General features: G+C 70.2%; 53 protein-coding genes (2 of these 53 only partly in view). 26 read left to right on the forward strand and 27 right to left on the reverse strand.

Features of this window, described 5'->3' with window-relative positions:
• From BM070_RS05480 to BM070_RS05550, 15 genes are all read right to left on the reverse strand, one after another.
• Positions 1-491, reverse strand: the start of a protein-coding gene (locus tag BM070_RS05480; RefSeq protein WP_092938359.1) for an ABC transporter permease. 2,119 nt of this gene lie to the left of the window's left edge; only the first 491 of its 2,610 coding nucleotides appear in the window; its start codon is at positions 489-491; its stop codon lies off the left edge, out of view.
• 75 nt (positions 492-566) lie between these two features.
• Positions 567-1,472 (reverse strand): formate dehydrogenase accessory sulfurtransferase FdhD, encoded by a 906-nt coding sequence (locus tag BM070_RS05485; RefSeq protein WP_092938893.1) that lies wholly within the window; start codon positions 1,470-1,472, stop codon positions 567-569.
• A 103-nt stretch (positions 1,473-1,575) separates the two neighbouring features.
• A complete protein-coding gene (locus BM070_RS05490) occupies positions 1,576-1,983 on the reverse strand; it encodes a hypothetical protein (RefSeq protein WP_092938361.1) in 408 nt (135 codons plus the stop codon).
• Positions 1,980-3,206 carry a formate dehydrogenase subunit gamma gene (locus BM070_RS05495; RefSeq protein WP_092938363.1) on the reverse strand — a complete coding sequence of 409 codons (1,227 nt, stop codon included), beginning with the start codon at positions 3,204-3,206 and terminating at the stop codon, positions 1,980-1,982. The genes BM070_RS05490 and BM070_RS05495 overlap by 4 nt, the downstream gene beginning before the upstream one ends.
• A 17-nt stretch (positions 3,207-3,223) precedes the next feature.
• A complete protein-coding gene (locus BM070_RS05500; protein WP_434803172.1) occupies positions 3,224-3,466 on the reverse strand; it encodes a hypothetical protein in 243 nt (80 codons plus the stop codon).
• Entirely contained in the window at positions 3,466-4,089 is a 624-nt protein-coding gene (gene fdh3B / locus BM070_RS05505) for a formate dehydrogenase FDH3 subunit beta (protein ID WP_092938368.1), read from the reverse strand. The genes BM070_RS05500 and fdh3B overlap by 1 nt, the downstream gene beginning before the upstream one ends.
• A 95-nt stretch (positions 4,090-4,184) precedes the next feature.
• Positions 4,185-7,154: a formate dehydrogenase subunit alpha gene (locus tag BM070_RS05510; protein WP_092938370.1), complete on the reverse strand. Its 2,970-nt coding sequence runs from the start codon at positions 7,152-7,154 to the stop codon at positions 4,185-4,187.
• A gap of 17 nt (positions 7,155-7,171) precedes the next feature.
• A complete protein-coding gene (locus BM070_RS05515; RefSeq protein WP_092938372.1) occupies positions 7,172-7,387 on the reverse strand; it encodes a twin-arginine translocation signal domain-containing protein in 216 nt (71 codons plus the stop codon).
• Positions 7,388-7,527: 140 nt separating this feature from the next.
• Positions 7,528-8,160 (reverse strand): TorD/DmsD family molecular chaperone, encoded by a 633-nt coding sequence (locus BM070_RS05520; RefSeq protein WP_092938374.1) that lies wholly within the window; start codon positions 8,158-8,160, stop codon positions 7,528-7,530.
• Positions 8,157-10,217, reverse strand: coding sequence for a 4Fe-4S dicluster domain-containing protein (locus BM070_RS05525; RefSeq protein WP_092938376.1), 2,061 nt, complete (start codon positions 10,215-10,217; stop codon positions 8,157-8,159). The genes BM070_RS05520 and BM070_RS05525 overlap by 4 nt, the downstream gene beginning before the upstream one ends.
• A complete protein-coding gene (locus tag BM070_RS05530) occupies positions 10,177-10,911 on the reverse strand; it encodes a DUF3306 domain-containing protein (protein WP_092938378.1) in 735 nt (244 codons plus the stop codon). Before BM070_RS05530 ends, BM070_RS05525 begins: the two co-directional genes overlap by 41 nt.
• Positions 10,904-11,479: a DUF3305 domain-containing protein gene (locus BM070_RS05535; protein WP_092938380.1), complete on the reverse strand. Its 576-nt coding sequence runs from the start codon at positions 11,477-11,479 to the stop codon at positions 10,904-10,906. Before BM070_RS05535 ends, BM070_RS05530 begins: the two co-directional genes overlap by 8 nt.
• A 103-nt stretch (positions 11,480-11,582) precedes the next feature.
• Positions 11,583-12,419, reverse strand: a complete 837-nt coding sequence (gene fdhD / locus BM070_RS05540) for a formate dehydrogenase accessory sulfurtransferase FdhD (protein ID WP_245785127.1) — start codon at positions 12,417-12,419, stop codon at positions 11,583-11,585.
• 365 nt (positions 12,420-12,784) lie between these two features.
• Complete coding sequence (locus BM070_RS05545) at positions 12,785-15,106, reverse strand: FdhF/YdeP family oxidoreductase (RefSeq protein WP_092938897.1); 2,322 nt, start codon at positions 15,104-15,106, stop codon at positions 12,785-12,787.
• A 109-nt stretch (positions 15,107-15,215) separates the two neighbouring features.
• The gene (locus tag BM070_RS05550) at positions 15,216-16,892 is read right to left on the reverse strand and encodes an OFA family MFS transporter (protein WP_092938382.1); all 1,677 of its coding nucleotides are present in this window, start codon (positions 16,890-16,892) and stop codon (positions 15,216-15,218) included.
• A gap of 356 nt (positions 16,893-17,248) precedes the next feature.
• Between BM070_RS05550 and BM070_RS05555 the strand changes: the two genes are divergently transcribed.
• Both BM070_RS05555 and BM070_RS05560 read left to right on the forward strand, forming a co-directional pair.
• Positions 17,249-18,496 carry a GAF domain-containing protein gene (locus BM070_RS05555; RefSeq protein ID WP_092938384.1) on the forward strand — a complete coding sequence of 416 codons (1,248 nt, stop codon included), beginning with the start codon at positions 17,249-17,251 and terminating at the stop codon, positions 18,494-18,496.
• A gap of 221 nt (positions 18,497-18,717) precedes the next feature.
• Positions 18,718-20,850, forward strand: coding sequence for a PQQ-dependent dehydrogenase, methanol/ethanol family (locus BM070_RS05560; RefSeq protein WP_092938386.1), 2,133 nt, complete (start codon positions 18,718-18,720; stop codon positions 20,848-20,850).
• A gap of 47 nt (positions 20,851-20,897) precedes the next feature.
• On the opposite strand, the gene BM070_RS05565 is transcribed toward BM070_RS05560, so the two are convergent.
• The gene (locus tag BM070_RS05565) at positions 20,898-21,854 is read right to left on the reverse strand and encodes a LysR family transcriptional regulator (RefSeq protein ID WP_092938388.1); all 957 of its coding nucleotides are present in this window, start codon (positions 21,852-21,854) and stop codon (positions 20,898-20,900) included.
• A 59-nt stretch (positions 21,855-21,913) separates the two neighbouring features.
• A complete protein-coding gene (gene apbC, locus BM070_RS05570) occupies positions 21,914-23,005 on the reverse strand; it encodes an iron-sulfur cluster carrier protein ApbC (protein WP_092938899.1) in 1,092 nt (363 codons plus the stop codon).
• Positions 23,006-23,133: 128 nt separating this feature from the next.
• Here apbC and BM070_RS05575 point away from each other — a divergent pair, with 128 nt between their 5' ends.
• From BM070_RS05575 to BM070_RS05595, 5 genes are all read left to right on the forward strand, one after another.
• Positions 23,134-23,706: a restriction endonuclease gene (locus BM070_RS05575; RefSeq protein WP_092938389.1), complete on the forward strand. Its 573-nt coding sequence runs from the start codon at positions 23,134-23,136 to the stop codon at positions 23,704-23,706.
• Between the two features lie 19 nt (positions 23,707-23,725).
• A complete protein-coding gene (locus BM070_RS05580; protein WP_092938391.1) occupies positions 23,726-24,976 on the forward strand; it encodes a patatin-like phospholipase family protein in 1,251 nt (416 codons plus the stop codon).
• A gap of 74 nt (positions 24,977-25,050) precedes the next feature.
• Positions 25,051-26,802, forward strand: a complete 1,752-nt coding sequence (poxB, locus tag BM070_RS05585) for a ubiquinone-dependent pyruvate dehydrogenase (RefSeq protein WP_092938393.1) — start codon at positions 25,051-25,053, stop codon at positions 26,800-26,802.
• 100 nt (positions 26,803-26,902) lie between these two features.
• The gene (metG, locus tag BM070_RS05590) at positions 26,903-29,029 is read left to right on the forward strand and encodes a methionine--tRNA ligase (RefSeq protein ID WP_092938395.1); all 2,127 of its coding nucleotides are present in this window, start codon (positions 26,903-26,905) and stop codon (positions 29,027-29,029) included.
• Between the two features lie 79 nt (positions 29,030-29,108).
• On the forward strand, positions 29,109-29,366 hold the full coding sequence (locus tag BM070_RS05595) for a hypothetical protein (RefSeq protein WP_092938901.1): 258 nt from the start codon (positions 29,109-29,111) through the stop codon (positions 29,364-29,366).
• Positions 29,367-29,478: 112 nt separating this feature from the next.
• On the opposite strand, the gene BM070_RS05600 is transcribed toward BM070_RS05595, so the two are convergent.
• Positions 29,479-30,111 (reverse strand): YitT family protein, encoded by a 633-nt coding sequence (locus tag BM070_RS05600; RefSeq protein WP_092938397.1) that lies wholly within the window; start codon positions 30,109-30,111, stop codon positions 29,479-29,481.
• 91 nt (positions 30,112-30,202) lie between these two features.
• Positions 30,203-30,709 (reverse strand): outer membrane protein assembly factor BamE, encoded by a 507-nt coding sequence (locus BM070_RS05605; RefSeq protein WP_092938399.1) that lies wholly within the window; start codon positions 30,707-30,709, stop codon positions 30,203-30,205.
• A gap of 179 nt (positions 30,710-30,888) precedes the next feature.
• Between BM070_RS05605 and BM070_RS05610 the strand changes: the two genes are divergently transcribed.
• From BM070_RS05610 to BM070_RS05665, 12 genes are all read left to right on the forward strand, one after another.
• A complete protein-coding gene (locus BM070_RS05610) occupies positions 30,889-31,092 on the forward strand; it encodes a DUF3460 family protein (protein WP_092938401.1) in 204 nt (67 codons plus the stop codon).
• Positions 31,093-31,242: 150 nt separating this feature from the next.
• Entirely contained in the window at positions 31,243-32,040 is a 798-nt protein-coding gene (locus tag BM070_RS05615) for a segregation and condensation protein A (protein WP_245785128.1), read from the forward strand.
• Between the two features lie 148 nt (positions 32,041-32,188).
• A complete protein-coding gene (gene nadB, locus BM070_RS05620; RefSeq protein ID WP_092938405.1) occupies positions 32,189-33,790 on the forward strand; it encodes an L-aspartate oxidase in 1,602 nt (533 codons plus the stop codon).
• 56 nt (positions 33,791-33,846) lie between these two features.
• The gene (gene panD / locus BM070_RS05625) at positions 33,847-34,227 is read left to right on the forward strand and encodes an aspartate 1-decarboxylase (RefSeq protein ID WP_092938407.1); all 381 of its coding nucleotides are present in this window, start codon (positions 33,847-33,849) and stop codon (positions 34,225-34,227) included.
• Positions 34,228-34,247: 20 nt separating this feature from the next.
• Positions 34,248-35,600 (forward strand): adenosylmethionine--8-amino-7-oxononanoate transaminase, encoded by a 1,353-nt coding sequence (bioA, locus tag BM070_RS05630; protein WP_092938410.1) that lies wholly within the window; start codon positions 34,248-34,250, stop codon positions 35,598-35,600.
• A complete protein-coding gene (gene bioD / locus BM070_RS05635; protein ID WP_092938412.1) occupies positions 35,597-36,277 on the forward strand; it encodes a dethiobiotin synthase in 681 nt (226 codons plus the stop codon). Before bioA ends, bioD begins: the two co-directional genes overlap by 4 nt.
• A complete protein-coding gene (gene bioF, locus BM070_RS05640; RefSeq protein ID WP_092938903.1) occupies positions 36,274-37,524 on the forward strand; it encodes an 8-amino-7-oxononanoate synthase in 1,251 nt (416 codons plus the stop codon). The genes bioD and bioF overlap by 4 nt, the downstream gene beginning before the upstream one ends.
• Entirely contained in the window at positions 37,521-38,159 is a 639-nt protein-coding gene (gene queE / locus BM070_RS05645; RefSeq protein WP_092938414.1) for a 7-carboxy-7-deazaguanine synthase, read from the forward strand. The genes bioF and queE overlap by 4 nt, the downstream gene beginning before the upstream one ends.
• Positions 38,160-38,312: 153 nt before the next feature.
• The gene (locus BM070_RS05650; protein WP_092938416.1) at positions 38,313-38,675 is read left to right on the forward strand and encodes a 6-pyruvoyl trahydropterin synthase family protein; all 363 of its coding nucleotides are present in this window, start codon (positions 38,313-38,315) and stop codon (positions 38,673-38,675) included.
• 60 nt (positions 38,676-38,735) lie between these two features.
• Positions 38,736-39,095: a 5-carboxymethyl-2-hydroxymuconate Delta-isomerase gene (locus tag BM070_RS05655; RefSeq protein WP_092938418.1), complete on the forward strand. Its 360-nt coding sequence runs from the start codon at positions 38,736-38,738 to the stop codon at positions 39,093-39,095.
• A gap of 333 nt (positions 39,096-39,428) precedes the next feature.
• Positions 39,429-40,676: an alpha/beta hydrolase family protein gene (locus BM070_RS05660; RefSeq protein ID WP_245785115.1), complete on the forward strand. Its 1,248-nt coding sequence runs from the start codon at positions 39,429-39,431 to the stop codon at positions 40,674-40,676.
• Entirely contained in the window at positions 40,649-41,362 is a 714-nt protein-coding gene (locus BM070_RS05665; RefSeq protein ID WP_434803165.1) for a DTW domain-containing protein, read from the forward strand. The genes BM070_RS05660 and BM070_RS05665 overlap by 28 nt, the downstream gene beginning before the upstream one ends.
• On the opposite strand, the gene BM070_RS05670 is transcribed toward BM070_RS05665, so the two are convergent.
• From BM070_RS05670 to nadC, 3 genes are all read right to left on the reverse strand, one after another.
• Positions 41,292-43,184 (reverse strand): chorismate-binding protein, encoded by a 1,893-nt coding sequence (locus tag BM070_RS05670; RefSeq protein WP_092938422.1) that lies wholly within the window; start codon positions 43,182-43,184, stop codon positions 41,292-41,294. The two genes, BM070_RS05665 and BM070_RS05670, sit on opposite strands and share 71 nt — an antisense overlap.
• Before the next feature lie 34 nt (positions 43,185-43,218).
• Positions 43,219-44,346 (reverse strand): quinolinate synthase NadA, encoded by a 1,128-nt coding sequence (nadA, locus tag BM070_RS05675; protein ID WP_092938424.1) that lies wholly within the window; start codon positions 44,344-44,346, stop codon positions 43,219-43,221.
• Positions 44,347-44,416: 70 nt separating this feature from the next.
• On the reverse strand, positions 44,417-45,313 hold the full coding sequence (nadC, locus tag BM070_RS05680) for a carboxylating nicotinate-nucleotide diphosphorylase (RefSeq protein WP_092938425.1): 897 nt from the start codon (positions 45,311-45,313) through the stop codon (positions 44,417-44,419).
• A 196-nt stretch (positions 45,314-45,509) separates the two neighbouring features.
• Between nadC and BM070_RS05685 the strand changes: the two genes are divergently transcribed.
• The 3 genes from BM070_RS05685 to panC all read left to right on the forward strand — a co-directional run bounded on the left by BM070_RS05685 (position 45,510) and on the right by panC (position 49,435).
• Positions 45,510-47,291: a diguanylate cyclase gene (locus BM070_RS05685; RefSeq protein ID WP_092938426.1), complete on the forward strand. Its 1,782-nt coding sequence runs from the start codon at positions 45,510-45,512 to the stop codon at positions 47,289-47,291.
• A gap of 82 nt (positions 47,292-47,373) precedes the next feature.
• Positions 47,374-48,264, forward strand: coding sequence for a 3-methyl-2-oxobutanoate hydroxymethyltransferase (panB, locus tag BM070_RS05690; RefSeq protein ID WP_092938428.1), 891 nt, complete (start codon positions 47,374-47,376; stop codon positions 48,262-48,264).
• A 313-nt stretch (positions 48,265-48,577) separates the two neighbouring features.
• Entirely contained in the window at positions 48,578-49,435 is an 858-nt protein-coding gene (panC, locus tag BM070_RS05695) for a pantoate--beta-alanine ligase (RefSeq protein ID WP_092938907.1), read from the forward strand.
• A 249-nt stretch (positions 49,436-49,684) separates the two neighbouring features.
• Here panC and BM070_RS05700 read toward each other — a convergent pair whose 3' ends face one another.
• The 4 genes from BM070_RS05700 to BM070_RS05715 form a co-directional block, all read right to left on the reverse strand.
• Positions 49,685-50,704 carry an NAD(P)H-dependent glycerol-3-phosphate dehydrogenase gene (locus BM070_RS05700; RefSeq protein WP_092938430.1) on the reverse strand — a complete coding sequence of 340 codons (1,020 nt, stop codon included), beginning with the start codon at positions 50,702-50,704 and terminating at the stop codon, positions 49,685-49,687.
• A gap of 61 nt (positions 50,705-50,765) precedes the next feature.
• The gene (gene secB, locus BM070_RS05705; RefSeq protein ID WP_092938432.1) at positions 50,766-51,227 is read right to left on the reverse strand and encodes a protein-export chaperone SecB; all 462 of its coding nucleotides are present in this window, start codon (positions 51,225-51,227) and stop codon (positions 50,766-50,768) included.
• Between the two features lie 172 nt (positions 51,228-51,399).
• The gene (gene grxC / locus BM070_RS05710; protein ID WP_092938434.1) at positions 51,400-51,660 is read right to left on the reverse strand and encodes a glutaredoxin 3; all 261 of its coding nucleotides are present in this window, start codon (positions 51,658-51,660) and stop codon (positions 51,400-51,402) included.
• Between the two features lie 66 nt (positions 51,661-51,726).
• Positions 51,727-52,134, reverse strand: coding sequence for a rhodanese-like domain-containing protein (locus BM070_RS05715; protein ID WP_092938436.1), 408 nt, complete (start codon positions 52,132-52,134; stop codon positions 51,727-51,729).
• 72 nt (positions 52,135-52,206) lie between these two features.
• Here BM070_RS05715 and gpmA point away from each other — a divergent pair, with 72 nt between their 5' ends.
• The 4 genes from gpmA (at position 52,207) to BM070_RS05735 (ending at position 55,926) form a co-directional block, all read left to right on the forward strand.
• The gene (gpmA, locus tag BM070_RS05720; protein WP_092938438.1) at positions 52,207-52,950 is read left to right on the forward strand and encodes a 2,3-diphosphoglycerate-dependent phosphoglycerate mutase; all 744 of its coding nucleotides are present in this window, start codon (positions 52,207-52,209) and stop codon (positions 52,948-52,950) included.
• A 122-nt stretch (positions 52,951-53,072) separates the two neighbouring features.
• Positions 53,073-54,509 (forward strand): S41 family peptidase, encoded by a 1,437-nt coding sequence (locus BM070_RS05725; RefSeq protein WP_092938440.1) that lies wholly within the window; start codon positions 53,073-53,075, stop codon positions 54,507-54,509.
• 118 nt (positions 54,510-54,627) lie between these two features.
• Complete coding sequence (locus BM070_RS05730; RefSeq protein WP_092938442.1) at positions 54,628-55,398, forward strand: HesA/MoeB/ThiF family protein; 771 nt, start codon at positions 54,628-54,630, stop codon at positions 55,396-55,398.
• A gap of 126 nt (positions 55,399-55,524) precedes the next feature.
• A complete protein-coding gene (locus BM070_RS05735) occupies positions 55,525-55,926 on the forward strand; it encodes a response regulator (RefSeq protein WP_092938444.1) in 402 nt (133 codons plus the stop codon).
• Between the two features lie 167 nt (positions 55,927-56,093).
• Here BM070_RS05735 and BM070_RS05740 read toward each other — a convergent pair whose 3' ends face one another.
• Positions 56,094-56,483, reverse strand: the 3' portion of a protein-coding gene (locus BM070_RS05740) for a response regulator (RefSeq protein ID WP_056662412.1). Its footprint extends 243 nt past the window's final position; 390 of the gene's 633 nt are visible here — the last part of the coding sequence; its start codon lies beyond the right edge, outside the window — the gene reads right to left on this strand; the stop codon is at positions 56,094-56,096.

A 56,483-nucleotide genomic window follows, 5' to 3' on the forward strand; every position in this document is an offset into this window, starting at 1 on the left:
AGCCGGTCGCCCACGGCGAGGTTCAGCGCCTCCAGCACGGGCGCATCGACCCAGACCTCGCCCGGCGCGGGAACGTCGCGCGTGGCCTGGCCCGGCTGGCCGGGTGCGCTTGCGGTCTGCATCTGCCCGCGCAGCGGGTAGCCGGCCGCCACGCTTTTCAGGGCCACCAGCCGGCTTGCGCCGCCCTGGGCGTCGTCCGCCCGGCCCATGGTGGGAAAGGCCAGCGTGGTCGTGGCAGCGAGGCCGAGCGCCCGGGCCTGCTCTGCGAAGGCCTGCGGCGTGGCGTTGTCGCTGACCACCACCGCGTCGCCGCCCAGCAATTGCAGGGCATCGCGCTGCAGGCCGCCCTGCAGCCGGTCGGCGAAGAAGCCCACCGAGGTGAGCGCGGCCACCGCCAGCGTGACGGCGACGATGAGCAGGCGCAGTTCGCCGGCACGCAGGTCGCGCCACAGCGTGCGCCAGCCCAGGCGGATGAAGGAAAGGTGCTGCATATGGTGCGGCACGTTATCGCAATTGCCCGCGCCCGGCGCGGGCTGGGGGCAATGGCGGCGCGGGACGTCCGGCCGTCAGGCCGCTGCGGAGGCCGGGCCGCCCTGCCCGGCCAGCTCGGGCTGCCAGACGATGCGGTCCTCGCCGCTGTAGCAGACGAAGCGGCGGTGCACGGAGCGGCCGATGGCGCACAGGTTCAGCTGCCGGGCCACGGCATGGCCCATCTGCGTCATGCCGCTGCGCGAGACGACGATGGGCACGCCCATCTGCGCGGACTTGATGACCATCTCGCTGGTGAGCCGGCCCGTGGTGTAGAAGACCTTGTCGCCGCCCGGCACGGGGCCGCCCGGCTGCATCCACATCCAGCCGGCGATGGTGTCGATGGCGTTGTGCCGGCCCACGTCCTCGACGAAGACCTGCATCCGGTCACCCTGGAAGAGCGCGCAGCCGTGGACCGAGCCCGCCGACTTGTACGTGGATTCCTGCAGGCGGATGGCGTTGACCAGCCCGTAGAGCTGGGCCTGCGTGAGCTGCGCCGGCCCCAGGTCGATGCGCTCGACCTCGTCCATCAGCCCGCCGAAGACGCTGCCCTGCCCGCAGCCGGTGGTGACTACCTTGCGGGCCGTGCGCTCCTCGATGCGCGCGATGCCGCTGCGCGTGGCCACGGCGGCGGCGTTCACGTCCCAGTCCACGGTGATGGATTCGATCTCGTCGGCCGAATCCACCAGCCGCTGGTTGCGCAGGTAGCCCAGCACCAGCCATTCGGGGTGGGCGCCCAGCGTCATCAGCGTGACGATCTCGCGCCGGTCCACATAGACGGTGAGCGGCCGCTCCGCCGGGATGTGCAGGGTCTCGCGCTCGCCGCGCTCGTTCACCACCTCGACGGCCTGCGTGAGCGGGGCGCGCGCCCCGGTCAGCCGGGGCAGGCGCGGCGGCGGCTGCAGGGCTGCGGGGCTGGAGGGGGTTTCGGTGGGAGCGGTCATCTGCTTCATGCGCGCCAGCCTACACGCACCGGCCGGCGCAGGGCCGGCCGGGGTGCAGAGCGAACTGTGGGCAGCGGGCCGCAGCGTGGGCCCGCGCGGTCGATCAGGGCTTGGCGGGCTTGCCGCTCGCCGCATCCGGCACGGCGCTGTTGTGCGGGCTGCTGGCATTGCCCGGTGGCGAGTGGGCGCCGGCGGATTCCAGCGGCTTGCTCTCCGGCGGGGTGTAGGCGAACGGGCCCGGGTCGGCGCAGGGCACGGAGCCCTGGGCAGGCGCCGGCGCGGGGCTGGAGGCGGTGCGCCGGTAGTAGGCCGCCACGCGGTCCTGCGCCTGGCAGAGCCGGTAGGCATCAACCTTGGCGCTCCAGGCGGCCTTGGCCGCGGCTTCGTTGGCCTTGGCCTGTGCCTCGGGGCTGAGCGGCGGCAGCTTGGCCAGGGCGGCCGATGCGAGTGCGGCGAGGGCCAGCCCCAGGACGGCCTGCGAGAGGGTGCGGCGGTGCGCGGTCTTCTTCATGGGGTGCTCCTTGCAGCGGCGGCGGGCTGGGCTGCGGCGGGGCCGGAGCGTTCCTCGCTGCTGCGCTGCGCGGGGATCTTGCCGTCGCGGATGTCCTGGGCCCAGAGCGCGTGGTGCTCGTGCGCCCAGGTCTCGCTGACGTAGCCGGTCTTCATGGCCTTGTAGGCGCCGCGCATGCCGATGGTGCCCATGTAGATGTGGCCCAGCAGCAGCGCCATCATCCAGAGCGCCAGGCTGGCGTGGACCATGTGGGCGATGTGCATCTCGCCGCGCAGCAGGCCCCAGCCGGGAATGAGTTTGTCCAGCACCAGGCCCGACAGCACCACGAAAACGCCCGGAACGGTGATGCCCCACCAGAACATGCCCTTCTCGCCGGCGTTGAAGCGGTGCGAAGGCACTTCCTCGTCGCCACCGCCCAGCATGCCGCCGCCCTTCTTGAGCCAGATCCAGTCCGCCATGGTGGCGATGTTGTCCTTGACGAAGGTGAGGATGATGACGGTCAGCGACACCGCGAACAGCGGGCCCATGAAGTTGTGGACGTTCTTGAGCGCGTAGGCCAGCCAGCCGAACAGCGTGGGCCCCAGGACAGGCAGCAGGAAGAACTTGCCGAAGGCCATCACGATGCCCGAGAGGGCCAGCGTGCAGAAGGCGATGGCGTTGGACCAGTGCGCCGCGCGCTCGAAGGGCGTGAAGCGTTCGATGCGGCGGCCCGGGCCGTCGGCCGGTGCATGGCCCATGGGGCCCTTGGCGAAGTAGAAGATCGCCAGCGCCAGCAGCGTGATGCCCAGCAGGGCCGCGCCGTAGGGAATGATCCAGCGGTTGCGCACCTCGCGCCAGGCCTCGCCGGCATTGGTGAAGCGCGAACCCGGGTACTGCACGAAGCGCTGGATCAGGTTGCCCGCCTCGGGCGCCTGGGTCACGGGCAGGCTGCTGTAGCCGGTCACGCCCTGGCCCACCTGCCGCCACATGGGCGCGTTGTTGCCGGGCTGCACGCGGGCGCGTTCGCCGTTGGTCTGCCCGGCGTAGCCCGGGTCGGCGCTGGCGTCGGGCTTGACGTCGAAGATGTTCTGGCTGCGCACCGCGCCGGCCGCGGGCTGCGCGGCGGCGGTGGTGGCGGCCGCGGCGGGCGGCACGTCGGCCGACGATGCCGCGGGCGACGGGGCCGGGGCCTGCGCCCAGGCCGCGCCGCCGGCCAGCAGCACCGCGAACAGAAGGTGTTTCATGGCTGCCCTTCCCCGCCTCACCGGATGCGGTTGTATTCGTTCTGCCCGTACTGCATGCGGGCCTTCATCTCCTGCTCCCAGCTGCCCTTGTCGCCCGGCTTCCAGCCCGGCGCGGTGAACTGGCTGCCGGTGCCGGCGTAGAGCGGAGCGACGCCGCTCACGGCATGGCCGGTCTGCGGCTTCTCGCCGCAGGCGGAGAGCGCCAGCAGCGCGGCGGCAGCGCAGGCCAGGGTCGCGGCACGGTGGTGTTGCGGCTTCATCATGGCTTCTGGCCCTCCTGCGGCGGCTGGCCGGCCTGGCGGGAGCCGTAGGCCGTGCCCCAGCCCCAGACCTCGGCGCCCTTGCCGCGCTGCACCACGCGGGTGCGGAAGATGTCGGCCACCACGTCGCCGTCGCCGGCCAGCAGGGCCTTGGTCGAGCACATCTCGGCGCAGGCGGGCAGCTTGCCTTCGGCCAGGCGGTTGCGGCCGTATTTCTCGAACTCGGCCTGGCTGCCGTGCTCCTCGGGGCCGCCGGCGCAGAAGGTGCACTTGTCCATCTTGCCGCGCACGCCGAAGGTGCCCTGCGAGGGGAACTGCGGCGCGCCGAACGGGCAGGCGTAGCTGCAGTAGCCGCAGCCGATGCAGACGTCCTTGTCGTGCAGCACCACGCCCTCTTCGGTGCGGTAGAAGCAGTTGACGGGGCACACGGCCATGCAGGGCGCATCGCTGCAGTGCATGCAGGCCACCGAGATGGATTTCTCGCCGGGCACGCCGTCGTTGAGCGTGACCACGCGGCGGCGGTTCACGCCCCAGGGCACTTCATGCTCGTTCTTGCAGGCGGTGACGCAGCTGTTGCATTCGATGCAGCGTTCCGCATCGCAGATGAATTTCATGCGGGCCATGGATCAGGCCTCCCAAAAGGTGAAGGGCCGGCGGCGGGCGGTCGCGGGGGTCGTCATGGTCGGTGGGCTTTCTTGTTCTGTCTCGCGCGTGCGCTTCAGGCCGCTTCCACGTTGCAGATCGTGGTCTTGGTTTCCTGCATCATGGTCACGCTGTCGTAGCCATAGGTGGTGGCGGTGTTGACGGCCTCGCCGCGCACGATGGGCGCCGCGCCCTTGGGGTAGTACTCCAGCAGGTCCTTGCCCTGCCAGTGGCCCGAGAAGTGGAACGGCATGAAGACCGTGTCGGGCGCCACTCGCTCGGTCACCAGGGCCTGCACGTTGATGCGCGCGCCGGTCGGCGTGCTGAGCCACACGCGGCCGCCGTTGCGGATGCCCCGGTCGGCGGCGATCTTGGGATTGATCTCGACGAAGGCTTCCTGCTGCAGCTCGGCCAGCCAGGGGTTGGAGCGGGTTTCCTCGCCGCCGCCCTCGTACTCGACCAGGCGGCCCGAGGTCATGATGAGCGGGAACTTCTCCTGCACGCGGTCGGCGATGTTCTTGTCCTGCACCGACTTGTAGAGCGTGGGCAGCCGCCAGAACGCCTTCTTGTCGTCGTGCGTGGGATACTTGGCCACCATGTCGGGCCGGATGCCGAAGAGCGGCTCACGGTGCTGCGGGATCGGATCGGGGAAGTTCCACACCACGGCGCGCGCCTTGGCGTTGCCGAACGGGTGGCAGCCGTGGTTCTTCATCGCCACGCGGATGATGCCGCCCGAGTTGTCGGTCTTCCAGTTCTTGCCCTCGGCCGCGGCCTTCTCGGCGTCGGTGAGCTCGTTCCACCAGCCCAGTTTCTTGAGCAGCACGTGGTCGAACTCGGGGTAGCCGGTAGTGATGTCGGCGCCCAGCGAGCAGGAGCCGTCTTCGGCCAGCAGGTTGACGCCGTCCTTTTCCACGCCGAAGTTGGCGCGGAAGTTACCGCCGCCGTCCATCACGTGCTTGGAGGTGTCGTAGAGGTTGGGCGAGCCCGGGTGCTTGAATTCCGCCGTGCCGAAGCACGGCCAGGGCAAGCCGAAGTAGTCGCCCGTCAGGTCGTAGCCGGTGTCCTTGTCCTTGCCGCCCTTGGCCTTGAGGGTCTTCACGTCGAACACGTGCATGTTCTTCATGTGCGCCTTCAGGCGCTCGGGGCTCTGGCCGGTGTAGCCGATGGTCCACACGCAGCGGTTGATCTCGCGCAGGATGTCTTCCGGCACGGGCTCGTCCATGCCCTTGACCTTCTGCAGCTTGTAGTTCTTGACCAGCTCGGGGCCGAAGCCGAGCTTCTGCGCGAACTGGTACATGATCATGTGGTCAGGGCGGCTCTCCCAGAGCGGCTCGATGACCTTCTCGCGCCACTGCAGCGACCGGTTGGAGGCGGTGCAGGAGCCGCTGGTCTCGAATTGCGTGGCGGCAGGCAGCAGATAGACCGCCCGGTTGGGGTTCAGGTCTTCGGGCTTGCCCGGCATCGCGGCCATGGCGGCCGTGGCCGAGGGGTAAGGGTCCACCACGACGAGCAGGTCGAGCTTGTCCATGGCGCGCTTCATCTCCAGCCCGCGCGTCTGCGAGTTGGGCGCATGGCCCCAGAAGAACACGCCGCGCAGGTTGGAGTCCTGGTCGATCAGCTCGTTCTTCTCCAGCACGCCGTCGATCCAGCGCGAGACGGTGATGCCGTTCTTGCTCATCATGCCGGCGGAGGGGTAGCGGCTCTTGATCCACTCGTAGTCCACGCCCCAGGCCTTGGCGAAGTGCTTCCAGGCGCCTTCCGCGAGGCCGTAGTAGCCCGGCAGGGAATCGGGGTTGGGGCCGACGTCGGTCGCGCCCTGCACGTTGTCGTGGCCGCGGAAGATGTTGGTGCCGCCGCCGGACTTGCCCACGTTGCCCAGCGCCAGCTGCAGGATGCACGAGGCGCGCACGATGGCATTGCCGATAGTGTGCTGGGTCTGGCCCATGCACCACACCACGGTGCCCGGGCGGTTCTCGTTGAGCAGCGTGGCGACCTTGAGCACCTGGGCTTCCTTGACGCCGCAGGCTTCCTCGACCTTGTCGGGCGTCCACTTGGCGAGCACTTCCTCGCGCACCTTGTCCATGCCATAGACCCGGTCGTGGATGTACTGCTTGTCTTCCCAGCCGTTCTTGAAGATGTGATAGAGCACGCCGAACAGGAAGGGGATGTCGGTGCCCGAGCGGATGCGCACGTATTCGTCGGCCTTGGCGGCCGTGCGCGTGAAGCGTGGGTCCACCACGATCACCTTGCAGCCGGTTTCCTTGGCATGCAGCAGGTGCAGCATGCTCACCGGGTGGGCCTCGGCGGCGTTGGAGCCGATGTACAGGGCGACCTTGCTGTTCTGCATGTCGTTGTACGAATTGGTCATGGCGCCGTAGCCCCATGTATTGGCCACGCCGGCCACCGTGGTGGAGTGGCAGATGCGCGCCTGGTGGTCGCAGTTGTTGCTGCCCCAGAAGCTCACGAACTTGCGCAGCAGGTAGGCCTGTTCGTTGTTGTGCTTGGACGAGCCCACGAAGTACACGCTGTCGGGGCCGCTGGCCTTGCGCAGCTCCAGCATGCGGGCGCTGATCTCTTCGAGGGCCGTGTCCCAGCTGATGCGCTCGTACTTGCCGTTGACCAATTTCATCGGGTAGCGCAGGCGGTATTCGCCATGGCCGTGTTCGCGCAGCGCCGCGCCCTTGGCGCAGTGCGAGCCCAGGTTGATGGGCGAATCGAACACCGGCTCCTGGCGCACCCAGACGCCGTTTTCCACCACCGCATCGACCGCACAGCCCACCGAGCAGTGCGAGCACACGGTGCGGCGCACGCTCAGCTGCGTATTGCCGAGGCCGACCTTGGCGCCTTCGGCCGCATCGGCCTTGCGCACCAGCGTGAGCTGCGAGGCAGCGAGCCCCACGCCCACGCCCAGGCCGGAGCGGCGCAGGAAGCCGCGCCGGTCCATGGTGGGCAGGGTCTGGGACAGGCCGCGCCGCAGGCTGTGGACGAACGGAGATGCATGCGCGGCCTGCGACGGCGCGCCGGAAGTTTTCTTGGTGAGCAGCATGGGACGCCCCGCTTTCTTCAAAGCCGGGTGGTTTTGTAGTAGTGCTTGACGTGGTCGGAGAGGTGGTAGCCACCGCCCCGCTCAGGCGCGGGACGGGGCTCGGGCGCTGCGGCCGGTGCCGGTTCGATGGCAACCTGGGGCAGCACCGCCACGGTGGCGGCGGCTGCGCCGACGGTGGCTGCGCCGGCGAAGAAGCGGCGGCGCGAAGGGGGGGGAAGCTGGCGTTCCTGCATGCTGTGTCTCCAGGATGGCTCGCGTTAGTTATGCAATGGCTTGCATACAGTCTATGACAACTGTTTGCTTTGCCGCAACGACTCCCGACCGGCGCACTGCCCTTTTCCAGGCCCCTGAAGCGCCGGTGAGCGGATGTGTATTAGTCGAGCATGTCGAAGCCTTGCGACTCGACATCCATGAAAGCCGCCGTGAAGCGCGCCAGCGTCGCGTGGAAGGCCGCATGCGGATGCGCGGCCAGCACGTCGCAGAGCTTGGCCACCCAGGGGGACAGCTGCTCGGTGAAGAAGCGGCGCTGCGATTCCAGGTGGCAGACGCCGCCGTCATCGCCCGCGATCAGGTAGCGCATCACCTCGCACAGATAGGCGATGTGGTCCTCGGTCTCGGGCATGGCCTCGTCGCGGCCCAGCCCCAGGCGGGACAGCTCAGCGCGCAGCCGCACCAGGGGCTTTTCGTTGAGAAAGCCGCTCAGGTAGTGCGATGCGTAGAGATACACCTCGGGCTTGCCCACGCCGCCGAAGAGGCGCTGGTATTCCTGCGCGATCTCGCTGTCGGAGAGAGACCGCGCCACGCCCACCAGCTGCTGCCAGGGTTCCTGCAGGAAGGCGCCCTCGGCCGGGGCCTCGGTGGGGGCCACGCGCAGCGCCGCGAGCAGCGCCGCATCGGCCGGCGCGTAGTAGAGCTGCGCGAGCAGGCCGTAGATCTCGGCGCGCGCGGTTTCCTCGTCCAGCGCCGAGGCGGTGGGCGGTGCGGTCAGCAAAGCGGAGGCACTCACAGCTGGGTCACTTTCGATTCGTTCTGCGCGGAATAGAGGTCGATCACGCGGCAGTCGCCGCACATCTTGAGCCGCTCCAGCGCCTCGCCCTGGAACATGGGGTGGCCCGACAGGCGCGAGAGCATGGCCTCGATGGCCTTGAGCGTGCCGAAGGGCTTGCCGCAGCGCACGCAGCCCCAGGGCTGGGTCTCGTTCAGCACCCGGGGCTGGGCCCGCTCGGGGGACAGCAGCAGCCGGGGCTGCAGCGCGATGGCGTCTTCCGGGCAGGTGGTGGCGCACAGGCCGCACTGCACGCAGTTCTTCTCGACGAAGCGCAGCTGCGGCGCGTTGGGGTTGTCCTGCAGCGCGCTGGCCGGGCAGGCGCTCACGCAGCTCAGGCAGAGCGTGCAGCGGTCCTTGTCCACCAGCACCTGGCCGAAGGGGCTGGCGGCCGGCAGCGCGATGGCCTCGGGCAGCTTCGCTGCGGGCGCATGCGCGGCCAGATGGTCGATGGCCAGCTCCAGCGTGCCGCGCTTGTCGGGCGCGAGGCCGAACTTCGCCGCCACGGCCGGCCCCTGGGCGCGCTGCGCGGACAGCAGCCGCAGCGAGGCGTCCAGGTCCATCGCCGATGCGGCGCGCACCAGCTGCAGATGCTGGCCGGCATAGCCGAGCCCCTGCAGCAGCGCCTGGGCCACATCCATCTGCTCCTGCAGGCCTTCGAGGTATTGGGGCGCTTCCTCGCCGGTCACCAGCACCGCGATCTGCGTGGCGCCCTGGGCGATGGCGCCGAGCCACACATCCAGCCCCAGGCTGGCCGTGTGCCAGACCGCCAGCGGGATGACCTGGGCCGGCACGCCCTGCGCCACGCCCAGCCGCGCGGCCCGGCCCAGATCGTCGATCAGGCGCTGGCCCTGCTCCTGGCTGTGCAGCAGCAGCGTGGGCTGCCGGCCACCGGCTGCGGCATAGGTGGACAGCAGCGTGCGGATCTTCGTGCCCTGGTCCTGCGCCGCCGGGTAGGCGAACGAGAGCGCGCCGGTCGGGCACACGGTGGTGCAGGCGCCGCAGCCCACGCACAGGTGCGGGTTGACCTGGATCTGCTGGCGCGCCTTGTCGCTGCGGATGGCTTCGGCCGAGCAGATGTCCACGCAGGCGTTGCAGCCCACTTCCTGGTTGCGGCTGTGGGCGCAGAGCTTTTGCCGGTAGGTGAAGAACTTGGGCTTCTCGAATTCGCCGACCAGCTCGCGCAGGCGCATCAGCGTCGCCACGTCGCGCCCGTCCCAGCGGAAGTAGCCCTGCGGCAGCGCATGCTGCATGAAGGTGGGCGTGGCATCCGCCGCGCGCAGGTCCAGCACCAGGTCGAAGCGCTCGGTGCGGGCCTCGGCCACCCGGCCGAACTGGATGGCGCCGGCCACCTGGCAGGCCTTCACGCAGTCGCGGTGGTCACGGCAGGCGGCCAGGTCGATCTGGTAGTCGAGCCCGATCGCGTTTTCGGGGCAGGCCGCCACGCAGGCATTGCAGCGGGTGCACAGGTCCAGGTCGATGGGGTTGTCCGCCGCCCATTCGACATCGAACACGCCCAGCCAGCCGCGCAGCGAGAGCAGGCGCCCGCCCTGCACGGGATAGCGCCGCTCCTGCGCGCCGCCGGCCGCGCCGGGGCCCTGGGTGAAGAGGGTCACTTCCAGCACATCGCTCACCAGCGCGGCCGCGCGCTCGGCGGCATCGAGCGGCCCGATGATCAGCAGCCGGCCGCCGCTGCGGAAGGTGACGGTGGGAACGGGCTCGGGTTCGGGCAGGCGCGCCGCCGCCAGCAGCGCGGCGATCTTGGGCGTGGCGGCCTGCGCGTCGCGGCTCCAGCCGCCGGTTTCGCGGATGTTGACGAAGCGCACGGGCGACACGGCGCCCTCGGTCTGCTGGCCCAGCTCGCCGAACAGGCGCTGCTCCTGCGTGCAGGCGACGACGACGGCATCGCCGCTGCGCACCGCCTGCTGGAAGGCACCGGCCTCGCGCCGGCACAGGGTGGAATGGAGCGTCAGCTCCTCATGTAGCACCGTGCCCAGCGCCCGGGAGTCGAGCGGCATGGTCCGGTTGCAGTCGCATATCAGCGTCTTGGACATCGGTGGATTGGCTGGCGCGCGCCAGTTCCGCCGCATCGCCGGAGGGCGGCGCGGCAGCGTCTGGCGCAGGCTGGCTAGGAATGGCGTTGCATAAGCCGGACTGTGCCACATCCGCCCCGTGCGGCACGCCCGCCGCCCCGGCTGCCCCGGCGTCGCAGTCGGACTTGGGCGGCAGCGCCGCATCGCCCTCGGGACTGGCGGCCGGCGGCTCGGGGTCCGTCACCAGCCCCAGGCTGCGCGCGCTCACCATCTGCTGCAGCATGGAAGCCGGCAGCGGATCGGGCAGCGAGTAGTCCTCGATATACACATCGAGCCCGTCCATCACGTTGAAGTGCGGATCGGTGAACAGCTTGCGCATGGCCGCGTTGCGCACCTGCGGCGCCACCGACCGGGCGACGAAGGGCGCGAAATCGGACTGGGCGTGCAGCGCCTGAACGTCGTCGAGCGTGGGCGCCACCGGCTGCTGCGCCACGGGCTCGGCGGGCGGTGCCGACGCAGGCGCGGGCGCAGGGGCGATCGCAGATGGCACGACCGCAGCAGGAGGCGCCACGCGGCCCGCGGGCTCGCTGCCTGCGGCTTCCGGCAGCGGCTGGCCGCTCTCGCGCGTCTGCTGCTTGCGGCGCGACCAGCGGCTGAAGAAACCGTCCGCCTCAGCCATGGGACTCTCCCGTGCCCCCTGCACCACCGCCGCCGCGCCGCCCCTTGTCGGTGGAGACGGAGGCCGGGTTGCCGAAGCGGTCGGTCAAGGGCTTGAAGCTGTCGGGTCGGCGGCGGCGCTTGGGCTCGGGCGCATAGTGGAGATCGACGAAGGCCTGCGCCCATTCCCGGATCGGCTCCGGGGCCGGCACCTGGTCCACGTTCTCCTGCGCGTCCAGCCAGCGGCCGGCATCGTGGTAGCTGAGGCTCACGTCCACGGGCCGCGCCAGCTCCAGGCCATCCGCGCCCGGGCCTTCGTCGAGCCGCCAGTGCACGAACCAGCAGGGCGCGGGCGACGTGAGGTTGAGGTGGTAGCCCTCGGCATCGTCGCGGAACAGCTCCACCTGCAGAGCGGGGAACAGCCAGCGCTGCTCCTGCGCGTCTTCGCGCAGCAGGCGCGGCGCCGTGCCGAAGGCGGGTTCGGCGGGCACCACGTCTTCCAGCGTCCAGCGCCAGGGCTGCCAGCGGTTGTCGAGATGTTCGCGCCGCATGATGACGGCGACGTCGAGGGTGGGACGGGCGGCAAGCATGCGGCGACTGTACCCGGCACGGCCGCCGCCTGGACTGCCAGCGGATCATTCCCCCACGCGCTGGCGCGGCGGGCAATCGGACGGCAGAATCGCGCGGCGCCCCTCAGCGCTGCTGCAGGGCCCCGGGCGCGTAGAGCACTCCGCGCGGCGCGCGGCACAGCCCCCAGAGGCGCAGGCCCGCCAGCTCGGCCACCTGCACGCCGGTGGCCGTGGGCGCGGAGATGGTGGCCAGCGCGCCCAGGCCCACGCGGGCGCATTTGCGCACCAGCTCGTGGCTGCCGCGGCTGCTCATCAGCACGAAGCCGGGCTCGCCCAGCCGGCCGGCGCGCGCCAGGTGGCCGATGAGCTTGTCCAGCGCGTTGTGCCGGCCCACGTCTTCGCAGACGGCGGCCAGTTGCCCGTCCAGGCCGGCCCAGGCGGCGGCATGCAGCGCGCCCGCCTGTGCGTTGTGCACTTGCCGGGCGCCCAGCTGCGAGAAGGCCTGCAGCACCAGGGCCAGGTCCACCCGCTCGATCCAGTCGCGCGCCGGCAGGCGCTCGGGCGCCAGGTCGAGCGCGGCGAAGCTTTCCACGCCGCACACGCCGCAGCCGGTGCGCCCGGCCATGCTGCGCCGCCGGTGGCGCAAGCGCTCGAAGCAGCGCGTGGAGATGTCCAGATGCACCTCGACGCCCGGCACGCCCGGCGGCAGCTGGGCCGCCGAACCGTCTGCGGCGTGCACGCTGATGCCGCGGCAGTCCTCGGCCCGGTCGAGGATGCCCTCGCTCAGCGCGAAGCCCAGGGCGAAATCGTCCAGCGCTTCGGGCGTGGCCATCATCACGGCGTGCGAGATGCCGTTGAACACCAGGGCGACAGGGATCTCGGTGGCGAGGATGTCGTCGCGCTCCATGCCCTCGGGCGGCAGGCCGGCTTCGCCGAACACGCGCACGGTGTGGCGGGCCAGCGGCGCGAGCGCACGTGCGGCGTCGGCATCGTCCTCCGCATCGGGCGCAGGAGCTTCACCGTCCGCCTCTGCAGCCTGCGCCGCAACGAAGGCGCGGCCCGCCTCGGTGAGTTGGGCCGTCCAGCGGCCGCCTTCTTCGCGCACCTGCACCCAGCCGGGGCCGGGCATGCCGCCGATCACCGCCTCCCCCATCAAGCTGAGCTGGCGCATGAGCACGCTGACGCCCTGCCCCAGCCGCTTGCCCAGCCGGGGCAGCGAGACGGCAACGTCGTCGCCGCCACCATCAACCCCCTCTTCCGCCAGGGCCTGCAGAAGGGCCCAGGCCAGGGGCGAAACAGGCACCGGGGCCTGCGCGGGCTGTGCGCTCACGCAGCGGCGCCCAGCGCCTCGGCCACCGCAACGGCCTGCACGTGGGGCTCCAGGATCACCGGGATGGACTTGGAGGTGGGCGTGCCCGCCGCCTCGGCCACGGCCGAGAGCGGCACCAGCGGATTGGTCTCGGGGTAGTAGGCCGCGAGGTTGCCGCGCGGGATGTCGTAGGCCACCAGCTTGAAGCGGTCGGCGCGGCGCTCCTGCCCGTCGGACCACACGGTCTGGATATCGACCCAGTCGCCATCCTTCATCCCCAGCTGGCGGATGTCCTCGGGGTGGATGAAGACCACGCGGCGCTGGCCATAGACGCCGCGGTAGCGGTCGTCCATGCCGTAGATGGTGGTGTTGTACTGGTCGTGCGAGCGCGTGGTGAGCAGCGTGAAGACCACGGAATCCTTCAGGCGTGCGCGCGCCTCGTGCGAGGGCGTATCGAGCGGCACCACCGGCGGATAGAAATTGGCCTTGCCGGTGGCCGTGGCCCAGACGCGCTCGCTGGCCGTGTTGCGCAGCCGGAAGCCGCCGGGCTGGGCCACGCGCTGGTTGAAGTTCTTGAAGTCGGGGAAGACCTGCTCGATGAGGTCGCGGATGCGTGAGTAGTCCTCGACCAGGCCCAGCCAGTCGATCCTGCTGCGCTCGCCCAGCGTGGCCGCCGCCAGCCGCGCGATGATGGCGGGCTCGGACAGCAGGTGCTCGGAGGCGGGCGGATTGATGCCCATGGAGATGTGCACCATGCTCATCGAATCCTCCACCGTCACGCCCTGCGGGCCGGCGGCCTGCATGTCGATCTCGGTGCGGCCCAGGCAGGGCAGGATCAGCGCCTCGCGGCCGTGCACGACGTGGCTGCGGTTGAGCTTGGTGGTCACATGCACCGTCAGGTCGCAGCGGCGCAGCGCCTTCCAGGTCTCGTAAGTGTCGGGAGTCGCCGCAGCGAAGTTGCCGCCCAGCGCGAAGAAGACCTTGCCGCCCCCGTCCAGCATGAGGCGGATGGCTTCCACGGTGTCCACGCCATGGGCGCGCGGGGGCTCGAAGCCGAACACGTCGCGCAGCCGGTTGAGCAGCTCGGCCGGGGGCTTCTCCCAGATGCCCATGGTGCGGTCGCCCTGCACGTTGCTGTGGCCGCGCACCGGGCAGGGGCCCGCGCCTTCGCGGCCGATGTTGCCGCGCATCATCAGCAGGCTCACGATGGCCTGGATGGTGTCCACCGCATGCTTGTGCTGGGTGATGCCCATGCCCCAGCAGGCGATGACGCTGCGTGCGCCGATATAGACGTCGCCCGCCGCGCGCAGCTGCGCCTCGGTCAGGCCCGACTCCTCTTCGAGCAGCGTCCACGATTCGGCACGCAGGCTCTGGGCCATGGCCTCGAAGCCGGTGGTGTGCTGGGCGATGAAGACGTGGTCCAGCACGCCGCCGATCGTGTCCTCGCGCTCCAGCACGTGTTTCATCATGCCCTTGACGGCGGCCATGTCGCCGCCCACGCGCAGCTGGAAGTAGTGCGTGCTGATGGGGGTGGAACCCATCGTGGCCATCTCCAGCTTGTCCTGCGGATCGGCGAAGCGTTCCAGGCCGCGCTCGCGCAGCGGGTTGAAGCTCACGATGCGCGCGCCGCGCTTGTGCGCCTCGCGCAGCTCGCCCAGCATGCGCGGGTGGTTGGTGCCCGGGTTCTGGCCGAAGATGAAGATCGCGTCGGCACGCTCGAAGTCGTGCAGCGTCACCGTGCCCTTGCCCACGCCGATCTGCGGGCGCATGCCGCTGCCGCTGGGCTCGTGGCACATGTTCGAGCAGTCGGGGAAGTTGTTGGTGCCGTACTGGCGCACGAACAGCTGGTAGAGGAATGCGGCCTCGTTGCTGGCGCGGCCCGAGGTGTAGAAGATCGCCTGGTTGGGATCGGGCAGCGCGTTCAGGTGGCGCGCGATGAGCGAGAAGGCGTCGTCCCAGGCGATGGGGCGGTAGCGGTCGCTGGCCGCGTCATAGACCATGGGATGGGTCAGGCGCCCCTGGTCTTCGAGCCAGAAGTCGCTCTGCTCGGCGAGCTCGGCCACGGTGTGGCGCTCGAACAGTTCCGGGCCGGCGCGGCGCGCGGTGGCTTCGGATGCCACGGCCTTGACGCCGTTCTCGCAGAATTCGAAGGTGGAGGCGTGGTCGCGGTCGGGCCAGGCGCAGCCCGGGCAGTCGAAGCCGTCGGGCTGGTTGGCCGACAGCAGCGTCTTGGCGCCCTTGAGGGGAATGTCCTGCCGCAGCAGGGCGTTCTTCACGCTGTTCAGAGCCCCCCAGCCGCCCGCAGGCCCTTTGTAGAACTCGATCTTTTGCTGTTTCATCATGGTCTCCGGGGGTCAGGCTACTGCCGTGCCCGAGGGGGCCACGACAGCCGGGGGCTACAGGTTCTGTCGGCGCGGAGGGCGGCCCCCTCCTCCGCGCCGGCGGGCTTTACTGGAAGAACTTCGCAGCGCTGACCAGGGTCTTGTAGATGCCCCAGGCCAGCGGCAGGCCCACGGCCAGCCATGCGAAGGCCACCAGGGCCGGGCTGGTGGTGCCGCCGGCACCGCTGCCGGTGCCGACTTCGGCCGCCACGCTCTTCTCATGTGCGAGCTTCTTTTCATGGGCGAGTTCCTCGTCGCTCATGAACCACTTGTCGGCCAGCGGACGCACCAGCAAGTTGGCGATCAGGCCGATCACCAGCATGCCGACCAGGATGTACATGGTCTGGTTGTAGACCTGCTCGCGCGGCAGGCCCAGGCCGAGCTGGTATTCGCGCATGTAGTTCACGACCACCGGGCCCAGGATGCCGGCCGTGGCCCACGCCGTGAGCAGGCGGCCATGGATGGCGCCCACGAACTGCGTGCCGAACAGGTCGGCCAGATAGGCCGGCACCGTGGCGAAGCCGCCGCCGTACATCGACAGGATGATGCAGAAGGCGCCCACGAAGAGCAGCTTGTGGCCGGCAGCGGCCGAGCCGGGGATGCTGAAGTACATCAGGCCGCCGAGCACGAAGAACACCACGTAGGTCATCTTGCGGCCGAGCCGGTCGGACAGGCTCGCCCACACGAAGCGCCCGCCGATGTTGAAGAGCGAGAGCAGCGCGGTGAAGCCGCCGGCCACGGCCGCCACGGCCGCCAGCTGGGTCTTGTCGAGTTCGGTGAACTTCAGCGGCAGGCCGACCAGGGCGCCGCCGAACACTTCCTGCAGCATGGGCGAGGACATGCCGATCACGCCGATGCCGGCGCTCACGTTCATGCACAGCACCAGCCAGATCAGCCAGAACTGGGGGATGCCCCACACGCGCTTCACGTGGACGTGGCGCTGCGTGATCATCGCGTTGGCACTGGGCGGCGGCGGCGTCCAGCCGGCCGGCTTCCAGCCCGATGCGGGCACGCGGTAGCCCAGGGCGCCGGCCATCATGAAGACGAAGTACACCAGCGCCATGACCACGAAGGTCTGCATCACGCCCACGTCGGTGGGGGTGGAGAAGTGGCGCATCAGCTCCACGGCCAGCGGCGAGCCGATCATCGCGCCGCCGCCGAAGCCCATGATGGCCATGCCGGTGGCCATGCCGCGCCGGTCGGGGAACCACTTGATGAGGGTCGAGACGGGCGAGATGTAGCCCAGCCCCAGCCCGATGCCGCCGATGACGCCCGAGCCGAGGATCATCAGCCAGAACTGGTGCAGGTGGATGCCCAGGGCCGACAGCAGCATGCCGCCGCACCAGCACAGGGCCGACACCACGCCCGCCTTGCGGGGGCCGGCGCGTTCCAGCCAGCCGCCCCAGACCGCGGCCGAGCAGCCCAGGAAGACGAAGAAGAGCGTGTACATCCAGCCCAGCGTGGCCACGCGCCAGTCGCAGCCGGTGGCGAACAGCTCGGCGAAGAAGCTCATCTCCTTGGGGCACGCAGCGCCCGTGCCGGCCGTGGCCAGCGCCTTGGACAGCGGCAGCCAGAACACCGAAAAGCCGTAGGCCATGCCGATGCACAGATGGATGGCCAGTGCTGCCGGCGGCACCAGCCAGCGGTTGAAGCCGGGGCCGGCGATGATGCGTTCCTTGTCCAGAAAGCCTGGAGCGGAGGAAGGACTGGACCCGGCGGCGGTCCCTGCCGATGTTGCGGCCATGCGCTGTATCTCCCTATCTAGCAGGGGCGTTGAATGCAAGCCCCTAATTGTTTCCAAATTTGACGCACATCAATGCGCCGGGCGGGAGTGTCTGGATGCGCCATGGCCGCGTCAAATGGAATCGATCTATGCACCGATTCAAAGGCTGAATGTATGTACAGGCGGACCTATGTGATGGATGCCCCCTGCGGCGGGGCGCATCCGGCGCCGGGCGGCCCTTCGGGCCCATACCGCTGCCGGCGTCCCACCTGTTCGCCGACCGGTTCCTAGGGATCACTCGGGCTCGACAGCCCTGGCCGCAGCGGGGCACAGTGGAGCGCGCGCCCACTCCCTTGCGCCACCGCAGCAATTCCGCCATGACCTCACAGCTCTTCTTCTCCACCCCCGAGCAGCGCGTGGCGCTGGCCAGAGAGCTTTTCTTCGAGCGGGGGGACCGGCCCGCGGGCCTGGTCCAGGAGGCCGTGCTGCACTCCTGGGGGCGCTGCCTTTCGCGCGGACTGGCCCCCGACAGGATGCCGGAAGCCGATCTGGTCAGCCGGGCGCGCCTGCATACGGCCATGCGCCGGAGCCGGCAGCTGCGCGAGGCGTCCGCCGCCAGCCTGCAGCAACTCGAAGCCGCGCTGGCCGGCACGCCGTGCCGGGTGATCCTGACCTGCCCGGAAGGAGTCGTGGTCCACAGCAGCGTCTATGCCGCCGCACCGCAGGACACCGTGCTGCCGATCCTGAGCCGCGTCGGCACGGACCTGTCGGAAAGCCAGCTCGGCACGAATGCCCTGGCCATCGTGGCCCACACCGGCCAGGGATGTACCGTGCGGGGCAACGAACACTTCAAGGGTGTGGCGGCCGTCCTGCATTGCGCCGCGGCGCCCATACGCGACATGCATGGCCGGCTGGCCGGCGTGCTGGACATCTCCGCCGAAGGGCGCAGCTTCGGCTTCGACGCCTCCGCCCTCGTCAGCTGCCACGCCTCCGCGATAGAGAACCAGCTGCTGCAGCTGCAGTCGGACGACCTGCTGGTGCTGGCCTTCCAGGCCGATGCCAGCCTGCTGGGCACGCCGCTGCAGGCGCTGGCCGGAGTCCGTGGCGACGGTACGCTGGCCTGGGCCAACGGCATGGCCCAGCGGCTGGCGCAGGCCGCCGCAGGCGCGTCGGTGGAATCCGCCTTCGGCCATCCGCTGGGCGCCCTGCTCGCCCTCTCGGGCGAAACCGGCGCGCAGCCGCTGCGCCTGCCCAGCGGCTTGACGGTATGGGCCCGCGCGCAGCTGCGCCGCGACGGAAGGCCGCTGCCTGAGCCGCTGCAGCTGCAGGCCCCGGTGCCCCCAGCGGCGCAAGCCCAGCCATCGGCCCTGGCCCCGGCCGCCGAGCCTTCGGAGCCCGCAGAAGCGCCCGCGACGCAGGATGCCGCATCTGCTGAACCCCTCACCCTGAACCATCAGCGCGACGACCTCGTGCTGCGCACGCTGCAGGACTGCGGCGGCAACGTGGCCCGCGCTGCACGGCAGCTCGGCGTATCGCGCGGCCTCATCTACCGCCTGATTCAGAAGGCGGGCCCGGCCACGCCCGGCGATCGCGCCCCGGCAACGCGGCGCCGGCAGCGCGGCTGACGCGGCCCCGCCACGGCTTCGGCGCCCGGAGCCGGAGCAACCGCCGAGTCGCCGGCTGTTCCACGGCAGAACACTTCCGCCCCCGGGTAACTCCCGGGTTCAGCGGCCTGCGAGCCCCCTCCTAAACTGCGCCGGGCCAGCCCCTGCAGCCTGCCGGCAGCATCCGCCGATGCCCCCCGGCATGCCCGCCATCGACACACAACAAAGCCCAGGAGACAACGATGACACACGCGACGCGCACCACCACCACCACCACAACCCCACGCCATGGCCCGGCCATCGCTCGCCCCTGGCTGTTCGCGGCCACGCTCGTGCTGGCCGGGGCCGCCGCGCAGGCTGCCGGCGGTGGCGCCGCCGCCCAAGTCGATGGCGAATGGATCCAGGCCAACCGCGCCACCACCGAGCAATGGCCGAGCTACGGCCTGGACTATGCGGAAACCCGCTTCAGCCGGCTCGGCCAGATCGATGCCGGCAACGTCCAGCGTCTGGGCCTGGCGTGGACCTACGACCTGCAGTCCACCCGGGGCGTGGAAGCCACGCCACTGGTGGTGGACGGCGTGATGTACGTCACCGCTTCCTGGAGCGTGGTGCATGCCATCGATGCGCGCACCGGCCGCAAGCTCTGGGTGTTCGACCCCGAGGTAGACCGCTCCAAGGGCTACAAGGGCTGCTGCGATGCGGTGAACCGCGGCGTGGCGATCTGGAAAGGCAAGGTCTTCGTGGGGGCCTTCGACGGCCGGCTGATCGCGCTGGACGCGGCCACGGGCAAGAAGGTCTGGGAAAAGGACACCATCGCCGACCACCGCTTCTCCTACACCATCACCGGCGCGCCGCGCGTGTTCAAAGGCAAGGTCATCATCGGCAACGGCGGTGCGGAATTCGGCGCGCGCGGCTACATCACGGCCTACGACGCGGAAACGGGCGAGCAGAAATGGCGCTGGTTCACGGTGCCGGGCGACCCGTCCAAGCCCTATGAGAACGAGGCCATGGCCGCCGCCGCCAAGACCTGGGATCCGAGCAACAAGTACTGGGAATCGGGCGGCGGCGGCACCGCCTGGGACACGCTGACCTTCGACCCCGAACTCAACCTGATGTACGTGGGCGTGGGCAACGGCTCGCCCTGGTCGCAACGCAAGCGCAGCCCCAAGGGCGGCGACAACCTGTATCTGGCCTCCATCGTGGCGCTGGACCCGGACACCGGCACCTACAAGTGGCACTACCAGGAAACGCCGGGCGACAACTGGGACTACACCTCCACGCAGCCCATGATCCTGGCCGACCTGAAGATCGCCGGCAAGCCGCGCAAGGTGATCCTGCATGCGCCCAAGAACGGCTTCTTCTTCGTGATCGACCGCACCAACGGGCAGTTCATCTCGGCCCAGAATTTCGTGCCGGTCAACTGGGCCAAGGGCTACGACAAGAACGGCAGGCCGATCGAGACCGCGATGGCCCGCCCCAAGGACAAGCCCTTCGACGCCATCCCCGGGCCGTTCGGCGCGCACAACTGGCACTCCATGTCGTTCAATCCGCAGACCGGTCTGGTCTATCTGCCCGCCCAGCACATCCCGCTGAACCTGATGGACAACAAGACCTGGACCTTCAACGGCAACAAGCCCGGCGAGCCCATGTCGGGCGTGGGCTGGAACACCGCCATGTTCGCCAACGTCGAGCCGCCCAAGAGCAAGCCCTTCGGCCGCCTGATCGCCTGGGACCCGGTGCGCCAGAAGGAGGTCTGGCGCCAGGAGCACGTCTCGCCCTGGAACGGCGGCACGCTGACCACCGCCGGCAACCTGGTGTTCCAGGGCACGGCCGACGGCCGCTTCATCGCCTATGACGCACGCACGGGCAAGCAGCTGTGGCAGTCGCCCACCGGCACCGGCGTTATCGCGGCGCCTTCGACCTACATGGTGGACGGCAAGCAGTACGTCTCCATCGCGGCGGGCTGGGGCGGCGTCTATGGCCTGTCGCAGCGGGCCACCGAACGCGTGGGGCCGGGCACGGTCTATACCTTCGTGCTCGATGGCGACGCCAAGATGCCGGAGGCGGCGGCCCAGCAGGCGCAGAAGCTGGTGCAAGGCGTCAAGTACGACCCGGCGGACATTCCCGCCGGCACCGCGCTCTACGTCAGCAACTGCGTCTTCTGCCACGGCGTGCCCGGCGTGGACCGGGGCGGCAACATCCCCAACCTGGGCTACATGGACCCGGCCTACATCGAGCACCTGCAGAACTTCGTCTTCAAGGGCCCGGCCATGTCGCGTGGCATGCCCGACTTCACCGGCAAGCTGACGCCTGCGGATGTGGACAAGATCAAGGCCTTCATCCAGGGCACGGCCGACGCGATCCGGCCCAAGTGAGCGGGGCGGCGCGACGGCGAGGCGTCGGCAGCAGCGGGCCGGCGCCGTCAGCCCTTGAGCACGCCGCTGCTTTCCGCGACCTGCGCACGCCATTCCGGCTGCTCCAGCAGCGTGATGGCGGCCTCCAGCGCCCGCGAGGGACGAGGCCGGCGCTGCGTCATGAAGCCGATGGGCGTGCCGACCTCGGGCGAGAGCAGGGGCAGCGCCTCCAGCGTGCGCTCCTGGCGCGATGCGGCGACCATCGCCCCGGGCAGGATGCTGCAGACCTCGCCATAGACCACGCTCTGCACCAGGGTGAGCACGGAATTGGTCTCGATGGCCGGCTGGGGCTCCACGCCCGCCTCGCGCAGGGCGTCGTCCACGATGGCGCGGTTGAACATGTCGGGCGTGAGCAGGCACAGCGGCATCCGGCCGGCCTCCGACCAGGGCACGGGCGCGCCGATGCGCATGCGCTCGGGCGCGGGGCCGTCCGCAGGGGCGGCCACCCGGCGCAGCAGGTAGTAGCGTTCTGTGCACTGGGGCCAGGAACGCAGCGGCGCGCGCTGCGCCTGCATGCGCTCGCTGTAGCCCAGGGCCAGGTCCAGCGACAGGTCTTCCAGCCCCCGTTCGAGCTCCTGCGAACTCATCGAGAGCACCACCGGCTGGATGCCCGGATGCCGCTGGCGCAGCAGCACCGCGAAGCGCGACAGCAGCGGCATGGCCGTGGGCGTGGCCGCCATGCGCAGGCGGCCCTGGGGCGTGTCTTCGGTGCTGCGCAATTCGCTGCGCAGCACGTCGGTGTCGCGCAGCATGCGCCGCGCCGCGGCCAGCACCGCCATGCCCTCGTGCGTGAGCCCGGCGAAGGAGCGGTCGCGCTGCACGATGGTCACGCCGAACTCCTTTTCCAGCGCACGCATCGCGTTCGAGAGCGCCGGCTGCGTGATGTGGCAGGACTGCGCCGCCCGCCCGAAGTGGCGGTGCTCGTCGAGCGCGACCAGATAGCGCATGGCGGCCAGCAGGTTCATGGCGGTGCGGTGCAGCCCAGGCGTTCTCCAGGGCGATGCCCGGGAGCGCGCCGGCGTCCTCAGGTGCTCTGGCTGATGGAGATGGTGGGGAACTTCGCGGAGAAATCCTTGGCCTGCAGGGCGATCTTCACCGCCACGTCGCGCGCCACCTTCTTGTAGATCTGGGCGACTTCGCCGTCCGGGTCGGCCACCACCGTGGGCTTGCCGCTGTCGGCCTGCAGGCGGATGGACATGTCCAGCGGCAGCGCGCCCAGGTAGTCCATGCCGTATTCGGCGGCCATCTTGCGGCCGCCGTCGGCGCCGAAGATGTGCTCCACATGGCCGCACTGGCTGCACACGTGCGCGGCCATGTTCTCGACGATGCCGAGGATGGGCACGCCCACCTTCTCGAACATCTTGATGCCCTTCTTGGCGTCCAGCAGCGCGATGTCCTGCGGCGTGGTGACGATCACCGCGCCGGTCATGGGTACGCGCTGGGAGAGCGTCAGCTGGATGTCGCCGGTGCCCGGGGGCATGTCGATGATGAGGTAGTCCAGGTCCTTCCAGTTGGTCTGGCGCAGCAGCTGCTCCAGCGCCTGGGTGGCCATGGGGCCGCGCCAGATCATGGCCTCGTCCTGGTCGATCAGGAAGCCGATGGACATCACCTGCACGCCGTGGTTCTCCAGCGGCTCCATGGTCTTGCCGTCCTCGCTCTCGGGGCGGCGGCTGATGCCCAGCATCATGGGCTGGCTGGGGCCGTAGATGTCGGCGTCCAGCACGCCCACGCTGGCGCCTTCGGCGGCCAGCGCCAGCGCCAGGTTGGCGGCCGTGGTGCTCTTGCCCACGCCGCCCTTGCCCGAGGCCACGGCGATGATGTTCTTGACCTGCGGCAGCAGCTGCACGCCGCGCTGCACGGCATGGGCCACGACCTTGGTGGCGATCTGCACCGACACGTTCTCCACGCCGGGCACGCCGCGGGCCGCCGCCACCAACTGGCGGCGCAGTTCGGGCACGAGGCTCTTGGCCGGGTAGCCCAGCTCGACGTCGAAAGCCACGTCGCCGCCGCTGATCTGCACGTTGCGCAGCGCGCGCGTGGAGACGAAATCCTTGCCCGTATGGGGGTCGCACACCTGCGCGAGCGCCGCCAAGAGGCCCTGTTCTGTGACTGCCATGCTGTTCTTCACTCCTGTGGGTCGGGTAGTCTATCGAAGGCCTGCGCCCCTGCCGGGCTGCGGGACAATCCCGCCCACAGCCCACCCCAACCACCGCCTGCCCGCGAAGAACGCCCGTGACACTCAAGATGGCCCCCAACTCCCTGTTCGCAATCCTGCTGCGCTCGCCGTGGTGGATCAGCTTTGCGGCCGCTGCCGGCATCGCGCTGCTGTGCGGCGCGCTGCTGCCCGCGCATGTGGCGCCCTATGCGGCCGTGGGGGTGCTGCCGCTGGTCATCGTGGGCGGCATGGCCGCCTGGCGGCAGTGGCAGGCGCCCAGCGCGGCGCGGGTGGAGGCTGCGCTCGCCACGGCTGCCGCCATGCCCTGGCGCGACTTCTGCGCCGCGCTGGAACGCGCCTGGCAGGCCGAGGGGCAGACCGTGCAGCGCCTTAACGGCCAGCCGGCCGACCTGCGCCTGGAGCGCGGCGGCCAGACGGTGCTGGTCAGCGCCCGCCGCTGGAAAGCCGCCACCCACGGCGCCGAGCCGCTGCGCGAGCTGCACGCCGCGGTGCAGGCGCAAGAGGCCTCGGCCGGCGTCTATGTCGCGCTGCAAGGCCAGGTGAGCGAGAACGCGCGGGATTTCGCCCGCAGCCACGGCCTGGTGCTGATGGAATCGGATGCGCTGGCAGCGCTGCTGCTCAAGGCGCCCGCCACCCGCTGATCCAGCACGCCATCGCACCATGCCCGCCCGCACGCCCCCGGCAACGCACCCGGCCCGCGCCGCGAACGGGCTGGTGCTGACCGGCGGCGGCGCCCGCGCGGCCTACCAGGTGGGCGTGCTGGAAACCCTGTCGGACCTGCGCATCGCCTGCGGCGCGGCGCGCGACCCGAACCCCTTCCCCATCCTCACCGGCACCTCGGCCGGCGCCATCAACGCCGCGGCGCTGGCCTGCGGGTCCGACCATTTCGACCGCTCCGTGCGCCGCATCGCCCATGTGTGGCGCAACTTCCGCGCCGAGCAGGTGTACCGCGCCGATTCGCTCAGCGTGATGCGCAGCGGCGCGCGCTGGCTCACGCTGCTGTCCATGGGCTGGATGCTCACGCGCTGGCGCCGCCTGCGGCCGCGTTCGCTGCTGGACAACGCGCCGCTGGCCGAACTGCTGGGCAAGCTGGTGCCGCTGGAACGCCTGCCGCGCCTGATCCGCCAGGGGCACCTGCACGCGCTGGCCGTGACGGCCTCCAGCTACAGCTCGGGCGAGCACGTCACCTTCTTCGAGGCCGGGGGCTCGGCCCGGCCCTGGGTGCGCTCGCAGCGCAAGGCGGCGGCGGGCCGCATCAGCCACGCGCACCTGCTGGCGTCCTCGGCCATTCCCTTCGTCTTTCCCGCCACCGCGCTGGAGATGGACGGCCACCCCGAATACTTCGGCGACGGCTCCATGCGCCAGTCGGCGCCCATCGCGCCGGCCATCCACCTGGGGGCGGACCGCATCCTGGTCATCGGCGCGGGCCGCATGCACGAGCCCAGCGGCGAAGGCTCGGCGCCCGCCACGCCCGACTACCCCACGCTCGCCCAGGTGGCCGGCCATGCGCTTTCCAACATCTTCCTGGACGCGCTCTCGGTCGATGTGGAGCGGGCCCTGCGCATCAACCAGACGCTCTCGCTGATCCCGCCCGAAGCGCGCGCCCACAGCCCCCTGAGGCCGCTCGACCTGCTAGTGATCGCCCCCTCGCAGCGGCTGGACGCCGTGGCCGCACGCCATGTGGGCCAGCTGCCCGGCCCCATCCGCACCCTGCTGGGCGCCCTGGGCGTGACCACCAGCGCCGACGACGTGCGCGGCGCGGCCCTGGCGAGCTACCTGCTGTTCGAGGCCGGCTACACCCGCGAACTCATGGCCCTGGGCCGCGCCGACGCGCTGGCCCGGCGCGCCGAGATCTGCGCCTTCTTCGGCTGGAAAGACACGGGCAACGCCGTGCGCGCCCCGGTCCGCTGAAATCCAAGCCGAGGGAACCAAGGGTTAACCCTGAGCTCCAAGCAATACATCGCCATCAAGAGGAGTCCACAGCCATGGGTATCTTTAGCTCTCCCAAGCCCAAGTCCGTCGCCGACCTGCTGGTCGAAACGCTGGCAGATGCGGGCGTGCAGCGCATCTGGGGCGTGACCGGCGACAGCCTCAATGCCGTCAACGACAGCCTGCGGCGCCATGGCGGCATCGAATGGATGCATGTGCGCCACGAAGAGGCCGGCGCCTTCGCCGCCGGGGCCGAGGCCCAGGTCACGGGCCGGCTGGCCGTCTGCGCCGGCAGCTGCGGGCCGGGCAACCTGCACCTCATCAACGGGCTGTACGACTGCCAGCGCAACCACCAGCCGGTGCTGGCCATCGCCAGCCACATCCCCAGCAGCGAGATCGGCCTGGGCTATTTCCAGGAGACCCACCCCACCGAGCTGTTCCGCGAATGCAGCCATTTCTGCGAGATGGTGCAGCACCCCCACCAGCTGCCGGAGCTGCTGCACCGAGCGCTGCGCACGGCCATCGGCCAGCGCGGCGTGGCCGTGCTCGTGATTCCGGGCGATGTCTGCACGCTCGATGCGCCCGAAGGCGCGCGGCCCCACTTCGCGCCGCCGGCCCCCGCGCGCCTGCTGCCCGACCCCGAGGCCCTGGCCGATCTGGCGGCGCTGCTCAACGGCTCCAAGGCCGTGACCATCCTGGCCGGTGCCGGCACCCAGGGCGCGCACGACGAGGTGGTGGCGCTCGCCAAGGCCCTGGCCGCGCCCATCGTCCATGCGTTCCGCGGCAAGGAATTCATGGAGTGGGACAACCCCTATGACGTGGGCATGACCGGCCTGATCGGCTTCTCGTCCGGCTACCACGCCATGCGGGAATGCGACACGCTGCTGATGCTGGGCACCGACTTCCCCTACCGCAACTTCTATCCGGAAGACGCGGCCATCGTGCAGATCGACCGCGACCCCGGCGCCCTGGGCCGGCGCGCGCAACTGCGCATGGGCCTGGTGGCCGACGTGCGCGAAGCCGCCACCCTGCTGGCGCCGCTCATCGACGCGGGGCGCGACACCGCCTTCCTGGAAAAAGCCCGCGAGCACTACCAGACCGCCCGCAAGGACCTGGACGCGCTGGCCTCGCCGCGCAGCGGCGACCAGCCGCTGCACCCGCAGTTCGTCGCCGCCACGCTGGACCGGCTGGCGGCCGATGACGCCGTCTTCACCTTCGACGTCGGCACGCCCGCCATCTGGGCCGCGCGCTACCTGCGCATGAACGGCCAGCGCCGGCTGATCGGCTCCTTCAACCACGGCTCGATGGCCAACGCGATGCCGCAGGCGCTGGGCGCGCAGGCCGCCCAGCCGGGCCGCCAGGTGGTCTCGCTCTCGGGCGACGGGGGCCTGGCCATGCTGATGGGCGACATGCTCACGGCGGTGCAGATGAAGCTGCCGATCAAGATCGTGCTCATCAACAACGGCGTGCTCGGCTTCGTACAGATGGAGCAGAAGGCCTCGGGCTTTCTCGACACCAACGTGTCGCTGCAGAACCCCGACTTCAGCGCCATCGCCGGCGGCATGGGCTTCCTGGGCCTGCGCGTCACCCGCTCGGACGCGCTGGAGGCCGCGCTCGCCCAGGCGCTGGCGCACGACGGCCCGGCGCTGGTCGATGTGGTGGTCGATTCCATGGAGCTGTCGCTGCCGCCCAAGATCAAGGCCGAGCAGGTCAAGGGCTTCAGCCTCTACGCGGCGCGGGCCGTGATGAACGGCCGCGGCGACGAGCTGATCGAACTGGCCAGGACCAACCTGCTGCGCCGCCGGTAGGTAGCCCGAGTCCGGGCCGGGTCTTAAAATCGCGCGTTCCGCCCCGGCCGGCCCTTCGGCTCGGGCGACGACACGACGCTCCCCAGAAAGCCAGCCCCTGATGTCTGCACGCCACCTCTTCGTCACCACCGCCCTGCCCTACGCCAACGGCAACTTCCACATCGGCCACATCATGGAATACATCCAGGCCGACATCTGGGTGCGATTCCAGCGCATGCGGGGCCAAGCGGTGAACTTCATGGGTGCCGACGACACGCACGGCGCGCCGATCATGATCGCCGCCGAAAAGGCCGGCAAGACGCCCGAGCAGTTCGTGGCCGACATCGCCGCCGGCCGCAAGCAGTACCTGGACGGCTTCCACATCAGCCACGACAACTGGTACAGCACCCACTCGCCCGAAAACACCGAGCTGGCGCGCCAGATCTACCGCGACCTGCGCGACGTCTCCGCCGACCAGGGCGGCAGCCTGATCGAGGTGCGCACCATCGAACAGTTCTTCGACCCCGAGAAGAACATGTTCCTGCCCGACCGCTACATCAAGGGCGAATGCCCCAAGTGCCACGCCAAGGACCAGTACGGCGACAACTGCGAGGTCTGCGGCTCCGTCTATGCGCCCACCGACCTGATCGAGCCCTTCTCGGCCCTCTCGGGCGCCAGGCCCGAGCTGAAGACATCGGAGCACTTCTTCTTCAAGCTCTCCGACCCGCGCTGCGTGCAGTTCCTGGAACGCTGGACGCAGGACGGCAAGCTGCAGCCCGAAGTCGCCAACAAGATCCGCGAATGGTTCACCGTCCGCACCAACCCGGACGGCACCACCAGCGAAGGCCTGGGCGACTGGGACATCAGCCGCGACGCGCCCTACTTCGGCATCGAGATCCCCGACGCGCCGGGCAAGTACTTCTACGTCTGGCTGGACGCGCCCGTGGGCTACCTGGCCGCGCTCAAGAACTGGTTCGACAAGGGCGGCCCGAAGGCGAAGCACGGCGACACGCGCAGCTTCGACGAATACATGGCCGCGCCCGACACCGAGCAGTACCACTTCATCGGCAAGGACATCGTCACCTTCCACACGCTGTTCTGGCCGGCGATGCTGCACTTCTCGGGCCGCAAGACGCCGGACAACGTGTTCGTGCACGGCTTCCTCACCGTCAACAACGGCGAGAAGATGAGCAAGAGCCGCGGCACCGGCCTGGACCCGCTCAAGTACCTGCGCCTGGGCATGAACGCCGAATGGCTGCGCTACTACCTGGCCGCCAAGCTCAGCGCCCGCAACGAAGACATCGACTTCAACGCCGAAGACTTCATGCTGCGCGTCAACAGCGACCTGATCGGCAAGTACGTCAACATCGCCAGCCGGGCCGCGGGCTTCCTGACCAAGCGCTTCGAAGGCCAGCTCACCAGCGACTTCGGCCCCGCCGGCAGCGCGCTGCTGGCCGAGGTGCGCAGCGCGGGCGACGCCCTGGCGCAGATGTACGAGGGCCGCGAATACGGCCGCGCCACGCGCGAGATCATGCTGCTGGCCGACAAGGTCAACGCCTACGTCGATCAGAACAAGCCCTGGGACCTCGCCAAGGACCCGGCCAACAACCAGGCCCTGCACCAGGTCTGCTCGGTGCTGGTCAACGCCTTCGCCGCGCTCACGCGCTACCTGGCGCCGGTGCTGCCGGGCCTGGCGCAGGCCGTGGAAGGCTTCGTGGGCCAGAGCATGCAGCAGTGGGCCGTGGCCGGCGACGTGCAGTCCATCCAGCCCTACCAGCATCTGATGCAGCGCGTGACGCCCGAGCAGCTCGAAGCGCTGTTTGAGGCTCCAACCCAGGCTGCGCCTGCGCAGGCCGCTACTGAAACCGTAGCAGCTTCGACCCACCCCGGCGGCGAGGAGATCGCGCCCACCATCACCATCGACGACTTCGCCAAGATCGACCTGCGCATCGCGCTGATCGTGAACTGCGAGCCGGTCGAGGGCTCCACCAAGCTGCTGCGCCTGACGCTGGACGCGGGCGAGGGCCGCCACCGCAACGTCTTCAGCGGCATCGCCAGCGCCTACCAGCCGGCCGACCTGATCGGCAAGCACACGGTGATGGTCGCCAACCTGGCGCCGCGCAAGATGAAGTTCGGCATCAGCGAAGGCATGGTGCTGGCCGCGAGCCACGGCGACGAGAAGGCCCATCCCGGCATCTACGTGCTCGAACCCCTGCCCGGCGCCACGCCCGGCATGCGCGTGCGCTGAGAGCGCCCGCACCACCGCGCCCCGCCTTCGTCCTTCCACTCCTCAGGCCCGCCCCATGCGCCCCACTCTCTTGCGCCGCATGCGGCAAAGCCTGCTCGCCCCGGCCGTGGCGACCACCGCCCTGGCCGGGCTCGTCTCCGGCTGCACCGTGGTCACCGTGGCCAGCACGGCCGTGAGCGTCACGGCCAGCGCCGTCGGGCTGGCGGCCGATGCGGCGGTGGGCACGGTCAAGATCGTGGGCAAGGGCGTGGGCATGGCGGCCGACGCGGTCACGGGCGGCAGCTCGGACAACAGCGGCATCCAGGTGCACGAGTCCATCCGGCCGGCGGGCTCCTGAAGCACTGAAGCACCGAGCGGCCAGGCGCCGTATCGCAGACACCAGCGGCAGCGCTGCGGCGACGGCGCCGGAAGGCTTGCGCGGGCCGCCCTCTCAGAACGTGTTCACGTTCTCAGTGCCCGACGTAGCGGCCCGGGCGGTGGCTGATCCACAGGAAACCGCTCATCACCAGCACCGCCAGCACCGAATAGGCCACGCGCTCGGGCGGCACCACGAAGAGCGCCAGCAGCACCACCACGCAGTCGATCGCCATCTGCACCTTGCCGGCGCGGATGCCGTGGCTTTGCTGCAGGTAGAGCGAGACGATGGTGGCCCCGCCCAGGCTGGACCTGTGGCGCGCCAGGAACAGGCAGCCCGTGCCCAGCAGCAGCCCGCCCAGCACGGCGGCGAAGAGCGGGTTGAGGTAGTCCACGTGCATCACGTGCGGGAACAGCTCGGTCAGCACCGACAGCAGCGCCACCGACAGAAAGGTCTTCACGGTGAATTCGCGGCCCATGCGCGTCCAGGCGAACCAGTAGAACGGCAGGTTGATGACGAAGAACAGCTTGCCGAAGGAGATGCCGGTCACGTAGTGCAGCAGGAAGGCGATGCCCGCCGTGCTGCCGATGAGCAGCCCCGCCTGGCTGAACAGCATCAGCGCCATGGCCACGAAGAGCGTGCCGGCGAAGAGCGCCTGGGCGTCTTCGTAGTGGCCGTGGCGCAGCGAGGGGGTGGCGTGGGGCATGGGGGTCGCGGGCTGGGTCATGGCGTCACGGAGCGGGAGGGCGAGAAGGCAGGGCAGGCGGCTGAGGGCATGGTGCCGCAGCCATGCAAGCGGCGGGCCAGGCCAGCGCGCATCAGCGGCCCCCTTGCTGGATCTCGATCGCGCTGCCGCTGCGCAGCACGCGCCCGTCGCTGCCGAACACGGCCGTGAAGATCATGGGCTGGGTGCCGCCGTCGTTCCAGCGCCAGTCCCACTCGGTCTCGTTCTTGAGGGCGTAGGTCATCACCTTCATGGGCTTGCCCAGGCGGCGGCGCACCTCGTCCACCGTCATGCCGGGCACGATCTGCGCGAATTCGGCCGGCGCCAGCACCTGGCGCAGCGCGGCCAGGCGGCCGTCGGGGCCGATGGTGATCATGTAGTTGACCGAGCCCGCGGGCTGGCGGTTGTATTCGAAGGTGCGCGCGCCGCCGGGCTCGTCCCACACGCGCTCGGGCTCGCCGAAGCGCTGGCGCACGTCGGCCTCGGTGGAGGTGCCCACCTGCAGCTCGCTCAGGCGCTGCAGGTCGCAGCCCGCCAGTGCGCCCAGCAGCACCAATACGGCCGCCACCAGGGCGGCGAGCTTCCAGCCTTGCAAGTCCATGCGTCGTCTTCCTTTTTCGTCAATCCAGGCCGCACTCTAGCGCGCCCGGACGGTGCCGAGGGCCTGGGGGACTTGCCCCGAGGCGCTGCCGCCCCCAGCCCCCGCGAGGAGGCTTGTTCAGCGTTGCCCTAAAATCGCGCGCTCCCACCGCTGACCCCACACATCCTCTGCACGCCGCCATGTCCTTCTTCCGCCGCCCCGACTATCAGTCCGAAGCCACCCAGTTCATCAACAAGCTCAAGGCCGACAAGCCCGAGCTGGACGTGCAGCAGCGCGAAGGCCGCGCCCTGCTCTGGGACAAGCAGGTGGACCACCGCGCCTGGGAAGAGTACGACGCCGCCCAGGTGGCGCAGCAGCCCTACGTGTACCAGACACGATCCTGAAACTGAAGCAACCCACAGGCTGCCAGCCCTTGCCACAAGGGCGCAAGCCGCTATTCAAACCATAGCACCATGGCAGCCAGCAGCGCAGCCCCCCCTTCCCGCCACGACGCTGGCGAGGCCGCCCTGCCCTCCGCGGGCGAGGGCCGCGGCATGCCCGAGGTGGTCGATCAGGTGGCGCTGGCCCGGCTCTACGGCGAGCCGCTCTTCGCGCTGCCGCAGGACCTCTACATCCCGCCCGATGCGCTGGAGGTGTTCCTGGAGGCCTTCGAGGGGCCGCTGGACCTGCTGCTCTACCTGATCCGCAAGCAGAACTTCAACATCCTCGACATCCCCATGGTGGGCGTGACGCGGCAGTACCTCGCCTACGTGGACGAGATCCGCAACCGCAACCTGGAGCTGGCGGCCGAATACCTGCTGATGGCGGCCATGCTGATCGAGATCAAGTCGCGCATGCTGCTGCCGCCCAAGAAGCAGGAAGACGGCGCCGAGCCCGAGGACCCGCGCGCCGAGCTGGTGCGCCGCCTGCTCGAATACGAGCAGATGAAGCTCGCCGCCATGCAGCTGGGCCAGCTGCCGCAGTACGGGCGCGACTTCCTCAAGGCGCAGGTCTATATCGAGCAGAGCCTCGCGCCGCGCTTTCCCGAGGTCCACGTGGTCGATCTGCAGGAGGCCTGGCGCGACATCATCAAGCGCGCCCGGCTGGTGCAGCACCACCGCATCACGCGCGAGGAACTCTCGGTGCGCGAATACATGAGCCACGTGCTCAAGCGGCTGCAAGGCCAGCGCTTCATCGAGTTCGAGGACATCTTCGATCCCGCCCAGGGCAGCACCGTGCTGGTGGTGACCTTCATCGCGCTGCTGGAGCTGGCCAAGGAAACGCTGATCGAGATCACCCAGGCCGAGGCCTTCGCGCCCATCTACGTCCGCCTCGCCTATGTACCGGCATAACAGCCCCTGAGCCGCGCGCGGCGCCGTCCCTCTCACCTGAAGCAAGAGCAAGAGAGAGGGACGCGCGCCGCCAGCGGCCTGGCCGGGCCCGCCCCACGGCGGCCCCGGCACCGGGCGGCGCCCGCTTCTCAGTCTCCGGAAAGCACCCATGCATTCACACGACTTCGACGTTCTCATCATCGGCAGCGGCCTGGCCGGCCTCAGCGCCGCGCTGCACCTGGCGCCCACGCACCGCGTGGCGGTGGTCACCAAGCGCCAGCTGCAGGACGGCGCCAGCGGCTGGGCACAGGGCGGCATCGCCGCCGTGCTGGCCGAGGGCGACAGCGTGGACGACCATGTGCAGGACACGCTGGTGGCGGGCGCGGGCCTGTGCGATCTGGCGGCCACGCGCTTCGTGGTGGAGAACGCGCCCGACGCCATCCGCTGGCTGCAGCAGCTGGGCGTGCCGTTCTCGCTGGAGGAGGCCGGCGGCGCCCTGCACCTCACGCGCGAAGGCGGCCACGGCGCGCGCCGCATCGTGCATGCGGCCGACGCCACGGGCGCGGCCGTGCAGCGCACGCTGATCGAACAGGTGCGCGCCACGCCCGGCATCACGCTCTTCGAGCAGCACACGCTGGTGGACGTCATCAGCGCCGGCAAGCTGGGCTTGAAGGCCAGCGGCGGCGAACGCTGCCTGGGCGCCTACGTGCTTGACGAGGCGACGGACGAAGTCCACACCTTCCGCGCGCCGCACACCATCCTGGCGACGGGCGGCGCGGGCAAGGTGTACCTCTACACCACCAACCCCGACACCGCCACGGGCGACGGCATCGCCGCCGCCTGGCGCGCCGGCTGCCGCGTGGCGAACCTGGAGTTCATCCAGTTCCACCCCACCTGCCTCTACCACCCGCATGCCAAGTCCTTCCTCATCAGCGAGGCGGTGCGCGGCGAGGGCGGCCAGCTGAAGCTGCCCCCGAGCGCCGGGGGCGCCCGCTTCATGCCCCGGCACGACGAGCGCGCCGAGCTGGCCCCGCGCGACATCGTGGCCCGCGCCATCGACTTCGAGATGAAGACCCACGGACTGGACTGCGTGCACCTGGACATCTCGCACCAGAGCCCGGCCTTCCTGCAGGAGCACTTCCCCAACATCCTGGCGCGCTGCGCCGAGCTGGGCATCGACATCACGCGCGAACCCATCCCCGTGGTGCCCGCCGCGCACTACACCTGCGGCGGCGTGCTGACCGACCTGGCCGGCCGCACCGACCTGCCCGGCCTCTACGCCATCGGCGAGACCGCCTGCACCGGCCTGCACGGCGCCAACCGGCTGGCCAGCAACTCGCTGGTCGAATGCATGGTGTTCGCCCGCGCCGCCGCGCAGCACATCGCCGCGGCCACGCCCCAACCTTTGCCCACGCTGCCCGCCTGGGACGACAGCCGCGTGACCGATGCCGACGAGTGCGTGGTCATCTCGCACAACTGGAGCGAGCTGCGCCACTTCATGTGGAACTACGTGGGCATCGTGCGCACCGACAAGCGGCTGGAGCGCGCCGCGCACCGCATCGCGTTGCTGCAGGCCGAGATCGCCGAGTTCTACGCGAACTTCCACGTCTCGCGCGACCTGCTGGAGCTGCGCAACCTGGTGCAGGTGGCCGAACTCATCGTGCGCTCGGCCCAGATGCGCCACGAAAGCCGCGGCCTGCACTTCAGCCGCGACTGGCCCGAGCGCGCCGCGCCGGCCGCGCCCACCATCCTCGTGCCCGGCGCGCGCTGACGCAAAGCGCCCCGCCCGCCGCCCCACCACTTCCTTATTTCCATCGAGGCCCACGCATGTTCCGCACCCTGCTCAAGTCCAAGATCCACCGCGTCGCCGCCACGCACTGCGAGCTGCACTACGAAGGCTCCTGCGCCATCGACGAAGACCTGCTGGACGCTGCCAACATCGCCGAGAACGAGCAGGTCCACATCTGGAACATCAACAACGGCGAGCGCTTCATCACCTACGCCATCAAGGGTCAGCGCGGCAGCGGCATGATCTCGGTCAACGGCTCGGCAGCGCGCCGCGCCAGCGTGGGCGACCTGCTCATCATCGCGGCCTTCGCGCAGGTGCATGAAGACCAGGTCGCCACGCACCAGCCGCAGCTGGTGTTCGTCGATGCGCAGAACCGCCAGACCGAGCTGCGCCACCACGTGCCCACGCAGCCGCTTTGACAACCACCACCCACACCCCCATGGCCGACACCCTTGCCGCCCGCAGCCTCGCCAGCGTCTGGCACCCCTGCACCCAGATGAAGCGCCACGAGGCCGAGCCGCCCGTGGCCATCGCCCGGGCACAAGGCCCCTGGCTGCACGGCACCGACGGGCGCCGCTACCTGGACGGCATCAGCTCCTGGTGGGTCAACCTGTTCGGCCACGGCCACCCGCACATCCAGGCGGCGCTGGCCGACCAGCTGGCGCGGCTCGACCACGTGATGCTGGCCGGCTTCACCCACGCGCCGGTGGTGGAACTGTCCGAGCGCCTGGCCGCCCTCACCGGCCTGGGCCATGCCTTCTACGGCAGCGACGGCGCAGCCGCCACCGAGATCGCCCTCAAGATGAGCGCCCACTACTGGCGCAACCAGGGCCGGCCCGGGAAATGCCGCTTCATCGGCCTGGCCGGCGGCTACCACGGCGAGACCGTGGGCGCGCTGGCCGTCACCGACATTCCCCTCTTCCGCGAGGCCTACGCGCCGCTGGTGCGCCTGGGCGACGTGGTGCCCAGCCCCGATGCGCGCGGCGCCCGTCCCGGCGAAAGCGCGCTGGACGCCGCCCGCCGCGCCGCTGCCGCCCTGGGCGACTGGCTGGCCGAGCACCACGCCAGCACCGCCGCGCTGATCCTGGAGCCGCTGGTGCAGTGCGCCGCCGGCATGGCCATGCACGATGCCGAATACCTGCGCCTGGCCCGCGCCCTGTGCGACCGCTACGAAGTCCACCTGGTGGCCGACGAGATCGCCGTGGGCTTCGGCCGCACCGGCACGATGTTCGCGCACCAGCAGGCCGGCATCCGGCCGGATTTCATCTGCCTCTCCAAGGGCCTCACGGGCGGCACGCTGCCGCTGTCGGCCGTGCTGACCACCGATGCGGTCTATGCCGCCTTCTACGCCGACGACGTAGCCCGGGGCTTCCTGCACTCGCACTCCTACACCGGCAACCCGCTGGCCTGCCGCGCCGCGCTGGCCACGCTGGAGCTGTTCGAGAGCACCGACGCGCTGGCCGCCAACCGGCAGCTCGCCGCCGCCATCGACGCCGCCTGCGCGCCGCTTTCGGCCCACCCGCGCGTGCGCCACGCACGCCGGCTGGGCATGATCTGGGCCTGGGACGTGGACACCACCCTGCCCGACTTCGCCCGCCGCTACCACCGCCACGCCATGGCCCGCGGCCTGGTGCTGCGGCCCATCGGCAATACGCTCTACGCCATGCCGCCCTATGTGCTGGACGAGGCCGAAGTGCAGCACCTGGCCACCCAGGCCCTGGCCGCGCTGGAGGCCACGCTGGCCGAGGAAGCACACGGCATCGGCCAGCACCGCGAAGGAGCCCTGCCATGAGCTGGGGCTGCTTCATCACCGGCACCGACACGGGCGTGGGCAAGAGCCTGGCCAGCGCCGCGCTGCTGCACGCGCTGGCGCGCCACCATGCCCGCGTGGTGGGCATGAAGCCCGTCGCGGCCGGGGCCGAGATCATCGACGGCGTGCTGACCAACGAAGACGCGGTGGCCCTGCGCGCCGCATCGACCCTGGCCGTGCCACCCGAGCTGGACAACCCCGTGCTGCTGCCCGACCCGCTCTCGCCGCACATCGCGGCGCAGCGTGCCGGCGCCCCCATCGACATCGGCACGATCGTGCGCGCCCACCGGCAGCTGGCCGGGCGAGCCGATGCCGTGGTGGTCGAGGGCGCGGGCGGCTGGCACGTGCCGCTCTCCGACACCGCCACCGGCGCCGACCTGGCCCAGGCCCTGGGCCTGCCCGTGGTGCTGGTGGTGGGCCTGCGGCTGGGCTGCCTCAACCATGCGGCGCTGACGGCCGAGGCCATCCGCGCGCGCGGCCTCACGCTGGCCGGCTGGATCGCCAACCGCGTCGATCCGCGCATGCTGGCGCCCGAAGACAACATCGCCTGGCTGCGCCAGCACCTGCGCGCCCCGCTGCTGGCCGAGCTGCCCCACCATGCCAGCCCCGACGCCCGCGCCCTGGCCGCCTGCTACCACCTGCCCCCCGAATGGACATGACCCCGAAGACACCGCCCACCGCTGCCGCCACCGCCTCCTGGCTGGACGAGTTCCCCGCGCGCATCGCCGCGCTGGACGCCGCCCACCTGCGCCGCCACCGCCGCGCCGTGCGCCCGCTGCAGGGCGCGCACCTGGAAGTGGACGGCCAGCCCATGCTGGCCTTCTGCAGCAACGACTACCTGGGCCTGGCCAGCCACACGGCCGTGTCGCTGGCCGCCTGCGACGGCGTGCGCGAATACGGCGTGGGCTCGGGCGCCTCGCCGCTGGTGAGCGGGCACAGCGTGGCCAACGCGGCGCTCGAAGCCGACCTCGCCCACTTCGTGCAGCTGCCGCGCGCGCTCTATTTCTATTCCGGCTATGCCACCAACACCGGCATCGTGCCGGCGCTGATCGGCGAGGGCGACGCGCTCTTTTCCGATGCGCTCAACCATGCCTGCCTGATCGACGGCGCCCGGCTCTCGCGCGCATCCATCCACCGCTACGCGCACGCCGACCTGCCCGCGCTGGGCCGCCTGCTGGCCGCCAGCACCGCGCGGCGCAAGCTGGTCGTCACCGACTCGGTGTTCAGCATGGATGGCGACGTGGCCGACATTCCCGCATTGCTGGCGCTCTGCGAAGCGCACGACGCGCTGCTGCTGCTCGACGATTCGCACGGCTTCGGCGTGCTGGGCCCGCAGGGGCGCGGCGTGCTGGCCGAAGCGGGCCTGGCCGGCCGCAACGCCTCGCCGCGCGTGCTCTACATGGCCTCGCTGGGCAAGGCCGCAGGCGGGGCCGGCGGCTTCGTCGCGGGCAGCGATGCACTCATCGAATGGCTGCTGCAGAAGACGCGCAGCTACATCTTCGCCACCGCCGCGCCCGCCCTGCTGGCCCGCGCCATGCAGGCCGCGCTGGACCAGATCGAGCGCGGCAGCGCCCTGCGCACCCAGCTGCAGGGCCGCATCGCGCAGCTGCGCGATGGCCTCGCGCCCGTGCTGCAGGGCACGCACTGGCAGCTGGGCGCCTCGCGCACCGCCATCCAGCCGCTGCTCATCGGCCCCAACGCCGAGGCCCTGGCCGTCATGGAAGGCCTGCGCGCGCGCGGCATCTGGGTGCCCGCCATCCGCCCGCCCACCGTGCCCGAAGGCACGGCGCGGCTGCGCATCGCCCTCTCGGCCGCGCACACCGAAGCCGATGTGGCCCGCCTCATCGCCGCGCTGGCCGAACTCTCGCCCACGCGCCAGACCCACGCACCGAAAGCCTTCGCATGACCTACAGCGTCAAGGAAATCTTCTACACCCTGCAGGGCGAAGGCGGCCAGGCCGGCACGCCCGCCGTGTTCTGCCGCTTCGCCGGCTGCAACCTCTGGAGCGGCCGCGAGGAAGACCGCGCCAGCGCCATCTGCCGCTTCTGCGACACCGACTTCGTCGGCACCGACGGCACGCTGGGCGGCAAGTTCGCCACCGCCGACGCGCTGGCCGACCTGATCGCCGCGCAATGGCCCGCCCACGACGAGCAGCACCGCCTGGTGGTGCTGACCGGCGGCGAGCCGCTGCTGCAGGTCGATGCCGCGCTGGTCGATGCGCTGCACGCGCGGCGCTTCCGCATCGCCGTGGAGAGCAACGGCACCGTGGCCGCGCCCGCCGGCATCGACTGGCTGTGCATCAGCCCCAAGGCCGGCGCCGACTGGGTGCAGCGCCAAGGGCAGGAGCTCAAGCTCGTCTGGCCGCAGCCCGGGTTCGACCTGGCCGCGCTGGAGGCGCAGACGCGCTTCACCCACCGCTTCCTGCAGCCCATGGACGGGCCCGACCAGGCCGCCAACACGGCGCTGTGCATCGAGGCCTGCATGCAGCGCCCGGCGTGGCGCCTGAGTTTGCAGACCCACAAGCTCACCGGCATCCGCTAGCGGAGCAGCGCAAGGAGCCCTTCCGGCGTCGTTGCCGCATCGTGTCGTAGCGTTGCTACTGCCTGCGATGCGGCGCCTAGCCAGAACCGCTTCGCTGGCCTCCTTGCGCCGCTTTCACTCGACTCCTATCTTTGTTCCCTGGTTTTTCGCACCATGCAGTTCACCGTCCACCAACGCTTCTTCTTCGACGCCGCCCACACGCTGCAGCGCGAGATCGAGGCCGAAGGCAGCCGCCGCATCCACGGCCACACCTACCATGCCGAGATCTCGGTCACCGGCCCGCGCCATCCCGACAGCGGCATGGTGATCGACCTGGGCCATCTGCGCGCGCGCTGCGACCGCCTGCGCGAGCAGCTCGACCACCACCTGCTCGACGAAGTACCCGGCCTGGGCCCGGCCACGCTGGAGAACCTGTGCGTCTTCATCGCCCGGGATCTCGCCGACATGCAGCCCGCGCCCAGCCGCGTGCGCGTCTGGCGCGATGCGCTGGGCGACGGCTGCGTGCTCGATCTGTGACGCGCCACCCTTTCTCTTTCCATTGACCGACCGACACCCCTTCCTGGAGCCGACGACGCCATGCCGCACCTGACCATCGAATACACCGACAACCTCGCCGGCTTCCCGGAAGCCGAGGTCCTGCAGGCCGTGAACGCCGCCGTCGCCTCGCATCCGCAGATCCCGGAAGAGGCCGACCTCAAGACCCGCCTGGTGCGCGTGAGCCGCTTCGAGATCGGCACCGCCCCCGCGAACCGCGCCTTCATCCACGCCCAGCTGCGCCTGCTGTCGGGCCGCAGCCCCGAGGCCAAGAAGGAGCTGACCACCCGCATCGCCGACGTGCTGCGCCGCCTCGCGCCCCGGCCCGAGGGCGTGCTGGTGCAGCTGAGCGCCGAGATCGTGGACATGGACCGCCCCTCGTACTCCAAGGAACGGCTCTGACCGGATCAGCGGCCTGACGGCGCGACCGCACGTTCCCGGCCTGTCGCGCATTCGCCGCACGCACGCTATGGCGTTTGCCCCCAGCCCATCGCCTGAGTTAGGCTGCTGACGTCTTAGAACGTGTTGACGATCTCGCAGGGGATCGTCAACACGTTCTTACACCCGACAGAGAAGACACAGCGGAACGCAGGGCGCGCAAGACGCCCGCCCGCTGCAGAAAAAAAGTGCGTGGCAGCGGGCCGATGCGATGGGGCCGCGCCGCGCGATCGCCATCCTCGGGCGGCCCGCCCCTCAAGGCCCGGGCCGCTCCGCCGTTTCTTGGGAGAACCTCTCGTGTCCAGATTCCTGACGACGCTGCTGGCCGCAGCATGCATGGCCTGCGCCGCCCCTCTTGTCCACGCGCAGGCCCAGGCCACGATGCCGGCGACGAAGCAGGCGCAGCCCCAGGGCCCCAAGACCCTGGCCGGTGCCACGAGCTACGAATGGATCGGCCACTGGGACGCCGCCAAGCTCAACGCCATCCAGACGCAGACCATGCCGCAGTTCGCCGGCATCACCGTGGCCTACACCCCGGCGCGCACGGGCGTGAACCTCTACCGCGTCACCTACCGCTCGGTGGTGCCGGAAAAGGGCAACCTGCCGATCGAGGCCTCCGGCCTGGTCGCGCTGCCCGACACGCCCCAGCCCACCACGCTGCCCGTGGTCTCCTACCAGCACGGCACGGTCTATGGACGCAAGGAAGTGCCGGGCTTTCCCGAGAACTCGACCGAGACGCAGCTCATGATCGCCCAGTTCGCAGGCCAGGGCTATGCGCTGGTGGGCGCCGACTATTTCGGCATGGGCATCTCCACCGAACCCGAGGGCTACCTGGTCAAGGCCAGCCACCAGCAGGCCTGCTTCGACTTCCTCACCGCCGCGCAGAGCGTGATGGCCGACCTGGGCCGCAAGCAGGGCAAGCTCTACCTGGCCGGCTGGTCGCAGGGCGGCTTCGTGACCATGGCCCTGCTGGAGAAGCTGGAGCAGTCGGGCATCACCGTGAACGGCGCCGCCACGGCCAGCGCGCCGCTGGACCTGGGCATCGCCATGCAGGGTTTCCTGAGCTTCCCGCGCCCCTATGACGCGGTCTGGCTCAACAGCATCTTCATCCTCTCGGCGTTCTCGTACGAGAACTACTACGGCGTGCCCGGCCTGGCGCGCTCGCTGTTCAACGAGCCCTACTACGAAGCCGCCAAGAAGGCCTATGACCGCACGCTGACCGACCCCAGCCAGATCCCGACCGACCTGCACAAGCTGATCAAGGCCGAATACTTCGACCCGCAGTTCTTCGCGCAGTCGGCCTTCGGCAAGCTCATCGCCGGCACGCAGTCCTACCGCTGGGTGATCAAGTCGCCCGTGCGCAACTACTACGGCGAAACCGACGAGGCCATCACCGTCGGCGTGGGCCGCATGGCGCAGACCTATGCGCAGGCCCTGGGCGCGGGCAACCCCGCCGTCGAGGCCGTCTCGACCGGCAAGACCACCCACCGGGGCACCTTCGCCACCGCCGTGCCGCAGTGGAAGAACTGGTTCGAGAGCCGCTGACCGCCGCCCGGCGCCCGCGCTGCACCGGCTGCCTGCGCCCGGCGAGCGCCTGCTTCTGCGCGCTCGCGGCGCCGGCGGCGCACCGGGCCGAGGTGCTGATCCTGCAGCACCCGCTGGAGGCCGGCCACGCCAAGGGCACGGCGCGACTGCTCCACCTGTGCCTGCCCCGCAGCCGCATGGAAGTGGGCGAAACCTTCGAGCCGGCCGCGCTGCAGGCCTGGCTCACCGCCCGCTGGCCCGGCGCCACCGCGCCGGCAGGAGCGGCGCCGCAGGCGGTGCTGCTCTACCCGCCCTCCCCGCCTGACCCGGCCCTGCCGCTGGCCGCGCCGCCGCCGCTGCCCGCGCACTGGCTGGCGGGCGATGCCGCCGCGCTGCGGCTGGTGGTGCTGGACGGCACCTGGCGCAAGAGCCGCAAGATGCTCTATGCCAACCCGCTGCTGCAGGCCCTGCCGCGCCTGCCGCTGCCGCCGGATCTGCCCGCGGCCCGCTACGGCCGCATCCGCCGCGCGCATGCTCCGCACCAGCTATCGACCCTGGAAGCCACCTGCGCGGCGCTCGCGTTCGTCGAAGGCGATGCGGCGCGCTATGCGCCGGTGCTGAGTGCGCTGGAGGCGTTCATGGACCGGCAGGCGGAGCGGCAGGTGCTGCGGCCAGCTCCGCCGGCAGCCAGCCCCGCAGGCTGTTGACGAAGGCCCAGGCGCGCACGCGCGGCAGGTCTTGCAGGCGCAGCACGGCCTCGGCCACCCGCCCTTCGCGCAGGGCCACGGCACGGCCCACGCCGGGCAGCAGGCCCGAGGCGAGCGGCGGCGTGATCCAGCGGCCGTCGTCCAGCTGCGCGGCGATGTTGCCGAAGGTGCCTTCGGTGATTTCGCCCGCCGCGTTGTGGAGCACGGTATCGAACACGCCCGAGCCCGGCGCGGGCGCGAAGGCCGCGTAGTGGGCGCGGCGCGTGGTCTTGTGGCGCACGAATTCGCCATGCGCTTGCAGCAGCGGCCGGCCGGCCAGCGCCAGCCGCACCGGGCCGGTGGCGGCAGGCGCCAGCGCGAAGGCTTCGGCACGCGGCATGCCGTCGGCACGCAGCAGCAGGCGCGCGCGCCAGGCCCCCTGCGGGTGGGCCTCGGCCAGGGCCTGCAGGCAGGCGGCCACGCGGGCCTCGTCCCACGGCACGTTGAAGTGCGCGGCCGATGCGGCCATGCGCGCCAGATGGTCGGCGCGGTGGCGGAAGGTGCCGTCCACCAGGGCCAGGGTTTCGAGGATGTCGAAGGGCTCGCTCGCGCGCACGAGGAAGGCGCGCTTGTGCTGCCACTCCTGCCATTCGGGCTCGGCCTGCGCATCGTGGGTGATGCCGCTGCCGATGCCGCAGCGGGCTTCATGACCGCGCAGCTCCACGGTGCGGATCGGCACGTTGAAGGTGGCGGCCAGCCCGCCGCCGGCGCGAGGGCGCACCACGCCTAGGGCCCCGCAGTACCAGCCGCGCGGGCCGTCTTCCAGCGCGTGGATGGCCTGCATGGCGCGCACCTTGGGCGCGCCGGTGATGGAGCCGCAGGGAAAGAGCGCCGCGAAGACCCGGTCCAGCGTGGTGCCGGCCGGCGTATGGCCCTGCACGTCGGACGTCATCTGCCACACGGCCGGCAGCGCCTGGGTGGCGAAGAGCGCCGGCACGCGCACGCTGTGCGGCGTGGCGATGCGCGAGAGGTCGTTGCGCAGCAGGTCCACGATCATCACGTTCTCGGCCCGCTCCTTGGGGCTGGCGCGCAGGGCGGCGGCCCGGGCGGCGTCTTCCTCGGGCGTGGCGCCGCGCGGGGCCGTGCCCTTCATGGGCCGGGCCAGCAGCGTGCCGCCGTCCTGGCCGTCGCCCCCGTCCTGCCAGTCGAAGAACAGCTCGGGCGAGACCGACAGCACCTGCTCCGCGCCCATGTCCAGGCTGAGCGCGTAGCCGCCGGGCTGGGCGCGCTGCAGCGCGGCGAAGAAGGCCTGCGCGGTGGCGGCGGCATCGGCGCCCGGCGCGGCCTGCACGCGGCCCTTCAGCCGGGCGGTGTGGTTGACCTGGTAGTACTCGCCCGCCGCGATGCCTTGGTGGATGGCGGCCAGCGCCGCCTCGAAGGCCGCGCGCTCCGGCACGCCATGCCAGTCCACCGTGGGCTCGTGCGCCACGGGCGGCGCCTCGGCCGGCCAGGGCGCGGGCGCGTCGAACACGGCGAACCAGGCCAGCGCCTGGCCGTCCTGCGGCGCATGGGTGCGCAGCGCGGCGTCGAAGGCGGCGGCGGCTTCGTAGCGCAGGCCGCCCACGCACCAGGCGCCGGCGCGGGCGGCGGCATCCACCTCGCGCAGCACGGCGGGCACCTCGGCCAGCGTGCGGGCGGCCAGCACCCGGCGCGGCGCGCCGAAGGCGTGGCGCAGGCGGCCGGCCGCGGCCAGCGCGCTGTGGCGCGGCAGGTGCTGCGCGCGCGGGTCGGCGAAATCGATCAGGGCGATGGGGGAGAAATCAGGCTCTAGCGCAGGATTCATCAGGGCAGGCAGCTATATTTTTAATAGCAAACGGTCAGGCGGCGCCCAGATGCGGCACCAGCGCGCCGGCCGGCTGGCCGCTCTTGAGCGCGGCGGTGAAGGCGAGCATGCGGTCGATGGGCTGGCGCGCGCGCGGGATCAGGGCCGGGTCCACCTCGACGGCATTGGCGCCGGTTTCCAGCACGCGGGCCACGTCGGCCAGGCCGTTCATGGCCATCCAGGGGCAGTGCGCGCAGCTCTTGCAGGTGGCGCTGTTGCCGGCGGTGGGCGCTTCGTGGAAGGTCTTGCCCGGATTGAGCGTGCGCAGCTTGTGCAGCATGCCGTTGTCGGTCGCGACGATGAATTCGCTCGCGTCCAGCTCGCGGGCGGCCTTGAGGATGGCGCTGGTGGAGCCCACGGCATCGGCCAGGGCCACCACGTCGGCCGGGCTCTCGGGGTGCACCAGCACCTTGGCGCCCGGGTGCCGGCGTTTCAGGTCGAGCAGCTCCTGCGCCTTGAATTCGTCATGCACGATGCAGGCGCCGTTCCAGAACAGCATGTCGGCGCCGGTCTGCTGCTGGATGTAGCCGCCCAGGTGGCGGTCGGGCGCCCAGAGGATCTTGTGGCCCGCGGCCTTGAGGGCCGCGACGATCTCCAGCGCGCAGCTGGAGGTGACCAGCCAGTCGGCGCGCGCCTTCACGGCGGCGCTGGTGTTGGCATAGACGACCACGGTGCGGTCCGGGTGCTGGTCGCAGAAGGCGCTGAAGGCGTCGGCGGGGCAGCCCAGGTCGAGCGAGCAGGTGGCGTCCGGGTCGGGCATGAGCACGGTCTTCTCGGGCGAGAGGATCTTGGCCGTCTCGCCCATGAAGCGCACGCCGGAGACGACCAGCGTCTGCGCCGCATGGTCGCGCCCGAAGCGCGCCATCTCCAGCGAGTCGCTCACCAGGCCGCCGGTCTCCTCGGCCAAGTCCTGCAGGTCGGGGTGGACGTAGTAGTGCGACACCATGACGGCGTTCTTCTCGCGCAGCAGGGTGCGGATGCGGTCTTTCAGCGCGGCGCGCTCGGCGGGTGCCGGCTCGGCGGGCACGCGGGCCCAGGCATGGCGTGTGGAGCACGCGCCGCCGCCGGCATCGGCGGGCTGTTCGTATTCCACGGGCTTGAGGGCGAGGTCGGCGATGGTCATGGCAGGGGTGGCGGGCCGGGGTGTGGCGGCCTCGTGGTAGAGACGGAAAGTGCGCCGCAGTTCGGCGGGTTCAGGCGATATCCTGCATCCGCATGGAGAAATCGGTGGCCTTCACGTCCTTGGTCAGGGTGCCGATGGAGATGCGGTCCACGCCCGTCTCGGCCAGCGCGCGCAGGCCCTCCAGCGTCACGCCGCCGGAGATTTCCAGGATGGCCGGGCCGGCCTGGTGGGCGGCATTGAGGCGCACGGCCTCGTGCAGCATGGCCAGCGGCATGTTGTCCAGCAGCACCATGCGGGCGCCGGCGGCGAGAGCTTCGTCCAGCTGCTCCAGCGTCTCGCATTCGATCTCGATGAATCGCGCCTGCGCGGCGGCGGCCTGGGCGGCCCGCAGCACGGCGGTCACGCCGCCGGCCGCGGCGATGTGGTTTTCCTTGATGAGCACGGCGTCGTGCAGGCCGATGCGGTGGTTGGTGCCGCCGCCCACGCGCACGGCGTATTTCTGCGCCAGCCGCAGGCCGGGCAGGGTCTTGCGCGTATCGACGATGTGCGCGCGCGTGCCGACCACGGCATCGACGTAGCGGCGCGTCTTGGTCGCCACGGCCGAGAGCAGCTGCAGGAAGTTGAGCGCCGTGCGCTCGGCGCTCAGCAGCGCGCGCGCCTGGCCTTCGATCTCCAGCACCACCTGGTCGGCCGTGCAGCGCTCGCCTTCCGCCACGTGCCAGGTCAGCCGCACGCCCGGGTCCAGCGCCCGCAGCGCGGCCTCCGCCCAGGGCGCGCCGCAGATCACGGCCTCTTCGCGGGCCAGCACGCGGGCGCGCACGCGCCGGGCCGGGTCGATCAGCGCGGCGGTCAGGTCGCCCGCGCCCACGTCTTCCTCCAGGGCGCGGGCCACGTCGGCGCGCACCACGTCGTGCAGATCCTCCGCATCGCCGGGCATGCCGGATGCAGGCTGAAACAGATTCGTCATGGGCCGCGAGCATACCGGCAACCCAGGCGGCCAAGAACGTGTTCACGATCTCAGGGAAGCCCAGGAGGCGCCGGTGGCTGCGTGATCTCCTACACTGGCGCGCCGTGACGAACCGCCCCCCTGCTCCGCCCTCCACGCCAAGGCCCGCCCTGCCCCGCCCACCCGCTGCGGCGGACCGCCTGCGCCCAGGTCGCGCATGAACGGCCTGCACGGCATCGCCCGGCACCGGGCAACGGCCTGGTGGCTGCTGGCTGCGTGGTGGCTGGCCGCCCTTTGCAGCCCTGCGCAGGCGGACCCCGCAGCGCTGCGGCTGCAGCCCGGCGCGGGCGTGCAGAACGTCTGGCCGGCGGTGACCCTGCTGGCCGATGCCACGCATGCCATGACGGTGCAGGACGTATGGAACCACCGCGGCGATTTCGCGCCGCCGGCCGCCCCCGACGGCACGCTGGGCCTGCGCAAGGAAACCGTGTGGCTGCGCCTGCCCCTCGCCGTGGACCCGCCGCCCCAGGACCCGTGGGTGGCGGCGCTGGGCTACGGGGCGATGCAGGAGGTGGACTTCTACCTCGTGCGCGACGGCCAGGTCCTGCAGCATGCCGCCCGGGGCTATCTGCGCCCGGCGACCCGGCAATCCCTGGCCAGCCGCACCCCCGAAATGCAGCTGGACCTGGCCGGCGGCCAGCGCTACGACCTGCTGATCCGCGTGCACACGCCCGGCCCGATGATCCTGCCCCTGTCTGTCAGCGAGCTGCCGGAGCGCTCGCGCGCGAGCCAGCGCGAGCAGCTGCTGCAGGGCCTGCTCAACGGCCTGGCCCTGTGCCTGATCCTCTACAGCCTGGTGCAATGGCGAGGGCAGCGCGAAAAGCTGTTCGCCTACTACGCCCTGCTGGCGCTGGGCAGCGCGGGGTTTTCGCTGCAGTTCTTCGGCGTCGGGGCGCAATTCCTGTGGCCGGGCCAGATCTGGCCGGAGCGCCATTTCGCCATCCTCTCCGGCTTCGTCGCGCTGGTCGGCTCGTTCCTGTTCCTCAGCCACGCCCTGGCCTCCGATGCGCCGCGGAGCCGGTACGCGCGCGGCATGCGGGCGGGCGCGGCGCTGATGGCGGTGGCGGCCGTGGCCCATGTGCTGGAGCTGCTCAGCGTGCAGACGGCCACCGCCATCATGAGCGTCTTCGGCCTGGTGCCCTCGGCGGCCAGCATGCCGAGGGCCTTTCGCCGCATGCGGCAGGGCGATCCGCTCGGCGGCGTGCTGCTGGTGGGGTGGGCGGTCTATGGCCTGTCGGCCGGCATCTTCGCCGGCGTGGCCCAGGGCCTGCTGCCCGTCAATTTCTGGACGCTGCATTCGTTCCAGATCGGCGCCACGCTGGACATGCTGATCTTCCTGCGCGTGCTCGGGCTCAGGTCCGCGGCCCTGCGGCTGGCCGCGCACGCCGCGCTGGTCGAGCGCGACACCATGCGCTCGCTGGCCCATACCGACGCCCTCACCGGCCTGCTCAACCGGCGCAGCATGCAGCTGGAACTGCAGGCCGCGCTGGCGCAATGCGCGCCGGACCGGCTGGTGGCCGTCTATCTGCTGGACCTGGACGGCTTCAAGCCCGTGAACGACCGCTATGGCCACGACGTGGGCGACGAGCTGCTGGTGGCCGTCGCCCAGCGGCTGCGCGATGTGGCGGGGCCATCCCGCCAGGTCGCCCGCCTGGGGGGCGACGAATTCATCGTGCTGGCCTCCGGCCTGCAGCGGCCCGAGCAGGCGCAGGCGCTGGGCAGCGCCACGCTGCAGGCCTTCCGCGCGCCGTTCGCGCTGCGCCGGCACGGGCTGCATGTGGGTCTCTCCATCGGCTATGCGCTGGCGCCGCTGGACGGCATCCAGGCCGGAGACCTCATCGCCCAGGCCGACCGGGCCATGTACCGCGGCAAGCAGGCCGGCAAGCACCGCCTGCACCGGGCCGGCGAGCCCGGCACGGCCCTGGCCGCACAAGCCTGAGAGCCCGCGGGCGCTCCCCCAGCGGGCGCCCCGCTGCGCTCGCATAGACTCGCGGCTCATTCGCGCCACGAGGATTGCCCGCATGACCACGCCATCGCCGACACCCGCCCCCGCCGCCACGCCCTACGGCACCCTGCCCCCCGCATCGCCGCTGCCGCAGCGCCGCCCCGTGAGCCTGCCGCGCCTGGCGCAGATGCGCGAGGCGGGCGAGAGGATCACCATGCTCACGGCCTACGACGCCACCTTCGCCGCCGTGGCCGATGCGGCCGGCGTGGAATGCCTGCTGGTGGGCGATTCGCTGGGCATGGTCTGCCAGGGCCTGCCCAGCACGGTGGGCGTGTCGCTGGACACCATGGCCTACCACACGGCCAGCGTGGCACGCGGCCTGCACCGGGTGCAGGGCACGGCCTGGCTGATCGCCGACCTGCCCTACGGCAGCTACGCCGAAGGCCCCGAGCAAGCCATGCGCAGCGCCTGCGCGCTGATGCAGGCAGGCGCGCACATGGTCAAGCTCGAAGGCGGCGGCTGGACGGCGCCCACCGTGCGCTTCCTGGTCGAGCGCGGCGTGCCCGTCTGCGCGCACCTGGGCCTCACGCCGCAGACCGTGCACGCCCTGGGCGGCTACCGCGTGCAGGGCCGCAGCGACGAGGCCGCGCGCACGCTGCGCAGCCACGCCGGCGAACTGCAGGACGCCGGCGCCGCCATGCTGGTGCTGGAGATGGTGCCCGCCGCCCTGGCCCGCGAGGTGACCGACGCCCTGCCGCGCTGCCACACCATCGGCATCGGCGCGGGCAGCGGCACGGCCGGCCAGGTCCTGGTGCTGCACGACATGCTGGGCGTGAACCTGGGCAAGAACCCCAAGTTCGCGCACGACTTCATGGCCAAGGCCGGCAGCGTGCGCGGCGCCATCGAAGCCTATGTGCAGGCCGTCAAAGAGGGGCGCTTTCCCGACGACGCCCTGCACGCCTGGTAAGAACGTGTTTACGATCTCCCAGGGGTCGCGCAGCTACGTCGGCGGGATGGGATGCAAGGCGCGGTGCGCAGTGGATAGCCCCGCTATCCACAAGCGCCGCAACGCCGCAGACCGCCCGCCGACGTAGCTGCCCTTCGGGTTGGAGCGAAATCGGGCCATGGCAACGCGTTTTGACGCCCCGGCTGCTTGCATGGGCTGAGAGCCCATGCGGCGCATCCGAGGCATCCACTCATCCCGATTGCGCTCCAACGCGATCCCCTGCGAGATCGTAAACACGTTCTAAGCCCCTGCCCTCCTTCATTCCGCCATGCCCATGATCGTCACCCACACCATCGCCGACCTGCGCGCCGCCCTGGCCGGGCGCGGCCGCCCCGCCTTCGTGCCCACCATGGGCAACCTGCATGACGGCCACATCGCGCTGGTGCGGCAGGCCAAGCCGCTGGGCGACGTGGCCGTCGCCAGCATCTTCGTGAACCGGCTGCAGTTCCTGCCGCACGAAGACTTCGACAGCTATCCCCGCACCTGGGAGAGCGACTGCGCCCAGCTCACCGCCGCCGGCTGCGACGTGCTCTTCGCCCCGCGCGAGGCCGATCTCTACCCCGAGCCGCAGACCTTCAAGGTGCAGCCCGACCCGGCCCTGGCCGATCTGCTGGAAGGGCAGTTCCGGCCCGGCTTCTTCACGGGTGTCTGCACGGTGGTGATGAAGCTCTTCTCGGCCGTCTTCTTCGCCAGCGGCGCGGGCGGCGGCACGGCCGTGTTCGGCAAGAAGGACTACCAGCAGCTGATGGTGGTGCGCCGCATGGTGCAGCAGTTCGCCCTGCCCATCGAGGTGGTGGCGGGCGACACGGCCCGCGCCGCCGACGGCCTGGCGCTGAGTTCGCGCAACGGCTACCTGAGCGCCGACGAGCGCCAGCGCGCCGTGCAACTGTCGCAGGCGCTGCGCGCCCTGGCCGACGCGGTGCGCGGCGACGCGGGCGCGCCGCTCGCCACGCTGGAAGCCCAGGCCCTGCAGGCCCTGGAGGCCGCCGGCTGGGCGCCCGACTACCTCACGGTGCGCCAGCGCCACGACCTGCACCCGCCGCAGGACGGCGCCGCACGCAGCGGCCCGCTGGTGGCCCTGGCCGCGGCGCGCCTGGGCGGCACGCGGCTGATCGACAACCTGGAATTCTGAAAAGCAGGGGGCCAGCCGCCGGCCCGGGGCCTACGGCCACCGGCGCTGCGGACTACAGGACATGCGCCGGGCGTCGCACAGTGGGCGGGGTGGGTGCCAGATACCTTTGAGTCATCCCTTCAACAACCTCTTCGTTCAGGAGTGACTCATGCCCATCATCCTCTGGCTTCTCGGCGTTCCCCTCTCCCTCGTGCTCGTGCTGATGCTCTTCGGCGTGCTCTGAGAACACCGCCGCGCAGGCCGCCTGGCTCAGCGCAGCAGCAATTCCGCGGCGGGATCCCGCCCCATCAATGCGGCCACCGCTTCGGCAGGCCGCATTTTTGCGTCCAGCAGATCGACGACGGCGCGGGTGATGGGCATGTCCACGCCCAGCGCCGCCGCCCGCAGCGCCACGGTGCGGGCCGTATAGACGCCTTCGGCCACATGGCCCAGCGAGGCGATCGCCTCCGCCAGCGTGCGGCCTTCGGCCAGCAGCAGGCCCACGCGGCGGTTGCGCGAAAGGTCGCCCGTGGCCGTCAGCACCAGATCGCCCAGGCCCGACAGGCCCATGAAGGTGTCGGTGCGCGCGCCCAGGGCCAGGCCCAGCCGCGTCATCTCGGCCAGCCCGCGGGTGACGAGCGCGGCGCGGGCGTTCAGCCCTAGCTGCAGCCCATCGCACAGGCCGGTGGCGATGGCGAGCACGTTCTTCACCGCCCCGCCCACCTCCACGCCCACGACATCGTCGTTGGCATACACGCGCAGGCTCGGGCAGTGGAAGGCCTGCACCAGCAGCTCGCGCACGTCGGCATGGGCACTCGCGGCCACCAGCGCGGTGGGCTGGGCGCGGGCGACTTCCTGCGCGAAGCTCGGGCCGCTGAGCACGCCGGTGCGCAGGCCGGGGGCCGTCTGCGCGCAGACCTCGTGGCCCATCAGCCCGGCAGCGCCGGGCAGGCCGTCGGCCGGCGCCTCGAAGCCCTTGCAGAGCCAGGCGACCGGAACGGCGAGCGACTGCAGCCGCGCCAGCGTGCCGCGCAGCGCCGCCATGGGCGTGGCGACGATCACCAGGTCGGCCGCGTGCGCGGCGTCCAGCACGTCGCCGGACACCACTTGCAGGGAAGGAGAGAAATCGATGCCCGGCAGGTAGCGGGCGTTCTGCCGCGAGGCCGCCATGGCCTCGGCCTGGGACGCATCGCGCGCCCAGAGCGTCACGGCATGCCCGGCCGGGTGCGAGGCGGCGCAGAGCGCCATCGCCGTACCCCAGGCGCCTGCGCCAAGCACTACTATTTTCATAGCTGTCAGCGCTTGTGGGGCAAGCGCTGCAGGCCGTTCAGGCTGCAGCGCCAGCCGCATCTCACTGCGTGAGGATGGAAGACGGCTCGCCAGCGGCCTGGGCCTGCTGCTGCTCGTACATGGCCTGGAAGTTGATTTCGGCCAGGTGCACGGGCGGGAAGCCGGCGCGGGTGATCAGGTCGGCCACGTTGCCGCGCAGGTAGGGATAGACGATCTGCGGGCAGGCGATGCCCATGATCGGGCCCATCTGGTCTTCGGGCAGGTTGCGGATCTCGAAGATGCCGGCCTGCTTGGCTTCGACCAGGAACACCGTCTTGTCCTGGATCTTGGTCTGCACGGTGGCCGTGACGGCCACTTCGAAGATGCCTTCGGCCACGGGGGTGGCTTCCACGCCGAGCTGGATGTCCACGCTGGGCTGCTGCTGTTCCAGCAGGATGGCGGGGGAGTTCGGCTGCTCCAGGGAGGCGTCCTTCAGATAGACGCGCTGGATCTGGAACACGGGGGTTGCTTCTTCGTTGGCCATGATGTTCGGGGTTCTTTCAAACAATCGGTGAGTGAATCAATCAATGAATGCATCGCACCGTGCCGGGTACCGGCCCGGGCCGGTCCGACACGACAAAGCCCGCTGCGGAAGGGACTCCCACAGCGGGCCATCGGGCCGCATTATGCAGCCCCGGGAGCCTGCCCACGGGCGCTCAAGCGGGGTTCAGCAGAGGCATCAGGCCGCCGCGCCCGTCGAGCGCGACGAGGTCGTCATGGCCGCCCACATGCGTGTCGCCGATGAAGATCTGCGGCACCGTGCGGCGGCCGGTGATCTCCATCATGTGGGCGCGCGCGGCGGGGTCCATGTCCACGCGGATCTCCTCGATCTGCTCGACGCCCTTGGACTTCAGGATCTGCTTGGCGCGAATGCAATAGGGGCAGACGGCGGTGGTGTACATCTTCACGGCTTGCATGGCGACCTTTCTGGAATGCGGGGAAAACGGCAAAAAGCGGGCGTGTCAGGGGCAGCTGGCGACGGCTCAGGCTTTTTCAACCGGCATCGAGGCATCGCGCCAGGCCTTCATGCCACCGGCCAGGGCCTGGGCCTTGTCGTAGCCCAGCTTCTGGGCCACGCCCACGGCGCGCTGCGCCCGCGCGCCCTTGGCGCACACCAGCACCACCGGCAGGGCCTTGTTCTTGACCACCAGCGGCAGGCGCTCCTCCAGCTGGGCCAGGGGCACGTTCTTGGCGCCGACCACATGGCCGGCCGCGAATTCCTCGGGCTCGCTCACGTCGATCACGACCCCTTTTTCGCGGTTGATGAGCAGCACCGCGTTGGCCGGGGTGAGCGTTCCGCCCGTGGCCTCGCGCACCAGCGGCGCCAGCAGCATGCCGCCCGAAGCCAGCGCGATGAAGAACAGATACCAGTTGTCGATGATGAAATTCACGTCGGTCCTCAGGGGATGCAAAGCCGGCAATTCTAGAATGCCAGGTTTTGAACCCGACTCCTTGAGGGAAACATGCACAAGCTCGTCCTGATACGCCACGGAGAATCCACCTGGAATCTGGAAAACCGTTTCACCGGCTGGACCGATGTGGACCTGACCCCCACCGGCATCGAGCAGGCCAAGAACGCAGGCCGCCTGCTCAAGGCCGAGGGCTATGAATTCGACCAGGCCTACACCAGCATGCTCAAGCGCGCCACGCGCACGCTGTGGCACGCGCTCGACGAGATGGACCGCACCTGGCTGCCCGTGCAGCACAGCTGGCGCCTGAACGAGCGCCACTACGGCGCGCTGCAGGGCCTGAACAAGGGCGACATGGCCAAGCAGTACGGCGATGCGCAGGTGCTCGTCTGGCGCCGCAGCTACGACACGCCGCCGCCGGCGCTCGAAGCTACCGACCCGCGCAGCGAACGCGGCGACATCCGCTATGCAGGCCTCGCGCCCGAGCAGATCCCGCTCACCGAATGCCTCAAGGACACGGTCGCCCGCGTGATGCCCTTCTGGAACGAGACCATGGCACCGGCCATCCGCTCGGGCCGCCGCGTGGTCGTGGCCGCGCACGGCAACTCGATCCGCGCGCTGGTCAAGTACCTGGACAACATTTCGGACGACGACATCGTCGGCCTGAACATTCCCAACGGCATTCCGCTGGTCTATGAGCTGGACGACGATCTGCGCCCGCAGCGCCACTACTACCTGGGCGACGCCGAAGCGGCCGCCAAGGCCGCCGCGGCCGTGGCATCGCAAGGCAAGGCGTGAGCCATTGAGCGGGTAAAGCCTGGGTAAAGCTGCGCCCGGGCACAGGCCCCGCGCGCCCCGCAGGGAACTGCGCGGAGCGCGGGCCTTCCAAGGTGTGTATATTGAAGCGGTAAAGGTGTTGTATGGGCCATAAATTGAAGATTACGGGCTGGATTGCGGTGGGCGTCGTTGCAGGCGCACTCACCACGGTGTCGCTGCAAACCGTGGCGCGCGGCGCCATGACGCCGTTGCCGCTGGAAGAGATCCAGCAGCTGTCCGCCGTATTCGGCCTCATCAAGACGGACTACGTCGATCCGGTCGATGACAAGAAGCTCATCACCGACGCCATCTCCGGCATGGTGTCCAGCCTCGACCCGCATTCGCAGTATTTCGACAAGAAGTCCTTCAAGGAATTCCGCGAAGGCACCTCGGGCCGCTTCGTCGGCGTGGGCATCGAGATCACGCAGGAAGACGGCCTCATCAAGGTCGTCTCGCCCATCGAGGGCTCCCCTGCCTTCCGCGCCGGCATCAAGACCAACGACCTGATCACCAAGATCGACGACACGGCCGTCAAGGGCATGGCCCTGAGCGATGCCGTCAAGAAGATGCGCGGCGAGCCCAACACACAGGTCACGCTGACCATCCTGCGCAAGGACGAAAGCCGCAGCTTCCCCGTGACCATCACGCGCGAAGAGATCAAGACCCAGTCCGTCAAGGGCAAGGTCATCGAGCCCGGCTACGCCTGGGTGCGCCTGTCGCAGTTCCAGGAACGCACGGTCGATGACTTCGTGCGCAAGATCGACGAGATCTACAAGCAGGACCCCAACCTCAAGGGCCTGGTGCTCGACCTGCGCAACGACCCGGGCGGCCTGCTCGACGCCGCCGTGGCCGTGTCTTCCGCCTTCCTGCCCGAGAACGTGACCGTGGTTTCGACCAACGGCCAGCTGCCCGAAAGCAAGGCCGTCTTCAAGGCTGCTCCCGAGTACTACCAGCGTCGCGGCAGCGGCGACCCGCTCAAGCGCCTGCCTGCGGCCCTCAAGACCGTGCCTTTGGTGGTGCTGGTCAACGAAGGCTCGGCATCGGCCAGCGAGATCGTGGCCGGCGCCCTGCAGGACAACCATCGCGCCGTCGTCATGGGCAGCCAGACCTTCGGCAAGGGCTCCGTGCAGACCGTGCGTCCGCTCGGCCCCGACACCGGCATCAAGCTGACCACGGCCCGCTACTACACCCCCAGCGGCAAATCCATCCAGGCCAAGGGCATCGTGCCCGACGTGATGGTGGACGAAACGGCCGAGGGCGACCTCTTCGCCGCGCTGCGCATGCGTGAAGCCGACCTCGAAAAGCATCTGGCCAGCGGCCAGGGCGCAGAGGTCAAGGACGTGGCGCGCGAGCAGGCCCGTGAAGAAGCCCGCAAGCGCCTCGAAGAAGACGCCAAGAAGCACATCACCGAGCCCAAGATCCCCGAATTCGGCTCGGCCACCGACTTCCAGCTGCAGCAGGCGCTGAACCAGCTCAAGGGCAAGACCGTGCTGGCCAGCAAGACGCAGACCGAGCGCAAGGAAGAGAAGAAGGACAACTGAGCAGGCAGCGGAGGCCCCCAGGGGCCCGCTCGCTGACCGCCCAAGGCCGGGCCTTTCGAGGCGACCGGCCTTTCTTCTTTTCTGCGCCGCAACATTCGCTCAACACACACCCGCCGCCATGACCGACGACCAGCTTCTGCGCTATTCGCGCCACATCATGCTCGACGAGATCGGCATCGAAGGCCAGGAGCGGCTGCTGGCCTCGCATGCGCTGATCATCGGTGCCGGCGGCCTGGGCTCGCCGGCCGCCCTGTTCCTGGCATCGGCCGGCGTTGGCACGCTGACGCTGGTGGATGACGACACCGTGGACCTGACCAATCTGCAGCGCCAGATCGCCCACACCACCGACCGGATCGGCATGGCGAAGGTGGAGTCCGCCGCCATCGCGCTGCACGCCATCAACCCCGACGTGCGCGTACGGGCCCTGCGCGAGCGGGTCGATGCGCAGCGGCTCGCCGCCCTGGTGCAGGAGGCCGACGTGGTGCTGGACTGCAGCGACAACTATGCGACGCGCCAGGCCGTCAATGCCGCCTGCGTCGCGCACCGCAAGCCCCTGGTGGCGGGCGCCGCCATCCGCCTGGATGGGCAGGTGACCGTGATCGATCCACGCCGCGCCGACACGCCCTGCTACGCCTGCCTCTTCTCCCCGCATGCCCAGTTCGAGGAAGTGCAATGCTCCACGATGGGCGTCCTCGCGCCCATGGTCGGCATCGTGGGCAGCGTGCAGGCGGCCGAGGCGATCAAGCTCCTGGCCGGCACCGGCACCACGCTGGCCGGCAGCCTGCTGATGCTGGACGGCCGGTCCATGGAATGGACGCGCATGCGCACGGCGCGCGACCCGGGCTGCCCCGTGTGCGGGCCGGATGCCGCCTGCAACGCGCCGGCCTAGCGCCTGAGGCGTAGGTAGGATTGTTCCTACCTCCTAAGCTTGCCGCTGCTGGCAAAATGAATTGTGTCCTGAGCTTACATTCAAGTCTTGGTCATATCACCTTAGCGACCTGGACAGGAATCCCCAGTGAAACTGCGTACTTACATCGTCGAAGACAACGCCACGATTCGCGAGAATTTGATTGGTACGCTGGAGGAGCTGGCCCAGGTGGAGGCCGTCGGCATCGCCGAGACCGAAGACGACGGCAAGGACTGGCTCACATCGCACCCCGCCCAGTGGGATCTGGCCATCGTCGATCTGTTTCTTCGCCAGGGCAGCGGCCTGGGCGTGCTGGCCGCCTGCAGGAATCGCACTGCCGGCCAGAAAATGGTCGTTCTGAGCAATTACGCAACGCCCGATGTGCGCATGCGCTGCGCGCAACTCGGTGTCGATGCGGTTTTCGACAAATCCAATGAAATCGATGCACTGGTGGATTACTGCATTCAGCACAGTTCCAGCGCAGGCAATGCGAGCATGATGGCGGGCTGAGGCCCGGATACATTTTCTTGCATTGCCGTGAAAAGCGGCATTTATCGAATTGGAAAAAATAAAGCCGGTAGAAATACCGGCTTTATTTTTTGCGTTTCTGACCCGAACGCTGAAAAACCCAGGCTATCGACCTGCCCTGGAGCAGGCCGATAGCCGATCGGAAAAGATCAATCGATGAGCTTGTTCTTCAGGGCGTAATAGGTCAGGTCGCTGTTGGACGACAGGGCCATTTTTTCCATGAGCCGCGTGCGGTAGGTGCTGACCGTCTTCACGCTCAGCGACAGCGACTTGGCGATGTCGCCAGCCGTTTCGCCCTTGGCGAGCTTCAGGAACACCTGGAACTCGCGCTCGGACAGCTGCTCGTGCGGCGGGGCATCGTCCTTGCGGTTGAGCTGCTGCGCCAGCAGATCAGCCACGGCGGGCGTGAGGTAGCGCCGGCCCAGCGAGATCGTGCGAATGGCTTCGACGATCTCCTTGGGGTCGCATTCCTTGTTGAGGTAGCCGCTCGCACCCTGACGGATCAGGTTGATGGCGTAGTGCTCCTCGGGGTAGCCGCT

It is taken from the genome of Paracidovorax wautersii (genome assembly GCF_900113035.1).
GTDB classification, from domain to species: domain Bacteria; phylum Pseudomonadota; class Gammaproteobacteria; order Burkholderiales; family Burkholderiaceae_C; genus Paracidovorax; species Paracidovorax wautersii.

Bases quoted from the DNA above. Each gene is read 5' to 3' on its own strand.
- BM070_RS05545 (WP_092938897.1), bottom strand. From the start codon at position 15,106: ATGAAACAGCAAAAGATCGAGTTCTACAAAGGGCCTGCGGGCGGCTGG.
- secB (WP_092938432.1), bottom strand. From the start codon at position 51,227: ATGGCCAACGAAGAAGCAACCCCCGTGTTCCAGATCCAGCGCGTCTAT.
- BM070_RS05685 (WP_092938426.1), top strand. From the start codon at position 45,510: ATGAACGGCCTGCACGGCATCGCCCGGCACCGGGCAACGGCCTGGTGG.
- metG (WP_092938395.1), top strand. From the start codon at position 26,903: ATGTCTGCACGCCACCTCTTCGTCACCACCGCCCTGCCCTACGCCAAC.
- BM070_RS05510 (WP_092938370.1), bottom strand. From the start codon at position 7,154: ATGCTGCTCACCAAGAAAACTTCCGGCGCGCCGTCGCAGGCCGCGCAT.
- BM070_RS05605 (WP_092938399.1), bottom strand. From the start codon at position 30,709: ATGGACTTGCAAGGCTGGAAGCTCGCCGCCCTGGTGGCGGCCGTATTG.
- BM070_RS05515 (WP_092938372.1), bottom strand. From the start codon at position 7,387: ATGCAGGAACGCCAGCTTCCCCCCCCTTCGCGCCGCCGCTTCTTCGCC.
- fdh3B (WP_092938368.1), bottom strand. From the start codon at position 4,089: ATGGCCCGCATGAAATTCATCTGCGATGCGGAACGCTGCATCGAATGC.
- BM070_RS05550 (WP_092938382.1), bottom strand. From the start codon at position 16,892: ATGGCCGCAACATCGGCAGGGACCGCCGCCGGGTCCAGTCCTTCCTCC.
- queE (WP_092938414.1), top strand. From the start codon at position 37,521: ATGACCTACAGCGTCAAGGAAATCTTCTACACCCTGCAGGGCGAAGGC.
- BM070_RS05670 (WP_092938422.1), bottom strand. From the start codon at position 43,184: ATGAATCCTGCGCTAGAGCCTGATTTCTCCCCCATCGCCCTGATCGAT.
- panD (WP_092938407.1), top strand. From the start codon at position 33,847: ATGTTCCGCACCCTGCTCAAGTCCAAGATCCACCGCGTCGCCGCCACG.
- BM070_RS05485 (WP_092938893.1), bottom strand. From the start codon at position 1,472: ATGACCGCTCCCACCGAAACCCCCTCCAGCCCCGCAGCCCTGCAGCCG.
- bioF (WP_092938903.1), top strand. From the start codon at position 36,274: ATGACCCCGAAGACACCGCCCACCGCTGCCGCCACCGCCTCCTGGCTG.
- BM070_RS05495 (WP_092938363.1), bottom strand. From the start codon at position 3,206: ATGAAACACCTTCTGTTCGCGGTGCTGCTGGCCGGCGGCGCGGCCTGG.
- nadB (WP_092938405.1), top strand. From the start codon at position 32,189: ATGCATTCACACGACTTCGACGTTCTCATCATCGGCAGCGGCCTGGCC.
- BM070_RS05565 (WP_092938388.1), bottom strand. From the start codon at position 21,854: ATGAACCTGCTGGCCGCCATGCGCTATCTGGTCGCGCTCGACGAGCAC.
- BM070_RS05535 (WP_092938380.1), bottom strand. From the start codon at position 11,479: ATGCTTGCCGCCCGTCCCACCCTCGACGTCGCCGTCATCATGCGGCGC.
- BM070_RS05530 (WP_092938378.1), bottom strand. From the start codon at position 10,911: ATGGCTGAGGCGGACGGTTTCTTCAGCCGCTGGTCGCGCCGCAAGCAG.
- BM070_RS05725 (WP_092938440.1), top strand. From the start codon at position 53,073: ATGGGCCATAAATTGAAGATTACGGGCTGGATTGCGGTGGGCGTCGTT.
- grxC (WP_092938434.1), bottom strand. From the start codon at position 51,660: ATGCAAGCCGTGAAGATGTACACCACCGCCGTCTGCCCCTATTGCATT.
- BM070_RS05525 (WP_092938376.1), bottom strand. From the start codon at position 10,217: ATGCCGCTCGACTCCCGGGCGCTGGGCACGGTGCTACATGAGGAGCTG.
- BM070_RS05610 (WP_092938401.1), top strand. From the start codon at position 30,889: ATGTCCTTCTTCCGCCGCCCCGACTATCAGTCCGAAGCCACCCAGTTC.
- BM070_RS05700 (WP_092938430.1), bottom strand. From the start codon at position 50,704: ATGAAAATAGTAGTGCTTGGCGCAGGCGCCTGGGGTACGGCGATGGCG.
- BM070_RS05555 (WP_092938384.1), top strand. From the start codon at position 17,249: ATGACCTCACAGCTCTTCTTCTCCACCCCCGAGCAGCGCGTGGCGCTG.
- BM070_RS05600 (WP_092938397.1), bottom strand. From the start codon at position 30,111: ATGACCCAGCCCGCGACCCCCATGCCCCACGCCACCCCCTCGCTGCGC.
- BM070_RS05490 (WP_092938361.1), bottom strand. From the start codon at position 1,983: ATGAAGAAGACCGCGCACCGCCGCACCCTCTCGCAGGCCGTCCTGGGG.
- poxB (WP_092938393.1), top strand. From the start codon at position 25,051: ATGGGTATCTTTAGCTCTCCCAAGCCCAAGTCCGTCGCCGACCTGCTG.
- BM070_RS05730 (WP_092938442.1), top strand. From the start codon at position 54,628: ATGACCGACGACCAGCTTCTGCGCTATTCGCGCCACATCATGCTCGAC.
- BM070_RS05655 (WP_092938418.1), top strand. From the start codon at position 38,736: ATGCCGCACCTGACCATCGAATACACCGACAACCTCGCCGGCTTCCCG.
- panC (WP_092938907.1), top strand. From the start codon at position 48,578: ATGATCGTCACCCACACCATCGCCGACCTGCGCGCCGCCCTGGCCGGG.
- BM070_RS05615 (WP_245785128.1), top strand. From the start codon at position 31,243: ATGCCCGAGGTGGTCGATCAGGTGGCGCTGGCCCGGCTCTACGGCGAG.
- BM070_RS05500 (WP_434803172.1), bottom strand. From the start codon at position 3,466: ATGAAGCCGCAACACCACCGTGCCGCGACCCTGGCCTGCGCTGCCGCC.
- nadA (WP_092938424.1), bottom strand. From the start codon at position 44,346: ATGACCATCGCCGACCTCGCCCTCAAGCCCGTGGAATACGAACAGCCC.
- BM070_RS05580 (WP_092938391.1), top strand. From the start codon at position 23,726: ATGCCCGCCCGCACGCCCCCGGCAACGCACCCGGCCCGCGCCGCGAAC.
- gpmA (WP_092938438.1), top strand. From the start codon at position 52,207: ATGCACAAGCTCGTCCTGATACGCCACGGAGAATCCACCTGGAATCTG.
- BM070_RS05650 (WP_092938416.1), top strand. From the start codon at position 38,313: ATGCAGTTCACCGTCCACCAACGCTTCTTCTTCGACGCCGCCCACACG.
- BM070_RS05595 (WP_092938901.1), top strand. From the start codon at position 29,109: ATGCGGCAAAGCCTGCTCGCCCCGGCCGTGGCGACCACCGCCCTGGCC.
- nadC (WP_092938425.1), bottom strand. From the start codon at position 45,313: ATGACGAATCTGTTTCAGCCTGCATCCGGCATGCCCGGCGATGCGGAG.
- BM070_RS05575 (WP_092938389.1), top strand. From the start codon at position 23,134: ATGGCCCCCAACTCCCTGTTCGCAATCCTGCTGCGCTCGCCGTGGTGG.
- bioD (WP_092938412.1), top strand. From the start codon at position 35,597: ATGAGCTGGGGCTGCTTCATCACCGGCACCGACACGGGCGTGGGCAAG.
- bioA (WP_092938410.1), top strand. From the start codon at position 34,248: ATGGCCGACACCCTTGCCGCCCGCAGCCTCGCCAGCGTCTGGCACCCC.
- apbC (WP_092938899.1), bottom strand. From the start codon at position 23,005: ATGGCAGTCACAGAACAGGGCCTCTTGGCGGCGCTCGCGCAGGTGTGC.
- panB (WP_092938428.1), top strand. From the start codon at position 47,374: ATGACCACGCCATCGCCGACACCCGCCCCCGCCGCCACGCCCTACGGC.
- BM070_RS05560 (WP_092938386.1), top strand. From the start codon at position 18,718: ATGACACACGCGACGCGCACCACCACCACCACCACAACCCCACGCCAT.